Here is a 42,740-nt window from a genome sequence, read left to right as displayed (position 1 = left end):
AACCGCCACTGCACCGTTAAACATTTTAGCTTCATATAGTTTTGTAAAATACTGATCTAAAGTATCGTTTTGTACCTTATCACTTAGATGTACAAACTTCTGATTTTCTTCCTTACAATGACTTAGTGTAAGTACTAAAAACACAAGAATAATAAACTGACATGTCTTATACATAACTTTAAATATTATCCCAATTGGGATTTATTAATCCAATTCCGCTGGTATCGTTAAGATGAATGATTCCGTTTTTAACATCATGACCTTGGTAAGGATCGTTAGCCACACCTAAATTACCATCTAAATCGATCCAATCTGCCATAGCTCCTAAATGTGCAGCAGCACCTATTGCGCATGAGGTTTCAGACATACATCCCAACATTATTTTTAAATTTAAAGATTTGGCCATTTTAGCCATTTTAAAAGCTTCATGTAACCCTGTCGATTTCATTAATTTAATATTAATACCATGATAAAAACGACTAGCCGTTTTCACCTCTTCTAACCGTTGTATTCCTTCATCTCCAATTAAAGGCAACGGACTTCTCGAGACCAACCATTCCATATCTGAATATGCTGTTTTTGGCATAGGTTGTTCGATAAACACTATATTTTCGTCCTCTAGCCATTCTATTTTATCAAGTGCTTCTTCTTTATTTGTCCAGCCTTGATTGGCATCTACAAACACTGGTTTATCAGTCACATGTCTTACAGCTTTAATAATTTCTTCATCATTATCTCCGCCCAGTTTAATTTTTAAAAACTGAAATGCATCGGCTTCTGCTACTCGTTGTTCAATAATTTTAGCACTATCTATTCCTATTGTTTTACTGGTTTTCAATTCTGCTTTTGGCAAATCAAAATACTGATATAAAGGCACATTTTCTATTTTCCCTATAAGATCATGTAACGCCATATCTATAGCCGCCTTAGCCGCTGTATTACCTTTGGCACGACAATCTAAATATTCTGAAATGCTTTCTAAATTAAACGGATAAGAAATCGTACTAAAATCTAAGGTTTTAATAAAGGCTTGTGCCGACGCTATAGTTTCGCCATAAAGAGGAGGCATAGATGCTTCCCCATAACCTTCAAAATCGTTATATTTTAATCTGACTAATACAAGAGGAGTGCTCGTTCGAGCTCCTCCTGCTATTCTAAACACGTGCTTTTTAAGTAAAACGTACGGTTTAACTTCAATTGATATCATCTAATAACCAGAGTTTTATGGTTCAATATTTGGATTTGAATTAATCTCTGATAATAGAATTGGAAGTATAAGTTTATAGTTTGGAATCACTAATTCTTGATCTAATTAAACTAGTGTAACATCCATTATATTTCTATTTAAATCAATTCATTATCAAGGTTAAATCTAGGCTAATAAATATTCATTTCAGAAATAAGTATACACTTTTGCTAAAAAAAGATACTAAAGCTTTAATTTTTATATAAAACAAAAAAACAACTCCTGTTTTTATGCGTTTATTTGATAATAATTACAAAAACTAAGTTCGCTTTAGGAGAAGTATAACCATGGAGAAAAGCTTTTCATATAGTTAACAATCTAGTATAAATTATTAGGGAAATAAAGTAACCCCAGTACTTCGCAATACATAATATCCTTTAAAATAGAAATAGCCTTTCTTGAAACTACTCTCGAATTACTTTTCTCATACTATTTGTAGCATCGCTGCCACCGTTTCACTAAACACTATATGCGCTCCGACAAGCTGAACATAAAATGGAAACTTTGGAAGTTTTGGCGGATTGTCATGTATAGTAAACATAAGTTTCCATCCCATCGCACCAAATAGCCCTGCTAAAAAACCAAAGACTAAAGCATATAAAAATTCTGGAAGCACATGAATAATGTTTTTAAAAAGAAAATATCCTAATAAAAACACCATCCAATCCATATACCAAAATCAGATTTTTTAATAATACTTGCCCGATTTACCAATTGTTTTAAACGATTAGGTTCACTAAAATTAACATTGAGAGCGTGAGAGATTAAATACGAAAACCCTGTCATGAGTACTACAGCTACTGTATTAATAAGTAAAAATTTTAAAACAGTCATAAAGCAATATTTTTGAGTTAGTTCTATCTGTTCAATTTAAAAGAACTAATAATGAATCATAATTGCAAACACAAATTTAATTAACGTAATCAATTGAATTGTAATTTTTTAACAATATAAATCCCTCAGACAATTCCAGTCTTTAGAGTTAATAAATCTTTGCTTTAGGCTAAACTAGCCTATAGATAGACAGTATTTTAGTCAAGCTCATTTAAGTGAAATCTTTATGCGCTTCTAAAGCACAAGCTAACATTAAACATATAATTAAGACTTGCTTGAACGCAGAAGATTGATGAGTGCATATTTTATCATATAAAATTAATTATAAGAATACAATATTATGATCAACACAGAGGTATCTCCAGAAAGTATGCCAACAGTAAAACAACTCATTCCTAAATTAGAATGTGGTGCAAAAACTGTTACTAGATTACCCCATGGCGGATTTCTATTTTTAGAACATGATGTACCCTCATTACTTATTTATCGGAAAAAAGAAAACGATTCTGGCACCGACAGATTAATACGTGCAGGAGCATCTTACCTTATTGTTGGCTCAGAATCATTTCAGTATTATAAAACCTTTATCGAAGATCTTACCACATTAATGTCGGATAATTTTGGCTCGTTTATACTGTTAGAAATTTTTTCTGGCAACACGGGAAGCCAAATGTTTAAAGTAAGAGGACCGTCGCATAAATTACCAGTGTCTTTGCAAGTATTAAAAAATGAATTACTTAAAATAAAATCCAGACAGTATAATGTAAATTTAGATGTGTGTGTTGAACAAACAAAAACACGACAAACTGTAAGTGAAAAGCCGTTGTTAGAAATTTCTCATATTAAACAACGTGGAGCAACGCTTATCGGCTTAGAAGTCCCGCCTGTTTTTAGAGACGAGCACGGGCAGGTGTTTCCATTGTACTTTAGAGACTTTCAGGATCAATTTATTACAGCAATACAACGTGCAGTATTCGAATTCGTAAGAGTACAAACCACCTCTAGCCTTACCAACTATCACGCCCTAGGGAAACGTTCTATTCATGAAGAAGTATTTAAAATAGACAAACAGCTAACCGAAATTGAAAATAGTTACCAATTTTTATTATTAGTCGCGCCGGTTAACATACAAGTGCTACGCCAACAGTTTTTCGATTCCCAATTTAAAAAATTAGACCGGTATCATTATCGTCTGCTTCCCGTAGATCCTGATATTCTTAAACGAAAATTATACGACTTACGTATCGACGAAATAGACGATCCTGCTATATCTTTTTTATTCGATGAAAAACGAGCAGAAATAGATCAAGAGCTTACAATGCTAAAAGAACGTGGTGCTAAAAACTTTTTCTACAGCAGTATTCGCCTATATAGCGGACTGGATAAAGCTTTGTTAGCAGAAGCTGAATTGATTCTTCAGAATATACCTGAAAATCATAATGAAAGTCAACACGCTCTAATTGATACTTCCGAATTTGGAAAATTAGCAAAACAAGAGTTTGATTATTTTAAAGATCAGGACTCCCATTTTAATTCCAAAATTCATATTCGAGACGATGTAAACATCATGATGGTGTCTAAGGGAGAACTGTATTTACCATCAGACTACACCATGAGTAAAAATGATGCAAAGGCACTTATACAGCATGAAATTGGCACACATGCCCTAACCTACTACAACGGATCACAACAACCGTTAACACAAATGGCTTCAGGACTTGCTAATTACGATGCTTTACAAGAAGGTATAGCCGTATTAAGTGAATATTTGTCGGGCGGATTGTCTGGAAATCGGTTACGAATTTTAGCCGGCCGTGTTGTAGCTGGTGCAGCCTTAATGAATGGAGCCGAGTTTCACGAGATGTTTTTCAAGCTGTATTCACAATACGATTTTACTAAAGAACGAGCCTTTAATATTACCTCAAGAATGTTTCAAGGCGGAGGCTTTCTTAAAGATATTATTTATTTAGAAGGCTTAGTGCGTCTTCGCAATTTTCTTATGGAAGGTGGTGAATTAGAACCTTTATTGAGCGGAAAATTTGCACTGCATCACATCGATGTAATTCAAGATCTTCGAGATCGGGGTCTCGTTTTACCTCCTAAAATAACCCCTAGATATTTAAACAATGATGATTTCAACTTTAAAATAGATAAACTTAAGAAGGGCTTGCCCATATCTAAAATGATATAATTATGAAAATTTGTTTTGTTATTAGTGCCATAGAAACCGAAGCCATTGGGACTTCAGTAGTTATTATGAAAAAAGCGTACGAGAGAGGACATGCCTTATATGTAATGGGTGTAGGCGATTTTATTTTTAAGCAGGATGCACCAATGAGTTTTAGGTGTACACATGTAAAGAAAAATTTAAAATATAAAACTGTTGAAGAGTTTTGGACTCAAGTACAAGAAGACGCCAACAAAAAAACAGTTATTACCAGCGAAGACTTAGATGTATTATTTTTAAGAAATAACCCTACCGAAGAGACGGACGATAGAAAATGGGCTGAGCATAGTGCTATAGCTTTTGCTCGGATGGTTCAGCAAGAAGATGTTTTGGTCTTGAACGATGCATTTGCCATGTCTCATGCCTATATAGATAAACTGTATTTTGAAGAATTACCTTCAGAAATAAAACCCAACAGCCTAATTACTCGCGATATAAACGATTTACTTCAGTTTTGGGAATCCGTAGGAAAACAAATGGTTTTAAAACCTTTAGAAGGGTCTGGCGGACAGAATGTATATCTTATTGGAGAAGACAAGAAAAATATACATCAGATTTTCGAAACCTTAATCAGTCAAGGGTACGTTATTGCTCAAGAATTTTTACCAGAAGTATCAAAAGGCGATGTCCGTGTAATTCTCATGAATGGAAAGATTTTAGAAGAAGATGGAGAAAAAGCTGTGATTCGTCGTCTTAATAAAGACAAAGATGAATTTAGGAGTAATTTATCCTTAGGTGCTACTGCTAAAAAAGCAAAATACACCAAGAAAATGCAACATATAGTTGAAGTGACAGCTCCTAAACTAATCAAAGACGGGTTATTTTTTGTAGGCTTAGATATTGTAGATGATAAACTTATCGAAATAAATGTTTTAAGTCCTGGTGGATTAGATCATTGTGAAGAAATTGGAATGCCAACCTTTACCACTACAATTATTGAAGCGATTGAGCGTAAAGTTGAATATAAAAAACTCTATAAAAATAAAATTTCCAATAAAGTACTCGCGACCATGGATTAAGTTCTGTAATAAATATATTATTTCAATAAAATTAAGAAACAATGGAAACCAATAGAATTATAGGGCAATATACAAGTAACAACAAGGGGCCGTTACTTATCGTAACGGCTGGAGTACATGGAAATGAACCTAGCGGAATACAGGCTTTGAAAGCTGTTTTTGAGAAATTACATAGGGAGCATCCTATTATAAACGGTACGTTTATTGGGATACTAGCAAATACAGCAGCAGCAAAAAATGGTGTGAGATTTATAGACGAGGATCTTAACCGCACATGGACTGACAAAAATTTAAAACAGAGAAATAATGATACGAGTGAGAAACGAGAAATGTTTCAGCTCATTGAAGTTTTAGAATCGCTGAATGACACTAATTTTACCAATCATTATTTTATGGATTGTCATACCACATCTTCGGATAGTTTACCGTACATGTCTGTGCAGGATGTTGGACAAAATTTAAAATGGGCTCAACAGTTCCCGCTTCATATAATTAAAGGATTTTCAGATATTGTTGAAGGTACTATCGACGGGTATTTTAGTAAAAAAGAAATTACAGGTTTTACAATAGAAGCTGGTCAGCACGACAGTGAAACGAGTAAAATCTATCACGAAGGCATGATTTGGATGCTACTTGAAAAGGCGTGTAATTTATATGTAAAGGATTTAGAATCAACTCCATCAACTATTGAAGCCACAGTTAAGAGCACTAACAAGCAACGCACATTTAAAATTATTCATCGCTTTGGACTAACTCCAAAAGACAATTTTAAGATGCAGTCCGGATTTGAGAACTTTCAACCAATTTATAACGGACAACATTTAGCTACCTTAAATGGTACAGAAATTTATAGTACTTGGGATGCATTCATCTTTATGCCTTTATACCAAGCCAAAGGAAATGATGGCTTTTTTGTAATTGAAAGTATTGAATGATGAAAATTCAGGTGATTTTCACTTAATTAAATGGAATTAAAATAGGCTAAATTGGTATAACCTTTCATTAGTACACGATACGCTAACACCCTGTGTAACCATATAAATATCATGTGATTGACACAACATTATTACTAAGTAATTTATGTTTTATTTAATAGTTTGTGTACGTAACGTTATGCTCATCGATGATGCAGTAATTACTTTTGAAAATATAGTCTCATCAACTTTTAGTGGTATAAATTATTAAAAAGAATCCTCCTATAAAAAAGTGTACTAACCAACCTAAAACTTCATACTTTGTGTTTTCTTTTTGGTATAGAATATGGCCACTCATTACTTTAGAAATAAGAATATTCTCTCTTTATATAGAGACTAATGCTTCACTAGAACAGAAAATAGGCCTAGAATTTATTGTGGGGGAATTTTTCATGATTAGGTAAATCCTCAGGCAGAATGGAGTGCTCTAATTTAGGGTTCTCATATTTATAGATACTCAGATTCCCTGATTGTTCATAATAGGCATGTTCGACTTCTGACAAATATTTAATTCCTGCTTCTCTTAACAGCATATACACTTCGAATTTATCAATCTGATCATCGGAAAAGTTATCGTAAAGTAATGCGCCTGATTCTACAAGTTTCATAACTTTTGGATGTGTTTTTTTTCTAACCGATTCAGATTTAATGGATAAATGAACATATAGCTTTTGTAAGCCACCAATTAAAGTGATAACCAACAAAGCCACCGTTAATGGAATAGATGGATAAAACATGCTATCTCCAACAGCACTTCCCATACCTACAACTATTAAAGTGTCGGCACTACCTAAACCGCCCACAACACGCTTCCCTATCCAATTGATAATAAGCATGGTATAGCTTAAAATGATAAGAACGCGGATTATAATTTCGACATATATCAGCAAGTCATAATCCCCAAATAACATGTTTAATATATCAAACGAATAGTCATTTGAATCCATCATAATACACCATGTATTAAATTAATGATTGTTATCCCCCTATAATTTCACCCCCATTAACGTGAATGAATTGCCCCGTAATATAACTGCTATCTTCACTAGCTAAGAATACATATGCGGGACCAACTTCACTGGGTTGCCCTGCTCTAGCTAAAGGCGTATCTTGTCCAAATTCAGATACATCATCAAAACTCGAAGGGATTAATGGTGTCCAAATCGGACCAGGAGCCACACCATTAACACGGATATTTTTAGGAGCCAATTGTGCCGACAACGATCTGGTAAAACCTACTATTGCCCCTTTCGTACTAGCGTAATCTACCAAATGTTGGCTCCCTCTATAGGCTGTAACCGAACTGGTATTTATAATGGTATCGCCTGCCGTTAAGTGATCTAAAGCGGCTTTAGTTAAATAGAAATATGGATAAATATTGGTCTCGAATGTTTTATGTAATTGATTTTTGGATATATCCTGTAAAGCATCTTGTGGAAATTGCATGGCCGCATTATTAACCACTATGTTTAATTGACCATATTCCTCAATACAGGCTTGAACGCAATGTTCACAATTAACGGCATCAGATACATCCGTTTTAATGAGTAAACATTTACGCCCCATGTTCTCGACTTCCGCATGAATTGCTTCTGCGTCTTTTGTTTCTTCTAAATACACAATAACAATATTAGCGCCTTCTTTTGCAAAGTGCAATACAGCGCTAGCCCCTATTCCACTATCGCCACCAGTAACTAAGGCGACTTTATCTTTTAACTTACCCGAACCTTTATAATTTTGTCGTATCAGAGTAGGCTGCGGCATCATTTTATGTGCTTCACCAGGTTGTGTTTGGTCTTGCTCTGGAAAATCCTTTTTAGTCATAGCTTTTAAATTTATGGTTTTTTCAAATTAAAAACTTAAACTAAATACACACGAACCTTTTCAAATTAAAAATTAACTCAAAAACTGCCACCCACAATCTAATAGATGAACTAGAAATACACTTGACTTATCAAACGCTTTAATTATAACGATTAAACGACTATACAAAAAACAAGGAATAATAAAGCAAAATATAATAAACTGAATTTCATACAATTAACTTAAAAACCTTATTTAGCTCCTTACCTCCTGCTTTAAAATAGAACTATGTAATTAATAATATTAATAATGAAGCTGATTTAAAATAAACACCTCTTCAAAACGCAAAAATTAACCGCTTAGATTTAAGCGGTTAATAAATAATGTATTTAAAAAAAACGGCCTATTTAATGATAAACTGAGGTAAACAGTATCTAATTATAGGCCATATGTCTACGCATTAAATTAGCTCATCGCTTTTTCATTAAGTCTACTTTCTGCTAATTTATCTAACTTATTATCTGCGTCATACTCTTCGTCTAGTGTTTTTTGCAATTTTGAAGCAATATCATTATACCCCAATTCTTTAGCATAACGAACCGCAGTACCATAACCAGAAATCTCATAGTGTTCTACACGTTGCGCTTCTGCTATAAGACCTGCATCCATTACCTCTTTGGCATCTGCTTCATCCATAAAACTTTCAGTTTCTTTAATTAAGCCTTTCATGGCTTTACACGTTTCTCCCGTAGCAGAAATGTCTAATGCATCACAAATTTCCTCAAGTCTTTTTTTATGACCTTTAGTTTCTTCTAAATGGCTTTCAAAGGCTTCTTTTAACTTACTGTCATTTGCTTTTTTCGCGACTTTAGGGAGTGCTTCAATTAATTGGCTTTCTGCACTATATAAATCTTTTAACTGGTGTTCGAATAAATCTTTTAATGTCTTCATGGTTTTTTGTTTTTAATTAATACTGTAAAATTATTTTCAAAAAGACGTCTCCATTAATCTCAAAAATAAAATTCTTAACTCAAATGATTTTACCTCAGCACACACTAAATCAAATCATTAGAAATCCGATACCGATATAAAAAAAATCAGTTGAGTTAATTTAAAATGCTTCCATATTCTAATTTTAAAAGGAGAATAACACATTGAAAAACCATAGGTATACACCATAATATTAGCGTGACTTTGCGCTATATATGATGCTATAAAATTCAATTAATGATTTATATATTAATAAAAAACATAACATTATGAGGTCAGTATGGAATGGATCAATAAGCTTCGGCCTAGTATCAATACCTATAAAAATGTATTCTGCTTCAGAGGATAGAGCCTTGGATCTGGATATGCTTGACAAACATGATGGCGAACGCATTCGCTACAAGCGCGTCAATGAAAAAACAGGTAAGGAAGTCGAATGGAAAGACATTGTAAAAGGCTATAAAAAGGATGAAGGCTATGTGGTTCTTGAAAAAGAAGATTTTGAAAATGCCAATGTAAAAAAAAGTAAGACTATAGATATCGAAGAATTTGTTGAAGAAACGGAGGTAGCCGATGTACTTTTTAAAAAACCCTACTATCTAGAACCTCAAAAGGAAGGTGGCAAAGCTTATAATTTACTTCGTGAAGCCTTGAAAAAGACGGGTAAATTAGGCGTTGCAACTTTTGTAATGCGCCAAAAGGAAAATTTGTGTTTAATTGGTGTGTATAAAAATGTAATGGTGCTTCATGTTATAAGGTTCGATGATGAAATAAGAGACACTAAAGGAATTAAAGTACCGAAAACAAAAAATGTGGCCAAAGAAATTGCAATGGCTGAATCTCTTATTGAAAATTACACGACTACATTCAATTTTACTAAGTACAAAGACATCTATAATTCGCAATTACTAAAAATTATAGAATCTAAAGCCACCGGTAAAACAATTAAATCTGAAAAAGTTGAAACAGAACCAACCGCCGCAAAAGATTTAATGGCTAAATTAAAAGCGAGTCTAGAACAAAAGAAAAAGAAAGCATCTTAATAAACTATGAGTCTTGATGAATATAGAAAAAAGCGCACTTTTAAAAACACGCCAGAACCTCAAGATGTTTACAATTCTGAAAACAAATACAGATTTGTAATACAAAGACATCGCGCAAGTCATTTACATTATGATTTAAGACTAGAAATGGAGGGTGTCCTAAAAAGTTGGGCTATTCCCAAAGGCCCTTCTATGAATCCTGAAGCGAAACGATTGGCAATTCACACGGAAGACCATCCGGTATCTTATCTTTCTTTTCAAGGCGTAATACCAAAGGGCAATTATGGTGCTGGTAAAATGACTATTTGGGATGAAGGCACTTTTGAAAGTTTATACGATAATGACAACCTGACTTCGGATTATTTAAAAGGGACATTGAAACTTGTTTTTAGAGGAGACAAAATAAAGGGTATGTTTACATTGGTTCGCTCTAGCTCCACGCACAAACAAAATCAGTGGTTGTTTATTAAGCATAAAGATGAGTACGCTACAAACTTACTTTATGATGCTGAAGATTATGTCGTTGAAAATTTTAAACCACATGTCACCAAGAACACGTCCGAACCCCATTTAAAATCCATTATAAAACCAATGCTGGCCTCACCAGCAAAGGACGTCTTTAATGATAAGAACTGGATTTACGAATTAAAGTATGATGGCTATCGCGCTTTGGCCAATGTAGATTCTGATACAGTCTCACTCTATTCACGAAACGGAATATCTTTAAATTCAACTTTTAAAATCATTCATGACGAGTTAGAAGCGATCGAGCATACCGCTATTTTGGATGGAGAAATCGTTATATTAAATAGCGAGGGTATTCCTCAATTTAACGCCCTTCAAAATTACGATCCAAAAACAACGAAGGGTCATCTTAATTACTTTGTTTTCGACTTGTTATACCTTAACGGTCATAGTACAACAGACTTACCGTTACTAGATAGAAAGAAATTACTTAAAGCATTATTACCAGAGTCTAATCATATAACCTACTGCGACCATATTGTTGGAATGGGGAAAACAGTGTACGACAGAGCAATAAAGCTTGGAATGGAAGGTGTTATGGCTAAAAAGGCAACCTCTAAATATTATACAAACCTTAGAACCCCAGAATGGCTTAAATTTAAAAATATTGAAACTATTGACACCCTTATTTGTGGGTATACAGAATCTAAAAACAGCTCTAGACAGTTTGCATCCTTAATTTTGGGAATGATTGAAGATGAAGAATTAATCTATGTGGGGACGTGTGGCTCTGGATTTTCATCCCAACAAATTAAGGCGTTACATCAACAATTTGAGCCCTATTTAACGGATACAGCCACATTTAAAATTTTACAACATTTAAAAGGCAGAATCGCGCATTGGATGATTCCCAAATTAATATGCGAAGTAAAATTTACGGCATGGACAAAAAGCGGTGTGATGAGACATCCTGTATTTTTACGGATGCGAGAAAATAAGTCTGTTCCGGTTAAAAGTCACAAAGAACACCAAGAGCTCCCGCTCAAAAAAACGACTCCCTCTTCTGACACGACGTTAGAGATTGATTCTATTCAGGTACCGGTTTCTAATCTTGATAAAATGTATTGGCCCGATGCACAATTGACCAAATTTGACGTGTTGGATTATTATATAAAAATGTCGGATTATATCCTGCCCTATTTAAAAGACAGACCTCAAAGTTTACATCGGCATCCCAATGGTATTAACGGATCTTCTTTTTACCAAAAAGATAACACCCATTTACCCGAATGGATAGATACTTTTAAAATCCATTCCAAGTCGGCCGAACGTGATATCAACTATTTACTGTGCCAAGATCAGGCTACGTTAACCTATATGAATAACTTGGGTTGTATTGAATTACATCCTTGGCATTCCACAATTTACCAATTAGATTATCCAGACTATACCATTATCGATTTAGACCCTTCAGATCAAAACACTTTTGAACAGATTGTTGAAACGGCCCAAGCTGCAAAATTGGTACTTGACAGCGCTCATATTAAAGGGTATTGTAAAACTTCTGGTGCATCTGGACTCCATATTTATATTCCTTTAGGTGGAAAATACACGTATAAGGAAGCACGAGATTTCACTAAACTGCTGTGCTATTATATCCAAGAACAACTCCCCGGATTAACCACATTAGAACGTGCAATAAAAAAAAGAGGTCCTAAAATTTATTTAGATTATTTACAAAACCGAAAAGGACAAACTATAGCATCAGCGTTTAGCTTAAGAGCCAAAGCAAATGCTACAGTATCGACTCCAATAGACTGGAAAGATGTGAATACCAAACTAAAAATTGAAGATTATACCATAACCACTGTGCCCAAATTGTTCAAAAATAAACCTGATACTTTTTTAAATATTCTGGATAAAGGCATTGATATGGAAAAAGCATTAGATAATCTAACGCAGACAAAATTTTAAATGAATACCTTATGAATACATCAAACTTATTATATTTATCTAGTATCGCTAATCAATCTGCAAAAAAAGCAACTGGACTTTTTGATTCCGATTTTCAGTCTATTCTTTTAATACTTTTATCCAGCACGGGTATTTATCTAGCCGTAATTGTGTATACTAGAATTTTCGGGAAACGAAGTTTCTCTAAAATGTCCAGTTTCGATTTTGCAATGACTGTGGCTGTTGGTTCTATTATCGCAACTACCATATTATCTGAAACTGTAAGTTTATTTGAAGGCGCTGTAGGATTATTAATGGTTTATATTCTTCAACTAGTAGCAGCATATTTACGCAGATATAGCTGGTTTGAAAAACAAATAGATAACCAACCTACACTAATAATGGATGGGCAAACAATTCTTAAGAAAAACTTGGAAGCGGTACGTTTAACAGAAGGCGACTTACGATCAAAGCTTAGAGAAGCAAATGTAACTAAACTCTCTGAAATTAAAGCCGTAATTTTTGAAACCACAGGAGATCTTGTCGTCCTTCATAAAAAAGATAATGATGCTATTGATCATTGGATTATTAATGATGTTAAGCGATAGAGATTAATGAAATTGAGATATAATGTATTGGGAAACTGTGACTTTTATGTATTGCTAGACACATTAAATACGAAATAGAAAAGTGTCTTTGCTTAAATGTTCAATATGGCTTTGCCAATTAAACTGAATAATTTTTTCTAAAGTCTTTTTTAATACAGTATAACTATTTGGCTTATTCACGTAAATACTAGCTCCGTTAGAAAAAGATTCATTAATATCTTTATCCGCCTTAGAGGTAGAATACATCGCTATTCGTATATCCTTTAATTTCGGATGATTACGAATATCTCGTAAACATTCCATTCCATTTTTTATAGGCATATTAACATCAAGAAATATTAAATCAGGAAATATAATGTCTGTTTGAAACAGATAATCAATCAATTCCTGTCCGTTTTTAAAGAGTAATACATTAGCTTTTACAACTAATTCATCCAAGGCTTCACTAAAAAGCATTCTGTCATCCTCATCATCGTCCACTAATATAATATTACATAAATGATCACTCATTGAGAAAGGAAATTTTAGTTCTGATAAATGTAAGATTTTTTCTTTAATAATTGTTTGACCTTATTTTATATTCACTTCTCAAAATAGTAATACAAACCATCACCACCCTAAACTTTACAGGAGTCTTATTTCTATATGAAAAATTTAAAGAGTTCAAATTTCTCTTATAACTATCATTTTTTCGCTTAATCTATACAGCAAGAGATGCACGCTTTTTAATTAAATAAAAAAAATAACTGACTTAAATTTTCTTTAAATTAGCTATATAAAAGTAAACAAATATAACATCCTTAACATACTGCATATTTTTATTGCAGATAAGGTCGAGGGAAATTGTCTGTTTTTTTTAAGTTAATTGTAGACTTGTTTTATGATTTAGGAGTACACTATCACATACAAAAACGTAGTGTTTCCTGTTTATTTAAATATAGTATGCTTGAGGCTAGTAATACAAAAGGTTCTAATAATCTAAAAAGCAAAAAGAGAAACCTGTATGCTCCAATCTTATAATGAACACGTAAATGAATAACAAAAACGCACCGCTCTATTTCCTAAACGAAGGTGGAGATATGGGAAAACATATTAGAGCAAAAGATTGGAGCAAAACACCTTTGGGTGACGCAAGAGATTGGCCAATAAGTTTAAAAACTATGGTCTCTGTAATGTTGGAAAATCCAATTGGAATGTACATTGCTTGGGGTAGAGACTATACTCAACTCTACAATGATGCCTACCTGCCAATATTAGGAACAAAGCACCCCAATGCCTTAGGCTTAAGTTCTAAAGAGACATTTTTAGAGACTTGGCACAATACAAAACCCATATTCGATCGTGTAATGGATGGTCATCCTGTACGAATTTCAGATCAGATGCTACCTATTAACCGAAACGGATGTATAGTAGAGTGTTATTTCGATTTTACCCACAGTCCCATACGCATTGAAAACGGAGACGTTGGAGGCATTTTAATTACAGTTACTGACACAACTAATACAAAGAGCGCCGAAAATAAATATAAACTAAGTGCAAATCAACTTCAATTTGCTATTGAGGCTACTGGTCTCGCTACTTGGTCTATAAACCCTGTGACGAAAAAATTCACTGGAAATGATATATTTAACGAATGGCATGGCTTACCTCCAGGTGCTGAATGTAGTTTAGAAACGGGGTATAACATGGTAATAAAAAATGATAGAGCATCCTTAATAATTGCTATTGAAACTGCTTTAGAATTTTCAACAGGAGGAAAATTAGATCATCAATTCAGCATCATCACCCCAACTAACAATCAATTAAGAGTTGTAAGAGCCAAAGGACAAGTTATCTATAATGCAGATAAAGAGCCTATAACCTTTACAGGTACATTGCAAAACATTACCGAAGAAGTTATTGCTCGTGAACAGAAAGAAGAAAACGAAAGAAACCTACGCCTAATGATTTTGCAGGCACCTGTTGCCATAGCTATTTTTCGTGGACCTGATTACTTGGTTGAAATTGCGAATACCAAGGCTTTGGAACTTTGGGGAAGAAGAGAATCAGAAATATTAAATATAAACTTATTTACTGCGATGCCCGAACTTAAATCGCAGGGAATTATGGAGTTTCTTGATGGGGTAAGAACCACTGGTGAACGATTTAATATTGATGAACTGCCTGTTGAAATAATGAGAAATGGAAAATTGGAAACGGTTTATATTAGTTTTTCTTATGAAGCATTATATGACGGCGATGGAAAAATAAATGGTGTTATGGCTATAGGAGTGGATGTAACCAACCAAGTAGAAGCCAGAAAGATAATTGAAGAAAGCGAGCAAAGTGTTAGGGCATTAGTGGAAAACACTCCATTTCCTATTGGGGTTTACACAGGTAAAGAACTACGTATCACTTTTGCTAATCAATCCATAATGGATGCTTGGGGGAAAGGCAATGATGTTGTTGGTAAATTATATACTGATATTTTACCTGAATTCGAAAATCAACATATTTTTGAGCAACTACAAGAGGTCCTTAATACAGGTAAAGCCTTTCATGTAAAGAATAAGCGTATTGATTTAGATACAAATGGCGTTTTAAAATCCTATTATTATAATTATAGCTTCACACCTTTATTTGATGCCGACGGAAATGTATATGGTGTTATGAATACAGCGGCAGAGGTTACAGAACTTAACCTTGCGAAACTAAAGATAGAAGAAAGTGAAAAGCGGTTCCGAAATTCTGTGGAACAAGCCCCTTTAGGTATAGCCATTTTTAGAGGCCCAGATTTTAATGCCGAAATGGCCAATCAAAATTATTTATTACTTGTAGACAAAACAGAAGCGGAATTTATTGGCAAACCCCTTTTCGAAACACTACCAGAAGTAGAAGATTTGGTCGCCCCTTTATTTGCTGAAACCATACAAACAGGTAATCCATTTTATTCTTCTGAGTTGCTTGTGTCTTTAAAGCGTAATGGAAAAATGGAAGATGTGTATTTCAATTTGATTTATCATCCTCTAAAAGAAGAAAACGGCGGAATTTCTGGTATTATGGTTGTCGCAACAGAAGTTACATCGACTGTAAAAGCCAAACATTTGCTTGAAGAAAGTGAAAGGCATTTTAGAAATATGGTCATGCAATCTCCTATTCCAATGACTATATTAAAAGGAAAATATCATATTATAGAATCGGCTAACATTGCCATGTTTGAAAACGTATGGCGCAAAAAAGAAAAGGACCTTATTGGACGATCTATTTTAGATGTCTTTCCAGAATTGAAAGCACAAAAATACCCAGAATTATTGAACACCGTTTATAATTTAGGTATTTCCCATACCGAAAAAGAATCTATGGCCTTCGTTATGGGAGATGATGGTATGAGAAGAATTTATTTCGATTTTGAATACAAAGCATTGTTAGAGCCTGATGGAGAAACATCTGGTATAATGATTACTGTAAACGACGTAACCGACAAAGTGGAAGCACGCCAAAAGGTTGAGGAAGCAGAAGCACGATCCCGTTTAGCAGCCGAAGCGACCAATCTGGCGACATGGGAATTAGATTTAAACACCCGTAATATAATCCATTCACCGAGATTGTCTGTCATTTTCGGACATGACGAGTCTACCAAACTTACCCACCAACAAATGCGCGATCAGATACATCCTGAAGATTTACATGCTGTCGTCGAAAAGGCATTTGAAGAGGCCTTAATCACTGGGATTTACATTTACGAAGCTCGGCTAATAAAACCAGACCATTCCTTCTGTTGGATTAGAACCCAAGGAAAAGTGTTTTATGATGACCAGAAAAGACCTATTAAAAAATTTGGAACATTACGTGATATTACTAAAGAAAAACAGCATCAGCAAGCACTTAGTGAAAGTGAACTTAAATTTAGATTACTCGCAGATTCCATGCCTCAACACATATGGACTGCCGATGCAAAAGGGCTAGTAAATTATTTTAATCAATCCGTATTTGACTATACAGGCTTAACACCAGAACAGATTAATTCTAATTGGTTACAAATTATCCATCCAGATGACCAAGAAGAAAATATTAAAGCTTGGTTAAATGCAATTAATACTGGCACAGATTATTTGTTTGAACATCGCTTTAGACGATATGACGGAACATACAGATGGCAGTTAAGTCGCGCCATACCACAAAGAGATAAAGAAGGCGAAATAACAATGTGGGTAGGTACGAGTACAGATATCCAAGATCAAAAAATGTTCACAAATGAACTTGAATATCAGGTATTTCAAAGAACAAAAGAGCTCAACGAGAAAAACTCAGCTCTAGAAAAAATGAATAAAGAGCTACAATCATTCGCCTATATTTCTAGCCACGATTTACAAGAACCTTTACGTAAAATTCAAATCTTGGCCTCTCAGATAATGGACAGAGAAGAGCAATATCTCTCAGACCATGTAAAAGATAAATTTCATCGGATGCAAAAATCAGCTCATCGGATGCAAACGCTGATTCAAGATTTACTTTTGTATTCTCGTACAGATATTAAAGACAGCAAATTCGAGACGGTAAACCTAAAATCTATTATTGAAGAAGTCGAAGAAAATTTGAAAGAAGATCTGAAACTTAAAAATGCCACATTTAACTTGGGGCAAGTGTGTGACATAAAAGTAATCCATTTTCAATTCAGACAGTTAATATTGAATCTCGTAAGTAATTCTCTTAAGTTTTCTAAAAAGGATACACCTCCTCAATTAAGTATAAGCTGTGAAGTTGTAAAAGCAAAAAAGCTGAAAATTGAAATGAAATTGCCAAGAAAAAAATATTGCCATATTATTTTTTCAGATAACGGTATTGGTTTCGATCCAGAATACAGTAGTAAGATATTTGAAGTTTTTCAACGTTTACACGGCAAAGAACAATATAGCGGTACAGGTATAGGCCTTGCAATTGTTAAAAAAATTGTAGATAATCATAATGGTATCATTACAGCCACTGGAGTATTAGGACAAGGCGCTAGATTTGATATTTATATACCTGCATAAAACTGCTTATTTAAAGTATTGCAATATCTAATAAAAAGATAAGTAGTATTTACTTATTAAAAACACGTTTATTTTGGGATGTAATGGATTGAGTTAATAAAACCCATCATATGGATTAAATAGAAAATTTAATTCCATTTAGATTTGTAATGTAACATCCAAAATGTGTGTGTTATATTAATTTAAAAACTTGAATTATGAGAAGTATACTTTGGTTAGTAGCAGTGATATGTATTATCGGTTGGATTTTAGGTTTCTTTGGTGTTATAGCAGGAATGGCAACAGGGAGTTTAATACATATTCTTTTAGTAATTGCAGTAATAGCAATTTTATATAATATTATAGCGGGAAGACGACCTTAAATTTAATAGCTATGTTTCAGGAACAATTGTTACTATATTTAGCTGATGATGATGAAACTGACCGCACGTTTTTTCAAGAGGCTTTTGATACTATCATTTCCGATATAAATGTCATTAGTTTTGACAATGGGGTGACTTTAATGGACAATCTTTTAAATGAAAACAATCCGCTTCCACAAGCCATTTATTTAGATCTAAACATGCCATTGATGAATGGCATAGAGTGTTTAAGTGACATCAAGAACGAAATAAAACTTCAAAATATTCCTATTTTTATTTACTCTAGTACTATAGATAGTTCAGTGATAGATCAATTACAAAATAATGGCGCGAATCTCTATTTAGTGAAACCAAATTCCTTCGATAGATTGGTATCAACACTACGTCATAGCCTAGATTATTTAGAATCTTATTGTAATAAAAAAATAGTATTATTCGACAAATTTATTGTAAATAATTAATTAAACGGATTACAAAACTACTTTACTGTCTCTAATCAAAAACAGGTATTAAATTATAGTTTCAATACTTACGTTTTAGTGATAAAGTAAGTTACATAATTCTAAAAATTGGAGTTTTATAACTTAACCTATAAGCATAGTTAGTAGGTCTTATTGCTACAATCACACTTGATTTTGGAACATTTATAATAAGATCTGTCTGTGGCTATTAAGCCAACAACTAATCTCCAAAAGTAGCAGAAGCGGGAACCTAGCCTTGTTATATCGTTTAACTGTGCGAACTCCCTCATTTTTTTGATAAATTATTAACCTCAAATCATGCCTATTAAAATCAAAATAAATAAGCATGCAAAAGCAATACTAATTTCATTTTATTCACTCTATTATACACAAACAAAATAGGCTTCACATTTCTGTGAAGCCTATTATAATTCTAGTAGCGAGAACGAGATTTGAACTCGTGACCTCTGGGTTATGAATCCAACGCTCTAACCAACTGAGCTACCTCGCCATATTTTGAGGGTGCAAATATAACAACATTTTCAATATGTACAAACATTTTTTAATAAAAGTTATTTTTTATTTAATTTATCAAGAAAGTATCTAATTAATGTATATATTGAGCCCAATAATTTTTGAATTAACACATGGAAGATAAAATAAAATTTGAACTTGAATTCCCAATTCACGCCTCTCCAGCCCTATTATACCAATATATTTCTACTCCTTCTGGATTATCTGAATGGTTTGCTGACAATGTAAATTCTAGAGGTGAACTTTATAAATTTATTTGGGACGGTGCAGAAGAACAAGCTAAAGTATTAAGTAAAAAAAGTGGTGAACGTATTAAATTCAAATGGTTACATGACGAAGACGAACCTTATTTCTTCGAACTTCGTATTCAAGTAGACGAAATCACTAAGGATGTGTCACTTATAATTGTAGACTTTTCTGATGAAGATGAAGTTAGCGAAACTAAAATGCTTTGGGAAAATCAAATTTCAGATTTAAAGCATGTCTTAGGCTCAGCATAAACGTTTTTTATATATTTTAAAGTATATTTGCCCGAAACTATTCGGGCATTTTTTATGATTAATTTTAACGGTACAATTCAAGAGAACAATACAGTTTTAAAGTCTAACAATAGAGGTTTTGCTTATGGTGATGCCTTATTTGAAACCATTAAAACCTCATACGGAAAAATTCTATTTTGGGAAGATCACTATTTCCGTTTAATGGCATCTATGCGTATTTTACGTATGGAAATCCCTATGCACTTTAACATGGAGTTTCTTGAAGATGAAATTAAAAATACGCTTGAAGCAAATCATTTAGCTGCAGCTTCTGCACGTGTAAAACTTACAGTTTACAGAAACGAAGGCGGACTATATTTACCAGAAACAAACGATATCTCTTTTATTATAGATGTTAAACCTTTGGCAGACGATTTCTACATGATTTCTGAAGCCACTTACGAAGTTGATTTATTTAAAGATTATTACATCTCTCCTAGCCTATTGTCTACCTTAAAGACCAATAACAAAGCGTTACATGTTGTAGGAAGCATTTTTGCGAAAGAAAATAATTTACAAAATTGTTTAACATTAAACACCAACAAAAATGTAATTGAAGCATTAAATGGGAATGTATTTGTTGTAAAAGGAAATACGATTAAAACAGCCCCTTTAAGCGACGGTTGTTTAAAAGGTGTAATGCGCACACAACTTTTGGGCATTATTAAAACTATGCCTGAATATGAGCTTGTAGAGGCATCTATATCTGCATTTGAATTGCAAAAAGCAGACGAAATTTTTATAAGTAATACTATTGTGGGAATACAACCCGTAACAAAATATCGTAAAAAGAATTTTACGAATACGGTTTCTAAATCACTGATTCAGAAATTGAATGTAAAAATGAGATTAAATTAATTATAACTAGGGTTTTCGGGTGCATTAGACCAAATACTATATTCGCCACCAAACTCTAGCATTTTTTCTTTCCAAAACGATTCGTAATTTTTCTCTATAATCGTATTTTGGTATACATTTTCGGTAACAACCCAAGAGTTAACACTTAATTCTTCGTCTAACTGATTGCTGTCCCATCCAGAATACCCTAAGAAAAATCTAATATCTTTTTCTTCAATTTGGTTATTAGCAATAAGATCTGCCACGACATTAAAATCGCCTCCCCAGAAAATACCTAAAGAAATCTCAATACTGTCTGGAATTAAATCTGGTACTTTATGTATAAAGTACAAATTATCCTGCTCTACAGGTCCCCCGTTGTAAACTTTAAAGTTAGCGTCAATTTCAGGAATTAGGTCTTTAATTGTATAATCCAAAGGTTTATTTAAAATAAAACCTATAGAACCTTCATTGGTGTAATCTGCTAGTAGAACTATTGATCGATTAAAAGATACATCTCCTATAATTGATGGTTCTGCGATTAACAAACTACCTTTTTTTGGTTTAATTGTAATCATATTTCATAGGAATTTATAACTAAATCTAATATTATTTTTGTTAAAATCCAATATTTGATGAAAATATAATAAAAAAAGCCTTCTAAAATAGAAGGCTTTAAATAATATGTATGGAGTAAATGATTAGTTTACAGCACCTGATAATTCAGATCCAGCTTTAAACTTTACTACATTTTTAGCTGCAATTTGGATTGTTTTTCCTGTTTGAGGGTTTCTTCCTTCTCTTGCTGCTCTTTCAGACACTGAAAAAGAACCAAATCCTACTAAAGATACTCTTTTTCCTTCTTTTAAAGCTCCTCCTATTTCAGTAAGTGCACATTCTAATGCTTTTTTAGCTGCAGCTTTTGAAATTCCTGCTTGTTCTGCCATTGCATCGATTAAATCTGTTTTGTTCATAATTTTAAATTTAATTAATTAATAAATCGTTGGTTAAACTTTTAAATCCAATACAAATTTATACCTATTAGTCAACCGAGCAAGTAATAGCAAGGGAAATACGCGTATTTGTTAATAACTTCGAACTTTTGTTAATAACGAATGTGCATTTCATCGATTTATTCCAAAAATGAGCTATGATACGGGTTTACAGCATTTTTGCTTCACTTTTAAATTCGTAACCATTTAATAGGTCTTTTGCTTGCATATTTCGCTTTCCTGGAAGTTTCATAAAATGAATATTTATAAATCCGCCCTTAACAGCTACCTTAATTTCTTTTTTAGTATTCTGAATCGTTCCAGTTTCAAATTCATGAGATTCTAATTCCATAGTCGCCTCATAAATTTTAACATCTAAAGCATCATCTCCGTTTTGTAACACACACCATGCTGCAGGATATGGACTTAAACCACGGATTTTATTATGAATGGCCTGTATATCTGCTGACCAATCTATTTTACAATTATCCCTATTTAATTTATAAGCTGTTTTTAAATCAGAATTTTCAATTTGAGGTGAGGTTTTAACCGCTTCTGCTTCAATTTGCTTTACCGTTTTTAAAACCAATTCGCTTCCTAAATGCATTAACTTATCGTGTAATTGTCCAGCATTTTCGTTCGCTTCAATTTCAATTTCTTCTTGCAGAATCATTTCTCCTGTATCAATTTCTTCATCTATAAAGAATGTAGAGACTCCCGTTTTAGTTTCTCCATTAATTATTGCCCAATTAATAGGCGCAGCACCTCTGTAATTTGGAAGTAATGATGCATGTAAATTAAACGTTCCCAATTCTGGCATGTTCCAAACCACCTTTGGCAACATTCTAAATGCCACAACAATATTTAAATTGGCATTCAATGCTTTCAACTCAGCCAAAAAAGCTTCATCTTTTAAATTTGTAGGTTGCAACACTTTTAAATCTTGAGACACTGCATATTGCTTTACCGCACTTTCGTTTAATTTTCGTCCGCGACCTGCAGGTTTATCTGGAGCTGTAATAACCCCGACAATATTATAGTTATGCTCTACTAATGTTTTTAAAGTGGAAACAGCAAAATCTGGCGTTCCCATGAATACAATGTTTAATGTTTTCATTTTGTTATATATTTTGAAATAACATCTGCTTAAAACTAAATTTTAAGTGTGATATAATTTATATGTATTTGTTTTTGTAACTGCGACAATTTGATGTTCTAATAATAATTTAAGCACACTTAATACATCTGCTTCTGTACAATGTACGGCATTTGCTAAATCTCTAGAGGATAAATGCCCGTGCTCTAAATGTGTGATGATTTGTTTTCTTATGGATGTAAAATCTACTGTCTTTGGTGACTTAGATGGTTTTACAGCTCCAATACAAACCGAACACACCCCACAAGGTTTGGCCTCTTTTTCTCCAAAGTAGTTTAATAATTGAACCGTTTTACAAACACTATCATTATTCACATAATCTAAAACACTTTGTACTTGCTTTTGTTTTAAATTATTTTGTTGCTCTATAATAGACGCTATTCTATTTATTGTTTTATCGTCTTCTCGAGGTTCTAAAAACGTCACTTGAGCATCTGTTTTGGTTTGCTGTAAGGTAATAATTTCATCTTTTGCTAAAGTCTCTAAAGCACGTAAAAGCACATGCTCTTGTATAGACGCTTTGTCTGAAACCAAAGTGGTGTTTATTTTAGTAGCATGTTCAAAAATACCGCCATAGGTTCTTAGTAACGATTTTACTATAAGTTGTAATTCATTATGAGTATCTAAATAATGAAATAACGATTTATTAGATACAACAAACTGTACCAGAGTTTTATTTTGAAATTGCTTAGAAAGTGTAATAATACTCGTTCTATCTAATATTTGAAGCGCATTAAAAGCCAATATTCCATTAAACTTATATGCTTTACAAAACTGATTGAAATTAAAATCGTGAGTGGTTAAAGCGCCTTCTCCGTATGAAATCTGACAATAATTTGATAATTTTCTGTAGACTTGTTTTATAAAACTGATGTTAGGCAAAACATCTAAAAACTGATTTTTAACCAACAAATCATCACTTTTATTCTTTAAAATAACAGCAAATGCTTTGTCCCCATTTCGTCCTGCACGTCCAGCTTCTTGAAAATAACTTTCTAAACTATCGGGTAAATTTAAGTGAATAACGGTTTTAACATCGGGTTTATCTATGCCCATCCCAAACGCATTAGTCGCTACCATAACCTGAATTTTGTTAGCCAACCAATCGTTTAAACGTTCATCTTTTTCATGATTACTTAATCCGCCATGGAATGAAGAAGCTTTTATACCTTTAGATTCTAAAAAATTAGCAATTTCTAGAGTCAGTTTCCGACTGCGCACATATATAATAGAAGATGCTGTATATTTTTTTAAAATGGTTTCTATCCTATAATATTTATCATCTTCATGAAACACCATATAGGCTAAATTAGGCCTAAAAAACGACTGTTTAAATACTTTAGGCTGAATAAAGTCCAATTCAGAGACTATATCTTCAACCACTAAAGGCGTTGCCGAGGCTGTTAAAGCCATACAGTTTACTGTTGGATGTAACTCGCGTAAAGTGGTAATGTTTTTATAAGCGGGTCTAAAATCGTTTCCCCATTGCGAAATACAATGCGCCTCATCTATAGCGATAAGGTTTACATTCATTTGTCTAATACGTTCTTGTACAAGCTCTTGTTGTAGGCGTTCTGGAGAAATATATAAGAATTTATATTTTCCATAAATGCAGTTATCTAACATGGTATCTAACTGACTGTATGAAAGTCCGCTAGTAAGTGCCATCGCTTTTATGCCTTTATCTTGAAGCACCTGCACTTGGTTTTTCATAAGTGCCACTAATGGCGAAATTACAATACAAATACCATCTTTAGCTAATGCAGGAATTTGAAAACACATAGATTTTCCGCCTCCAGTGGGCATCAATACAAAAACATCTTCACCGTCTATAGCAGCCTGAATGGCTTCTTCTTGAAACGGACGAAATTCAGTAAAATTCCAATAGCGTTCAAGTATTTTTACTGGATGCTGCATTACAGCGATTGTATTTCATTTAAAATATAATCGGCTCTATTTTCAACCGTATCAAAAGGCACATCAATTAAAGTATAATTAAACCCTTCGTAAGTGTTTACTAAGCACTCATGAATTTTTAAAGCTTGTTCGAAACTTTCGTAACGCACTGTATCGCTTTTATAAATTTCTTTCCATGGTTTTAATATAAAAATATGATCGTAAGCTAAAGAATCGCAAACATTTTTAAAGGTTTCCGGATATACATCTCCAATAAAATCCATATATGCCAAAACGTCGTGCACACCGCGATCAATAAAAACGTAAGGTTTTACAATGGTATTCGCTTCATAAAACTGAGACTCTCTTCCTTTTAAAAGACGTTCACTAAATAACAAAGGTTCTGTTAAAAACATCTGCTCTACCCCGTCTTCTCTGGCCTGCAAGGTTACTTGCCTAGATATTTCCTCTAAACATGAGTACCCTTTTTTTTGTAATTCATGTATTATCGATGATTTTCCTGTTCCAGGTCCTCCTGTTATAACAATTTTCTTCGTGTTCAATTTGGCAAGGTTTTGGCTGTAAAATTCGTGATTTTAATCAGAAATAAAAAATGCTAATGAAATAGTATATTAGCAACTTAAAAAATAATTATGAGTAAAGCAGAAAATCCTAACGAATTTTACGATAAATTAAAGACACAATTATACGATACTACGGTATGGCCTTCTGAATATTTATACAAGTTTATTGTAAAATCTGATCCTAAAAAAATTGCAGAAATTGAAGGTATATTTAACGATTTGGGTGCAGTAATTAGCACACAACCTTCTAAAAACGGAAAATACACTAGTATTTCTATAAGTGTAAAATTAAAAGATCCTGAAACCGTTATAGAAAAATATAAAGAAGTTACAGAAAACATTGAAGGCGTTATAAGTCTTTAATATTTTTTTGTATTTTGCGAGGGCATAATAACTTCATGCACATTTTAATACTACACTTATATTTTGATAGATAACATAGAATACAACACCGAGCGTGAACATTTGATTATTCCTGAATACGGAAGACATCTTCAAAAAATGGTTAATCATGCCAAAACCATTGAAAATAGAGACGACAGGAACAAAGAAGCTCACGCTATAATTGCTGTAATGGGAAATTTACAACCTCATTTAAGAGACGTTCCCGATTTTCAGCATAAACTCTGGGATCAGCTTTTTATCATTGCTAATTTCGAATTAGATGTAGACTCGCCTTACGGAGTTCCAGATAAAGAGTTATTAGAAAAAAAGCCAGATTCTTTAGATTATCCTCAAAATTTTCCTAAATATCGTTTCTACGGGAACAATATTAAAACCATGATTGATGTTGCAAATACTTGGGAAGAAGGCGATCTTAAAGAAGCCCTAATTTACAGTATTGCCAACCACATGAAAAAGTGTTTTTTAAATTGGAATAAAGACACGGTAGACGATAATGTTATTTTTAATCATTTATACGAGCTGTCTGACGGTAAAATAAATTTAAAAAATACAGACGAAGATCTTTCTGATGCAACCAGTTTATTGCGTAATAAAAAGAAATACAACTCGTCTTCGAATACCAAAAAGACTTATAAAAAGAACACAAATACAAATTCTAACCGTAATAGAAAACGCTACTAATAGCTATGGCTACATTTATTATAGAAGGACAACACCAATTAAAAGGTAGCATCCAACCTCAAGGCGCGAAAAACGAAGCTTTACAAATTTTATGTGCAGTACTTTTAACTGCAGAAGAAATTACAATTAACAACATTCCAGATATTGTTGATGTTAATAAACTTATAGACCTCTTACGCAAATTAGGCGTAAAAATTAATAAATTAGAAAAAGGTTCTTATACGTTTAAAGCAGACGACGTAAATTTAAAATATTTAGAATCTGAAGCTTTTAAACAAGACGGAAAAGGACTCCGTGGTTCCATCATGATTGTTGGCCCCCTTTTAGCTCGCTTTGGTAAAGGTTATATTCCAAAACCAGGTGGAGATAAAATTGGTCGTCGTAGATTAGACACCCACTTTGAAGGGTTTATAAATCTAGGCGCCTCTTTTAGATACAATAAAGAAGACCATTTTTATGGTGTTGAAGCTAAAAAACTAAAAGGAGCCTATATGCTTCTCGATGAAGCATCGGTTACCGGAACAGCAAATATTGTAATGGCAGCCGTTTTAGCAGAAGGTCGTACCACAATATATAACGCTGCATGCGAACCGTATTTACAACAACTTTGTAAAATGTTAAACCGTATGGGTGCTAAAATTAGCGGTATAGGGTCTAACATGTTAATTATTGATGGTGTAGATGAATTAGGCGGAACTGAACACCGTATGCTTCCAGATATGATTGAAATTGGAAGTTGGATTGGGTTAGCAGCGATGACTAAAAGCGAGCTAACCATTAAAAATGTGAGTTGGAACGATTTAGGATTAATCCCTAACGTTTTTAGAAAACTAGGTATCACCGTTGAACAACAAGGAGACGATATACATATTCCAGCACATACAGAGGGTTATGAAATTCAGAACTTTATTGACGGTTCTATCCTTACTATTTCTGATGCTCCGTGGCCTGGATTTACTCCAGACTTATTAAGTATTATCTTAGTAGTTGCTACACAAGCAAGAGGAAGTGTGCTTATTCATCAAAAAATGTTTGAAAGCCGTTTATTCTTCGTGGATAAATTAATTGATATGGGTGCAAAAATAATTCTTTGCGATCCGCACCGAGCAACTGTTATTGGTCACGATTTTAAATCGAGTTTAAAAGCAACAACCATGAGCTCTCCAGATATTCGTGCAGGTGTATCATTATTAATTGCAGCATTATCTGCCAAAGGCACATCTACAATTCATAATATTGAACAAATAGATCGTGGTTACGAAAACATAGACGAACGTTTACGTGCCATAGGAGCAAAAATTACACGATTAAATTAATAGATTATCAGTTCTATACAAATCAAAAGCGCGACTTATACATATATAAGTCGCGCTTTCTATTTAAAAACGCTAAATTAGCTTAAAGCTTCTTTCAACGCCTCTACTATCGTTTTTTCATTATCACTATACTTAACACCTCCAAAACCTAAGAAATCACCTTCGGTGCCTGCATTAGCTACATTTTGAGCTATTTCTAACAACCAAGTCGTATATTCGCTAATAGTAGCTTCAGACTCTTTATCTTTTAAAATAACCATAGCCGACTTACAGTCTTCTAATACTTTTGCAGTTAATTCATCTTTAGTTTTTACTTCATATTCTTTAATTTTATTTTCAAAACGTGTTTTTTCCTCAGAAACATCTTCCATTACAACATCTACATCTTTGGTTTGTGGGATTATGGCCTGAATTAAAGCATTATTAGGATATTTTTCTTTCGCACCTAAAAAACTTTTAGCTGTTGCCATCATTTCTTTTGTAGAGCCTACTAATCCACTACTTTCTGCCGCCGCAATAATTGCTCCTACCAACTGTGGCAATACTGCGATTTTATTCCATTCTTCATCAGAATACTGTTCTAATTTATTCATTGGTGTTTTTGTTTTTTAATTTATAACGTTCAAGATACGGAATTAATAATATATAAGTCTATCGAATTATTGTATGGTTTAATAATTAAATCAATCTAGTTTAAGTTCATTTTAGGTGCTTTTCAAGAATCATATAAGCTCAAAAAAAAGTAATTATAATACATGTTCTAGAATTAAAAAAACACAACATTTTATGTCTATTTCAACGGCATAAAAAAACACATTTATCAGACAAAAACAGACATCTAATTAACCTAAATTTTTAACTAAAATTGGTCAAAAATAGTCTTAAAATAACATAAACACCATTTTATAATAATTTTCATTTTTTTAGTTTATTTATAATTAAACATGACAAAAGTCATATTTTTTTACATATTAATCAAAATAACAAACGTTAATCAGAATATATCGCAACACACTTATTGTTAAATATATGTTAAAATTATGTTAATATCAAGAGATAAAAGAGTCTTTAATCCCAACGTTGACACCGCTTTAGCGTTATTTCACTTTTTTAGGCTAATAACCCTAGCTGTTTGGGAGTTGTTTTCTACAAAAATTGCATCATATCTTTGCAAAACAAATCAATATCAGCATACAAAACACAATCTGTTTTATGCTAAATTAAATCAAACTATTAACCCTAATTTTTAACTTATGAAAACTGAAAATCATCAATTAAAAGTTTCCCAAATTCTAATTATTTTATTCACTTTTTTATGTACTTCTGTAGGTTTTTCACAGACCTATTCGGTGAACAATGAAGCATCAAAACTAAGCGTATTTGGAACGTCTAGTTTACACGATTGGGAAGTTGTAGCAGAAGAACAAAGTGGTAAAATAATTTTAGAAAACACTGGTGAAACACCATCAATTTCATCACTTAACTTTAAAGTTATTGCAGAGAGCTTAGAGAGTGGGAAATCTGGAATGAACAAAAACACGTACAAAGCTTTAAATACAGATAAGTACAAAACCATAGATTTTAAACTTACAAAAGTGAATGCTATCACTGCAAACGGGAATGGGGTTTACAATGTAAAATCTACTGGCAACTTAACCATAGCTGGAACAACAAATTCTATACCTTTAAATTTCACATTAACTCTTACAGACAACAACGCAAAACTAAAAGGATCTTACACTTTTAAAATGACACAATTTAAAATAGATCCACCTACAGCCATGTTTGGAACCATTACAACTGGAGATGAACTAAAAATAGATTTTAATACGGTATTACAATAACTAGACTTATTACAAACAAAAAAATATTAAATTATGAAAACGTATATAAACACATTACTCATTGCATTAATCTTAGTTGGGACAACAGCTAACACATTTGCACAAGACAGTAGAAATATTGATAACTACAGACAACCTGATAAAAGAGGAGTAAATGTCTTTGAAGATCCTAAAGATACTATTTCGTCTTTCGATAATCTTCATGTAAGAATGGGCGGATCTTTCGCTTTACAATTTCAAGGTTTGGATCATGAAAATTCTGGAGATGTTGCTTTAGCAGGAATCACACCAAACTTTAACTTACCTACGGCAAACTTAGATTTAGATGTCGCTTTAGCTCCTGGTGTAAGAATGCACTTAAGAACGTATTTATCTTCTCGTCACCACAACGAACCTTATGTAAAAGGTGGATTTTTTCAAGTAGATAAATTAGATTTTATTAAAGAAGGATTCTTAGACGACATCATGAAATACACAACCATTAGAATTGGACAAATGGAGAACAACTATGGTGATGCACACTTTAGAAGATCTGATAATGCTCAAGCAATTTTCAACCCATTTGTAGGGAACTTAATCATGGATTCTTTTACTACTGAAATTGGTGCAGAAGTGTACTACCAAAGAGATGGTTTTATTGGAATGGTAGGTTTTACTAATGGTAAATTAAACCAATCTGTTGAAGAAAATGCTAACGGAAAATCTGGTGGAGCGTCTTTCTTAGCTAAACTTGGATACGACAAACAATTAAACAGTGACTTAAGAGTACGTTTAACAGGATCTTTATACAATACAGGTTTTATTCCAAGTGTTTATTTATACAACGCAGATAGAGCTGGGTCTAGATACTACCACGTATTACAAGCTGAAAGCGCAGAAAGCGACAACTTTAGATCTGGACGTTTCGCTCCAAGCTTTAAAAATAGTATTACTGCTGTAATGATTAACCCTTTTGTAAAATACAAAGGATTAGAATTTTTCGGAACAATTGAAATGAACCAAGGAACTACAAATGCAACAACTACAAGTGAAGCATTAGATGGTGAAACACAACAATATGCTGGAGAATTAATTTACCGTTTCGGACAAAATGAAAACTTTTACTTAGGCGGACGTTACAATCTTGTTGATTCTCAATATGACGGAACAGATGATGTTACTATTGAAAGATTCCAAGCAAGTATGGGTTGGTTTATGACAAAAAATATCTTAGCTAAATTAGAATACGTTACACAGTCTTACGATGGATACACAGGACAATACGAAGATGCTAAATTTGATGGTGTAATGTTTGAAGCTGTAATTAGTTTCTAATCCTAATTTAGAGTTATAAAAAAAGGTTTTAAGAAGCTGTTTTAAGGTGTGTCATTTATAAATTTTCAAATCTTATAAATCTTTAAAAAAGTGGATTAAAACCTTGTTATTAGATTGTATTTTTCCATAAAAATCCTTACAGTAACTAGTAAGGATTTTTTTATATTTTTAAATTTAATAACATCCAATACTTCAGTAATGGTTAACACTTATTTTATATTTAAACAATTACGCTATTAAAATTATAATACACTATAAACAGAATTAATTATGATGTTAAAAAAAATAACTCTCTTCTTAATTGTGATTATTAACTTGTCATTTATCGGTATATATACTAAAAAGACGGCAGATATTAGTATAAAACCTAGCAGTACACTTACCATTTATGGAGAGACAAATATCACCGATTTTTCGTGTGTTTTTAATTCGGTTGCATTAAACGAAAAAACACCTATCACTTACATTACAAAAGAACATAGTATTATATTTAAAGAAGCTAAACTGGTTTTAGAAAACAAAGAATTTGATTGCGGTAAACGCATGATTAATAAAGATTTTAGATCGCTTTTAAAAACTGAAATCCATCCAGAAATAGCTATTTTATTAAAAGAAGTACAATATAATAATGAAGCATCCAACAACGCCACCGCTCTAGTCGATTTTGTTATTGCTGGAGTTACTAAACACTATAAGATTCCGATATCTGTTACACAAGACCAAAATCTTACTGTTAACGGAAACATTAGTTTAGACATCAGAGATTTTAATTTAGAAAACCCAAAGAAAGCATTAGGTTTAATTAAAATAGACGATGAAGTTACTGTACATTTCAAACTAGATTTAGAAATATCTTAAACGTATTTAGAAGCTTTAAATCGACTAATTATATTCTAAAATAATTTAGAGTAACATCTAATGTCAAGTTTTTAATATTCTTCCGACATACCTCATACAAGTAATTATGTATTGCTATGTAGACTTCAATCTTACTTGAAAAAAACAGATTGATTTAAATTGAATTTGAATAAAATAATTAAGAAAAATGACAGAAAATATAACACCATCGCTTCAAAGTATATTAGACGCCAAAAAAGACGATTTTAATGCCAAAGCTCCTGAAGAAATAAAAACCATGTATGCTAAGGGCTTAGACGCTGTAGAAAAAAGTGGTGTGCTTCAAAAAGCAAAACATATTGGAGACTTAGCACCTAATTTCACATTACAAAATGCTATGGGTAAAGCGGTATCTTTAAGTGATTACCTTATAAAAGGACCTGTAGTGTTAACTTGGTATCGTGGTGGTTGGTGTCCGTATTGCAACTTAACATTACAAAGACTACAACAAGAATTAAGTCATTTTCAGGCCGCAGGTGCAAACTTATTAGCTTTAACTCCAGAGTTACCAGACCAATCTTTGAACACTACAGAAAAGAACGAACTAAAATTTGAAGTTTTAAGTGATGTTGGTAATAAAGTAGGGAAAGACTACGGTATTATTTTTAAACTTACAGAAGATGTGGCTAAACGCTACCAAGACAGTTTTGACATGCATAGTTATAATGGAGATGATAGTGATGAACTACCTCTAGCAGCAACTTATGTGATTAATGAAGATGGAGAAATTATATACGATTTCTTAGATGTAGACTATCGAAATAGAGCAGAACCATCAGAAATTATTTCAGTTTTAAAGACCTTAAAATAGGACATAAAAAAAGAGGCTGCCCTCCCAAACAGCCTCTTTATAAATAAGTAGTAAATACTACTCCAACTAATAGCTGCCCAAATATATGAAACCTAGTTATTTAAATTTTACTGAAACCCGTAAAACAGCTAAATTTTTATAAAAAAGTGCTTATTTACACACCTAACATTGCCATATTTGACTCTCGTGCGCTGTAAATACCTACCTTTCCATCGATTTTATGACCTTTTGATTTCAAAAATTTTTTTAAATATTTGAATTTTGACTATTAAAGTTGTTAATAATTTGGTTTTAAAAGTTCTAATTACACCTTTTTTTAATTTTAAAACCATTGTGTTTTTCAGATTTGAAACACACTGTTCCTTCAGATAGTATTTTTTAAGATGCTATGTATTTAAGTTCTCTTTTTAAAACAATAGACTATGTGCCATGATCACAATAATGTACATTTTTTATTGCAATAGAATTTAAAGCGAACCTCACTGCCTAAAAATTTGCAATAATTTCTAAAAGCTGAAACGCATAATTGCATGAAAATAAATTCATAAATTTTGAGTTAAATTCAAGCATAATTTATTAGAAATAATCTTAAATCGTTAAATAAAAAATGTAATTAAAACATATTTTTTTGTAAAACATTTACTTCAAGAAAACCACTCATCGATTAAATTTGTCTATTACCGAATATTATTATTATTTTTATCATACCCTTTTACTCACTTTTAAAGTGTTTACTAATAGCGCGAATACAAAAATTTACTAACTCATAATTATTTAAAATTTTATGATGCAATTTTTACGTGCCAATATTACACAGTTATTTATTAACATAGAACTGCTTTTAACTTACAAAGCAAATCACGCTTCAATGTCTAAATTAATTGAAGCAGCGCAGACTGTTTTTGATATACTATTTCATTTCAGTGTATTCCAAAGAACCACACAATTAAACCCGATATAATTTCGTAACAACTAGATGAATTAGTCTCTATTAAGGAGGACTGCATCATTTAAAATTGTCAATTATTTCAAATTCCTATTAAACAAACTCAATACCTAACCAAACATGCATAACTCTACATTGCAAAATTTCTTACAACAAACGCATTTTTTCACAAGCAAAAGGAAAAGCTTTTCAATTCATTCCGCAGGATTATTTATACTCTTTTGTAGTCTATTTACCTTTAATTCTTATACTGTATTTGGTAAAACAACTGTATTAACTTCCTCTCCTATTGTAAAAAATTATAGTGCAGTGAATAACACTATGGAGACTTTAAATACTAATGGAGGACTAAAACCTATTCAATTAGCTCAGCCAGGTAATATCACAGGAAACAGAGATATCTGTCCTGGAACTACTGAAAACTATTCTATTAACCCTGTTGCTAATGCAACCGGATACACATGGACAGTACCATCTGGTGTTACAATAACATCTGGACAAGGAACTACTAGTATTTCTGTAAGTATTGAAACTACAGCTCCAACTGGACAAAACAATATTAAAGTTGTAGCTTATAATGAAACTGAAACAAGTCAAGATAGACAGAAAACCATCGATATAAAAAGACTGTCTGAAGTCCCAACAACCATACGATTTGATAATAATGATTATATAGGTTCTGTTATTTGTATCAACCATACGGGTAGTAATAATAATATAAATTTAAATGTTAGTGGTGGTGTTTTAGGTGATAATGCTAGACCAAAATGGTATGAGGGAAGCTGTAATGGTACGTATTTAAAAGAAGGAAACGACCTAGGAGTCTCTTTAAATCAAGGAGAATCTAAAACATATTATGTTAATTATGAAGGGACTTGTAACACTACAGCGTGTATTAAAGTAACAGTTTCAAGAGGCGGTTCTGTAGATGGAAGTTCTATAGGATCTATTTCTGGCCCACAAGAGCTATGTGAAAACGTAAACAATATCACTTATACAGTTCCTGAAGTAACCAATGCTACTAGCTATACTTGGACTTTACCTAATGGTGTAACACCTAGTTCAGGTACTTTAGAAACCTCTACCAATAGTATTACTGTAGATTACACAAATGCATCTTCAGGAAACATAACTGTAGTTGCTAATGGTGAGGGTGAATGTGGAGGAACTTCAAATCAGGCCAGTCTTGCTGTTAACGTCATAGACGTTCCAAGCGCTCCAAGCTTCATAAATCCAATTTCAGATATTTGTTCTGGAGCTACAGAGACCTATACGGTTTCTAACATTTTAGATACAACGTCTTATAATTGGACATTACCTATAGGAGCAAGCATAGTCTCTGGAGCTGGCACCAACTCAATTACTGTCGATTTTAACACTGCTAGTAGTGGTGCTATCACTGTAGAAGCTGTAAATGCCTGTGGAACTGGAGCGAGCACTTCTTTGCCCCTATCATTTAATACAGTTCCTACTAACCCAACAGATATAAGCGGACCGTTGGTAGTATGTCCTGGAGACACTATGGTAGAATATACAATTCCTAGTATATCTAATACAACATCTTACAACTGGACAATTTCTAATGGTTCTGCTACTTTTAACGGTACATCGAATACCAACGCTATTGCTTTAGATATTTCGAATACACCTTTATCTGATTTCACAATTTCTGTGGTTGGTGTTAATGACTGTGGAAAAAGTGTTACTGCTTCGGAATTACAAATTAACTTAAATGATGCATCTATTGCACCAACTACAATTACATCATCAAACACCTCAACTATTTGCGAAGGAACTTCTACTACACTAAATGTTTCTGGAGGAGCTTTAGGAACAGATGCATCTGTAGAGTGGTTCACTGGTAGTTGTGATGGAACGCCTGCAGGATCAGGAAACAATCTTGTTGTTTCTCCTACAATTACAACAACCTATTATGCGAGATATAAAGGAACATGTAATACGACTGCTTGTACGTCTGTAACGATTAATGTAGATCCTTTACCTCTTGCTGCCGGAACAATAACGGGAACAAATATAGTCTGTCAAGGAGAAACGAATGTGGAATATACAGTCCCTTCTATAACGAATGCTACCACTTATATTTGGAGCTTACCAACAGGAGCAAGCATAATCTCTGGAGCTGGCACAAATACAATTGAAGTCAACTACGACATTTCAACTGCTGTATCTGGTACTATTACAGTACAAGGAGAAAATGATTGTGGAACGGGTCCTTTATCTGCAAATTATATTGTAACGGTTAATCCAGAACCTGTTATTTCTGTAAGTCAACCGAGTCAGACCGTGTGTACTGATGACACGATTTCTCCTATCAATATTTTAAATGATAATAGCGTAAGTGGGATTTCTTACATTTGGACACGCAATAACATCTCTAATCTTACGGGTATAAGTGCTAGTGGAAATGGAACGCCAATTTCAGGAACGTTAACCAATACCACAGGAACTGTACAAACAACAACGTTTACTATTACAGCAACTGCTAACGGATGTACAAGTGAAACTACAGCAACGGTAACAGTGAATCCAGAACCTGTTATTTCTGTAAGTCAACCAAGTCAAACGGTGTGTAGTGATGACACGATTTCTCCTATCAATATTTTAAATGATAATAGTGTAAGTGGGATTTCTTACACTTGGACACGCAATAACACCTCTAATCTTACAGGTATAAGTGCTAGTGGAAATGGAATGCCAATTTCAGGAACGTTAACCAATACCACAGGAACTGTACAAACAACGACCTTTACTATTACAGCAACTGCTAACGGATGTACAAGTGAAACTACAGCAACTGTAACGGTGAATCCAGAACCTTTTATTTCAGTAAATCAACCAAGTCAAACGGTGTGTAGTGATGACACGATTTCTCCTATAAATATTTTAAATGATAATAGTGTAAGTGGGATTTCTTACACTTGGACACGTAATAACACCTCTAATCTAACGGGTATAAGTGCTAACGGAAGTGGAACGCCAATTTCAGGAACGTTAACCAATACCACAGGAACTGTACAAACAACAACGTTTACTATTACAGCAACTGCTAACGGATGTACAAGTGAAACTACAGCAACGGTAACAGTGAATCCAGAACCTGTTATTTCAGTAAATCAACCAAGTCAAACGGTGTGTAGTGATGACACGATTTCTCCTATCAATATTTTAAATGATAATAGCGTAAGTGGGATTTCTTACACTTGGACACGTAATAACACTTCTAATATTACAGGTATAAGTGCTAGCGGAAGTGGAACTCCGATTTCTGGAACATTAACCAATACCACAGGAACTGCACAAACAACAACGTTTACTATTATAGCAACTGCTAACGGATGTACAAGTGAAACTACGGCAACGGTAACGGTGAATCCAGAACCTATTATTTCAGTAAATCAACCAAGTCAAACGGTGTGTAGTGATGACACGATTTCTCCTATCAATATTTTAAATGATAATAGTGTAAGTGGGATTTCTTACACTTGGACACGTAATAACACTTCTAATATTACAGGTATAAGTGCTAGCGGAAGTGGAACTCCGATTTCTGGAACATTAACCAATACCACAGGAACTGTACAAACAACAACGTTTACTATTACAGCAACTGCTAACGGATGTACAAGTGTAACTACGGCAACGGTAACGGTGAATCCAAAACCTGAACTTATTTTAGACCCAGGTGCAACATTTACAGATGAAATATGTTCTGGTGAGACCACAGATATTACAATAATAGACGAAAACAATGTCGATAAAACATTAACATATATATGGTCTAGAAACAATACATCAGGTGTTTCAGGAACTGCAACAGGAGATAGTAATACTATCAATGTAAATTTAACAAACACAAGTAATTCACCGCAAACAACCACGTTTACAATTACAGCAAATTCAGAATACGGCTGTATTTCAGAACCTTTTATGATAGATGTTATTGTTAATCCTACACCTACAGTTTCAGCGACTAACACATTACAAGATATTTGTTATGGAGAAGACATCACTCCTATTGTTATTAGCAATCCTAATAACATTTCTGGCATAACTTATAGTTGGACCCGTAATAATACGACAGGAATTACAGGGTTAGAAAATGGTTCAGCTAACACTATTTTTGGAGCTCTAGTGAATACAACTAATACGCCGCAAACTACTACGTTTACAATAACAACATCTGCTAATGGCTGTACTAGCGACATCACTACAGCGACTATTACGGTATATCCGCAACTTGTAATTTCGATAGATCCTGATTCTAGACCTAATATAAATGAAGTTGTTTGCAGCGACACAGAGATTTCTCCGATAGCGATATTAAACGATAATAACCTCGAAAATGTTGAGTACTATTGGGAACGTACAGATAATATTAATACTGTTTCTGGTATGGAAAGCGGTACAGGATCTAGTATTTCAGGAATATTAACAAGTACACATTCTTCTAATAGGATTATTAGAATTAAAGCTTGGGCAGTTGCAAATGGTTGTGAAAGTAATGTTATAGAAGACATACGAATTCGAGTTACACCAACACCTCAAGTTATAGTAACACCTAAAGAACAAATGGTCTGCGACGGAAGTTCTTTCTCCATGGCTATTAGTAATACATACAATACCAATAACACAACTTACAGTTGGACACGAGATAACACATCTAATGTAAGCGGCGTAGCGTCGTCTGGATCAGGAAGTTCTATTTCTGGAACGTTAACCAATTCAACAACAGAAACTCAAACCGTAACATTTACAGTAACAGCAACCAGACAAGGCTGTAGTACAACCACAACTGCAACTGTAGAAGTGTATGCGCCTTTAACAGTACCTGTAATTGGAGATGATCAAGATGTGTGTTGGGGAGAAGATCCTTCTGATTTATATATAACCGAAGCTATATCTGGTGGTTCTGGAAATTATACTTACCAATGGCAATATAGAGAAGAAACAAATGATTCTTGGACAAATGTTGGAACTGGTTTAAACCATAGCCCTAGTGATTCTAATGAAGGATATTATCAATTAATAGTTAATGATAGTTTTTGTAATAATACAATTACTAGTAATACTGTTGTTATAAATTTAATTGGGGGGTTTGGTGGTTCTTTTTGGAGCCCAACAATTAGTAATGTTCCGAATAACACTACTCCATACTGTCCCGGAGCTACAATTAGTCCACAAGTCAGTATCCGCCATACAAACCTTTCTAATGTCGACTACTCTTGGTCATCAAATGCAACATATTTTTCAAATGCAACAGGAAGCACTAATGGGTCTACAAATTCCGGTTGGTTTACTAGCACCACAAGTACTACGGTATCTACAACTTTAAAAAATAATACAAATGCTACCGTTACAGCAAGTTTATACATAACACCTATATTCTCTAATTTTTCAGGTTCCTGTAATTCAGACCCGATTGAGTTTCCTTTAAAAATCTACCCAACTCCTAAAGTTCTGAGTGTAACCGCAGCAGAGGCTGAAATTTGTAGTGGTTCTAGCGCAGACATTATTGTAAATGGAAATATTACAGATAATCCAATGGAATTTAGTTGGACACGAACGACACCTTCTGGGGTTACAGGAGCAACTAATGGTAATTCGAGTAGTATAGCTGCAAATTCAACATTTACTTTAAGTAATATATTAACAAATACTACAAGTTCTCCAAAAACTGTGACCTATACTATTACACCAAAATCTACAACAGGTTGTAGTTCTGGAACTCCTGTAACTTACGATATAATTGTTCAGCCATTTATTGAAGCAGCTGCGAGTCTTGTTAGTACGATTGATTCTTGCGACGATACAACAGTTACTTTACAAGCTAATAGTAATATTTCAGGAACATGGACCGCGTTACCATTAGGCGGAGTATTCTCTGATGTTACAGACCCTAATGCAACATTTACTGGAGAAAGCGGAACAGATTATACGTTAACATGGACTGTTGTAAATGAAGGGCTTTGTGGGGAGAGTAGTACTACCGTAGCTGTAAATATTCCAGCATGTACAGGAACTGATTTCGATTTTAATGGAACAAATACCAGTGTGAATTTTGGAAATGCATATAATTTAAATGGTCCTTTTAGTATTGAAATATGGGCGAAACCAAATTCATCAACAGGGCAACAAACACTATTCTCAAAACGTAGTGCTTCTAATGCTGCTTCTGGTTACGATTTAACCATAAATAATGGTAACACGATTGCATTCAATTGGAATAACGGGAATAGCATTTCTGCTTCTGGTTTATCAACTAGCCGTTGGTATCATATTGCAGTAACCTATAACGGGTCTGCTTATAATCTATATATAGATGGTGTTCTTAAAACGTCTCAGAACGGGGATGGTCCACAATCGAATACAAGTTTGGCGCTTTTAGGAGCTGTACAATCCTCTCTATTACCTACCAATTATTTTGATGGTTGGTTAGATGAATTAAGAATTTGGAATACGGCATTATCGGCTCAACAAATTCAAGAAATGATGAATCAAGAAATTCAAAATAACGGAGGTAACGTTAGAGGCTCTATAATTCCTGTAGATATTACTGGAAGTTTAGATTGGAATACAAATCTAGTAGGCTACTACCAAATGGGATCAAATATTGCAAATGGTACGCTGGCCTCTGCTAACGGAGCAACGTCTGGAGTGTTAAGAAACATGACTTCAACACAGCAGGAAACCGCACCACTTCCATATGAAAGTAATGGAGACTCCGATTGGGATACTGCTGCTGCTTGGATGAATGCTGATGTGAATCAATTACCAAACTCTGGAGATATTACTTGGAATATTGTGAAAATTAAAAATAATATTACTTTAGACAAAACAACTACCGTACTCGGTCTAATTGTTGAAGATAACACTTTAACAGTGCCAAATAATACTCCGCTTTACGTGTCTAAATATTTAAAATTAGATGGTAACCTTAAACTTGAAGGCGAAGCGCAATTAATTCAATCAGAAAATAGTATTGTAGATTATACCGGAACAGGTGGTTTATTACGTGATCAAGAAGGAACAACGAATGTGTATAACTACAACTATTGGTCATCTCCTGTAAGTACTACAGGTCCAGATAGCGAAAGAACTTATAAGCTAAGTGAAGTATTACATGTGGGTAATACACCTGTTGGTTGGACAGCAAACCACGATGGAGCTCCTGGAAATCCACCTTCTATTAGCACGCGATGGTTATATTTATTTGAAAACTATACTTCAGATTATGCAAATTGGCATAAGATTGACGAAAATTATGATATTAATGTTGGTTTAGGGTATTTAATGAAAGGAACATCTAATGCCGATTACACCTTTATTGGTCAGCCAAATAATGGAGATTATTTAGTGAATGTGTCTGCTGGTTATGATGCTTTAGTTGGTAACCCTTATCCTTCAGCTATAGATGCAAATGCGTTTATAACCGATAACCGAAATATGCTTGATGATGGTGGTAACAACGGAGAAATTCGCTTCTGGAAACAATCCACAACAAATAATACTCATGTTGCTAAAGAATATTTAGGAGGTTATGCCTCATTAAACTTAACTGGAGGAAATCCTGCTGTAGCACCAGAAGATATATCAGGAACAGGAGATGCCGATAATTATATTCCTCAACGTTACATTCCGGTTGCGCAAGGATTCTTTATTACAGCTGGACAAACAGGAAATATTATGTTTAATAACAGTCAGCGTATTTTTAAAACCGAAGCTAGTGGTAGTTCTACATTCCTTAGAACTGATGAAACAAACGAGGAAAGCACTAATGATATTCAACGTATTAGACTTAGTTTTAAAAATCCTGATAACGCAACAAGACAATTATTATTAGGGTTTACACCTGATAATGCGGCAACAGATGATGTAGACTTTGGTTATGATGCTACAAATTTTGAGTCACTATCTAGCGATATGCTATTTTTAATTAAAGATAAAACTTATGTTATTCAAGGTGTCGGCGAGTTCGATGAAACCAAGCAATATCCTTTAGCTCTATTTATTGGAAAAGATGGGAACATTGAAATTAGTTTAAATGCTTTAGAAAATTTTGAAACCAATATAGATGTCTTTATTTACGATAGTTATACAGATACTTACACACAAATAAATAATTCTAAATACCAAATGCATTTAGATCAAGGTGACTATTCAGACCGCTACTTCCTAGCTTTTAATGAAGATAGCAGACTTGATATTGTAGATAATGAATTAAGTAATATTTCTGTAAATTATTTGAGTAAAACAGACGAGGTTTACATTGCAACACCTAGTCACATAAACATTAAGCAAGTCTATTTAATAAACACTTTAGGACAGACAGTTCTCGTGTGGAATACAACAAATGCAACATTCTCTAACACCAGTAAGATTCCAGTGAAATACGTTTCTGAAGGAAATTACATTGTAAAAGTAGAAACAGATAAAGGTAGTACGACTAAAAAGATTAGTATTAAATATTAATCGTTTCTTCAAATAGCTAAACACAAAAAGTCCCGAAATATTTCGGGACTTTTTATGTATATAACTTAATAAGCTGTTATACTTATCTTTTATTAATTATTATTTAACGGCAGCTATAAGGGCATCAAGGTCTAATTTATCCTGTTCACCTTTAATCATATCTTTTAAGGTGTATACTTCAGATTTCACTTCTTCCTCACCTACTAAAACAACAAAAGGAATCGCACGTTTATTAGCATGATTCATTTGCTTTTTCATTTTAGCTGTGTCAGGATACAATTCAGCATTAATACCTGCTGCTCTCAATTTCTGAATAGCCTTTAAACTATATAAAGCTTCAGTATCTCCAAAATTGATAAACAAAACTTTTACGTTTTTATTTACAGCCTCTGGAAATAATTCTAATTCTTCTAAGACCAAATAAATACGGTCAAGTCCAAAACTAATTCCTACGCCACTCACATCGTTAAGACCAAATATCCCGGTTAAATCGTCGTAACG

34 protein-coding genes and 1 tRNA gene are annotated in these 42,740 nt (G+C 33.4%); 20 read left to right on the top strand and 15 right to left on the bottom strand.

The annotated features are described in order from the left end of the window. Positions 1 to 178: 178 nt before the first annotated feature. From AST99_RS16685 to AST99_RS16675, 3 genes are all read right to left on the bottom strand, one after another. A complete protein-coding gene (locus AST99_RS16685; protein ID WP_057783735.1) occupies positions 179 to 1,207 on the bottom strand; it encodes a dipeptide epimerase in 1,029 nt (342 codons plus the stop codon). Positions 1,208 to 1,670: 463 nt separating this feature from the next. Then, positions 1,671 to 1,916 (bottom strand): hypothetical protein, encoded by a 246-nt coding sequence (locus AST99_RS16680; protein WP_157486438.1) that lies wholly within the window; start codon positions 1,914 to 1,916, stop codon positions 1,671 to 1,673. Then, entirely contained in the window at positions 1,892 to 2,080 is a 189-nt protein-coding gene (locus AST99_RS16675; RefSeq protein WP_057783732.1) for a hypothetical protein, read from the bottom strand. The genes AST99_RS16680 and AST99_RS16675 overlap by 25 nt, the downstream gene beginning before the upstream one ends. 340 nt (positions 2,081 to 2,420) lie before the next feature. On the opposite strand from AST99_RS16675, the gene AST99_RS16670 reads away from it, so the two are divergent. The 3 genes from AST99_RS16670 to AST99_RS16660 are packed head-to-tail and all read left to right on the top strand — an operon-like array spanning position 2,421 to position 6,261. Then, positions 2,421 to 4,271 carry a peptidase MATCAP family protein gene (locus AST99_RS16670; protein ID WP_057783730.1) on the top strand — a complete coding sequence of 617 codons (1,851 nt, stop codon included), beginning with the start codon at positions 2,421 to 2,423 and terminating at the stop codon, positions 4,269 to 4,271. Between the two features lie 2 nt (positions 4,272 to 4,273). Continuing rightward, the gene (locus AST99_RS16665; RefSeq protein WP_057783728.1) at positions 4,274 to 5,326 is read left to right on the top strand and encodes an ATP-grasp domain-containing protein; all 1,053 of its coding nucleotides are present in this window, start codon (positions 4,274 to 4,276) and stop codon (positions 5,324 to 5,326) included. 41 nt (positions 5,327 to 5,367) lie between these two features. Then, a complete protein-coding gene (locus tag AST99_RS16660) occupies positions 5,368 to 6,261 on the top strand; it encodes a M14 family metallopeptidase (protein WP_057783726.1) in 894 nt (297 codons plus the stop codon). A 404-nt stretch (positions 6,262 to 6,665) separates the two neighbouring features. Here AST99_RS16660 and AST99_RS16655 read toward each other — a convergent pair whose 3' ends face one another. The 3 genes from AST99_RS16655 to AST99_RS16645 form a co-directional block, all read right to left on the bottom strand. Further along, positions 6,666 to 7,136 carry a DUF421 domain-containing protein gene (locus tag AST99_RS16655; RefSeq protein ID WP_057783724.1) on the bottom strand — a complete coding sequence of 157 codons (471 nt, stop codon included), beginning with the start codon at positions 7,134 to 7,136 and terminating at the stop codon, positions 6,666 to 6,668. 142 nt (positions 7,137 to 7,278) lie between these two features. Next, complete coding sequence (locus AST99_RS16650; protein ID WP_057783722.1) at positions 7,279 to 8,124, bottom strand: SDR family oxidoreductase; 846 nt, start codon at positions 8,122 to 8,124, stop codon at positions 7,279 to 7,281. A gap of 444 nt (positions 8,125 to 8,568) precedes the next feature. After that, positions 8,569 to 9,054: a YciE/YciF ferroxidase family protein gene (locus tag AST99_RS16645; RefSeq protein WP_057783720.1), complete on the bottom strand. Its 486-nt coding sequence runs from the start codon at positions 9,052 to 9,054 to the stop codon at positions 8,569 to 8,571. 308 nt (positions 9,055 to 9,362) lie between these two features. Between AST99_RS16645 and ku the strand changes: the two genes are divergently transcribed. Genes ku through AST99_RS16630 form a run of 3 tightly spaced genes read left to right on the top strand, consistent with a single transcriptional unit; the run spans position 9,363 to position 13,162 of the window. Next, positions 9,363 to 10,136 carry a non-homologous end joining protein Ku gene (gene ku / locus AST99_RS16640; protein WP_057783718.1) on the top strand — a complete coding sequence of 258 codons (774 nt, stop codon included), beginning with the start codon at positions 9,363 to 9,365 and terminating at the stop codon, positions 10,134 to 10,136. A 6-nt stretch (positions 10,137 to 10,142) separates the two neighbouring features. Then, positions 10,143 to 12,575 (top strand): DNA ligase D, encoded by a 2,433-nt coding sequence (gene ligD, locus AST99_RS16635; RefSeq protein WP_057783716.1) that lies wholly within the window; start codon positions 10,143 to 10,145, stop codon positions 12,573 to 12,575. Between the two features lie 11 nt (positions 12,576 to 12,586). Beyond that, the gene (locus AST99_RS16630; RefSeq protein ID WP_083495718.1) at positions 12,587 to 13,162 is read left to right on the top strand and encodes a DUF421 domain-containing protein; all 576 of its coding nucleotides are present in this window, start codon (positions 12,587 to 12,589) and stop codon (positions 13,160 to 13,162) included. A 63-nt stretch (positions 13,163 to 13,225) separates the two neighbouring features. On the opposite strand, the gene AST99_RS16625 is transcribed toward AST99_RS16630, so the two are convergent. Continuing rightward, positions 13,226 to 13,672, bottom strand: a complete 447-nt coding sequence (locus tag AST99_RS16625) for a response regulator (RefSeq protein ID WP_057783714.1) — start codon at positions 13,670 to 13,672, stop codon at positions 13,226 to 13,228. A gap of 521 nt (positions 13,673 to 14,193) precedes the next feature. Here AST99_RS16625 and AST99_RS16620 point away from each other — a divergent pair. From AST99_RS16620 to AST99_RS16610, 3 genes are all read left to right on the top strand, one after another. Further along, positions 14,194 to 18,174 carry a PAS domain S-box protein gene (locus tag AST99_RS16620; RefSeq protein WP_057783712.1) on the top strand — a complete coding sequence of 1,327 codons (3,981 nt, stop codon included), beginning with the start codon at positions 14,194 to 14,196 and terminating at the stop codon, positions 18,172 to 18,174. A gap of 197 nt (positions 18,175 to 18,371) precedes the next feature. Then, a complete protein-coding gene (locus AST99_RS18645; RefSeq protein WP_057783709.1) occupies positions 18,372 to 18,536 on the top strand; it encodes a lmo0937 family membrane protein in 165 nt (54 codons plus the stop codon). Between the two features lie 11 nt (positions 18,537 to 18,547). Continuing rightward, positions 18,548 to 18,997 carry a response regulator gene (locus AST99_RS16610; RefSeq protein WP_057783707.1) on the top strand — a complete coding sequence of 150 codons (450 nt, stop codon included), beginning with the start codon at positions 18,548 to 18,550 and terminating at the stop codon, positions 18,995 to 18,997. A gap of 437 nt (positions 18,998 to 19,434) precedes the next feature. On the opposite strand, the gene AST99_RS16605 is transcribed toward AST99_RS16610, so the two are convergent. Continuing rightward, a tRNA-Met gene (locus AST99_RS16605) sits at positions 19,435 to 19,508 on the bottom strand. Between the two features lie 136 nt (positions 19,509 to 19,644). On the opposite strand from AST99_RS16605, the gene AST99_RS16600 reads away from it, so the two are divergent. Both AST99_RS16600 and AST99_RS16595 read left to right on the top strand, forming a co-directional pair. Next, positions 19,645 to 20,031, top strand: coding sequence for an START-like domain-containing protein (locus tag AST99_RS16600; protein ID WP_057783705.1), 387 nt, complete (start codon positions 19,645 to 19,647; stop codon positions 20,029 to 20,031). 54 nt (positions 20,032 to 20,085) lie between these two features. Beyond that, the gene (locus AST99_RS16595; protein WP_057783703.1) at positions 20,086 to 20,928 is read left to right on the top strand and encodes an aminotransferase class IV; all 843 of its coding nucleotides are present in this window, start codon (positions 20,086 to 20,088) and stop codon (positions 20,926 to 20,928) included. On the opposite strand, the gene AST99_RS16590 is transcribed toward AST99_RS16595, so the two are convergent. The 5 genes from AST99_RS16590 to AST99_RS16570 all read right to left on the bottom strand — a co-directional run bounded on the left by AST99_RS16590 (position 20,925) and on the right by AST99_RS16570 (position 25,514). After that, on the bottom strand, positions 20,925 to 21,485 hold the full coding sequence (locus tag AST99_RS16590) for a YqgE/AlgH family protein (RefSeq protein WP_057783701.1): 561 nt from the start codon (positions 21,483 to 21,485) through the stop codon (positions 20,925 to 20,927). The genes AST99_RS16595 and AST99_RS16590 overlap by 4 nt on opposite strands. A gap of 123 nt (positions 21,486 to 21,608) precedes the next feature. Beyond that, positions 21,609 to 21,881 (bottom strand): HU family DNA-binding protein, encoded by a 273-nt coding sequence (locus AST99_RS16585; protein WP_057783700.1) that lies wholly within the window; start codon positions 21,879 to 21,881, stop codon positions 21,609 to 21,611. A 187-nt stretch (positions 21,882 to 22,068) separates the two neighbouring features. Then, positions 22,069 to 23,016: a methionyl-tRNA formyltransferase gene (fmt, locus tag AST99_RS16580; RefSeq protein ID WP_057783698.1), complete on the bottom strand. Its 948-nt coding sequence runs from the start codon at positions 23,014 to 23,016 to the stop codon at positions 22,069 to 22,071. Between the two features lie 42 nt (positions 23,017 to 23,058). Then, entirely contained in the window at positions 23,059 to 24,972 is a 1,914-nt protein-coding gene (locus AST99_RS16575; protein ID WP_057783696.1) for a RecQ family ATP-dependent DNA helicase, read from the bottom strand. Further along, positions 24,972 to 25,514, bottom strand: a complete 543-nt coding sequence (locus AST99_RS16570) for an AAA family ATPase (protein ID WP_057783695.1) — start codon at positions 25,512 to 25,514, stop codon at positions 24,972 to 24,974. The genes AST99_RS16575 and AST99_RS16570 overlap by 1 nt, the downstream gene beginning before the upstream one ends. A gap of 90 nt (positions 25,515 to 25,604) precedes the next feature. On the opposite strand from AST99_RS16570, the gene AST99_RS16565 reads away from it, so the two are divergent. The 3 genes from AST99_RS16565 to murA all read left to right on the top strand — a co-directional run bounded on the left by AST99_RS16565 (position 25,605) and on the right by murA (position 27,937). Beyond that, complete coding sequence (locus tag AST99_RS16565) at positions 25,605 to 25,898, top strand: DUF493 family protein (RefSeq protein WP_057783693.1); 294 nt, start codon at positions 25,605 to 25,607, stop codon at positions 25,896 to 25,898. A 63-nt stretch (positions 25,899 to 25,961) separates the two neighbouring features. Continuing rightward, complete coding sequence (locus tag AST99_RS16560) at positions 25,962 to 26,621, top strand: DUF4290 domain-containing protein (RefSeq protein WP_057783691.1); 660 nt, start codon at positions 25,962 to 25,964, stop codon at positions 26,619 to 26,621. A gap of 5 nt (positions 26,622 to 26,626) precedes the next feature. Then, the gene (murA, locus tag AST99_RS16555; protein ID WP_057783689.1) at positions 26,627 to 27,937 is read left to right on the top strand and encodes a UDP-N-acetylglucosamine 1-carboxyvinyltransferase; all 1,311 of its coding nucleotides are present in this window, start codon (positions 26,627 to 26,629) and stop codon (positions 27,935 to 27,937) included. Positions 27,938 to 28,014: 77 nt separating this feature from the next. Here murA and AST99_RS16550 read toward each other — a convergent pair whose 3' ends face one another. After that, positions 28,015 to 28,530: a hypothetical protein gene (locus AST99_RS16550; protein WP_057783687.1), complete on the bottom strand. Its 516-nt coding sequence runs from the start codon at positions 28,528 to 28,530 to the stop codon at positions 28,015 to 28,017. A 660-nt stretch (positions 28,531 to 29,190) separates the two neighbouring features. Between AST99_RS16550 and AST99_RS16545 the strand changes: the two genes are divergently transcribed. The 6 genes from AST99_RS16545 (at position 29,191) to AST99_RS16525 (ending at position 42,239) form a co-directional block, all read left to right on the top strand. Beyond that, positions 29,191 to 29,781, top strand: a complete 591-nt coding sequence (locus AST99_RS16545) for a YceI family protein (protein ID WP_057783685.1) — start codon at positions 29,191 to 29,193, stop codon at positions 29,779 to 29,781. Between the two features lie 33 nt (positions 29,782 to 29,814). Continuing rightward, entirely contained in the window at positions 29,815 to 31,095 is a 1,281-nt protein-coding gene (locus tag AST99_RS16540) for a hypothetical protein (RefSeq protein ID WP_057783682.1), read from the top strand. Between the two features lie 270 nt (positions 31,096 to 31,365). Further along, on the top strand, positions 31,366 to 31,953 hold the full coding sequence (locus AST99_RS16535) for a YceI family protein (protein ID WP_057783679.1): 588 nt from the start codon (positions 31,366 to 31,368) through the stop codon (positions 31,951 to 31,953). Between the two features lie 187 nt (positions 31,954 to 32,140). Continuing rightward, positions 32,141 to 32,803, top strand: coding sequence for a peroxiredoxin-like family protein (locus AST99_RS16530; RefSeq protein WP_057783677.1), 663 nt, complete (start codon positions 32,141 to 32,143; stop codon positions 32,801 to 32,803). Positions 32,804 to 33,587: 784 nt separating this feature from the next. After that, positions 33,588 to 33,764 carry a hypothetical protein gene (locus AST99_RS18640; RefSeq protein ID WP_157486436.1) on the top strand — a complete coding sequence of 59 codons (177 nt, stop codon included), beginning with the start codon at positions 33,588 to 33,590 and terminating at the stop codon, positions 33,762 to 33,764. Positions 33,765 to 34,070: 306 nt separating this feature from the next. After that, entirely contained in the window at positions 34,071 to 42,239 is an 8,169-nt protein-coding gene (locus AST99_RS16525; RefSeq protein ID WP_057783675.1) for a PKD-like domain-containing protein, read from the top strand. Between the two features lie 99 nt (positions 42,240 to 42,338). Here the strand turns inward: AST99_RS16525 and AST99_RS16520 are convergent. Beyond that, the coding region (locus tag AST99_RS16520; RefSeq protein ID WP_262487299.1) for a His/Gly/Thr/Pro-type tRNA ligase C-terminal domain-containing protein at positions 42,339 to 42,740 on the bottom strand (402 nt) is incomplete at its 5' end.

This window comes from Formosa algae, assembly GCF_001439665.1.
GTDB lineage: Bacteria > Bacteroidota > Bacteroidia > Flavobacteriales > Flavobacteriaceae > Formosa > Formosa algae.
Note: the sequence above shows the minus strand (reverse complement) of the source record. Positions and strands in the feature narration are given on the sequence as shown.

Excerpts from the sequence above, each read along its gene's own strand:
- AST99_RS16565 (WP_057783693.1), top strand. The coding sequence starts at position 25,605 with ATGAGTAAAGCAGAAAATCCTAACGAATTTTACGATAAATTAAAGACA.
- AST99_RS16590 (WP_057783701.1), bottom strand. The coding sequence starts at position 21,485 with ATGATTACAATTAAACCAAAAAAAGGTAGTTTGTTAATCGCAGAACCA.
- AST99_RS16630 (WP_083495718.1), top strand. The coding sequence starts at position 12,587 with ATGAATACATCAAACTTATTATATTTATCTAGTATCGCTAATCAATCT.
- AST99_RS16650 (WP_057783722.1), bottom strand. The coding sequence starts at position 8,124 with ATGACTAAAAAGGATTTTCCAGAGCAAGACCAAACACAACCTGGTGAA.
- AST99_RS16680 (WP_157486438.1), bottom strand. The coding sequence starts at position 1,916 with ATGGATTGGATGGTGTTTTTATTAGGATATTTTCTTTTTAAAAACATT.
- AST99_RS16670 (WP_057783730.1), top strand. The coding sequence starts at position 2,421 with ATGATCAACACAGAGGTATCTCCAGAAAGTATGCCAACAGTAAAACAA.
- AST99_RS16540 (WP_057783682.1), top strand. The coding sequence starts at position 29,815 with ATGAAAACGTATATAAACACATTACTCATTGCATTAATCTTAGTTGGG.
- AST99_RS16610 (WP_057783707.1), top strand. The coding sequence starts at position 18,548 with ATGTTTCAGGAACAATTGTTACTATATTTAGCTGATGATGATGAAACT.
- fmt (WP_057783698.1), bottom strand. The coding sequence starts at position 23,016 with ATGAAAACATTAAACATTGTATTCATGGGAACGCCAGATTTTGCTGTT.
- AST99_RS16600 (WP_057783705.1), top strand. The coding sequence starts at position 19,645 with ATGGAAGATAAAATAAAATTTGAACTTGAATTCCCAATTCACGCCTCT.
- AST99_RS18640 (WP_157486436.1), top strand. The coding sequence starts at position 33,588 with ATGATGCAATTTTTACGTGCCAATATTACACAGTTATTTATTAACATA.
- AST99_RS16665 (WP_057783728.1), top strand. The coding sequence starts at position 4,274 with ATGAAAATTTGTTTTGTTATTAGTGCCATAGAAACCGAAGCCATTGGG.
- AST99_RS16585 (WP_057783700.1), bottom strand. The coding sequence starts at position 21,881 with ATGAACAAAACAGATTTAATCGATGCAATGGCAGAACAAGCAGGAATT.
- AST99_RS16575 (WP_057783696.1), bottom strand. The coding sequence starts at position 24,972 with ATGCAGCATCCAGTAAAAATACTTGAACGCTATTGGAATTTTACTGAA.
- AST99_RS18645 (WP_057783709.1), top strand. The coding sequence starts at position 18,372 with ATGAGAAGTATACTTTGGTTAGTAGCAGTGATATGTATTATCGGTTGG.
- AST99_RS16645 (WP_057783720.1), bottom strand. The coding sequence starts at position 9,054 with ATGAAGACATTAAAAGATTTATTCGAACACCAGTTAAAAGATTTATAT.
- ku (WP_057783718.1), top strand. The coding sequence starts at position 9,363 with ATGAGGTCAGTATGGAATGGATCAATAAGCTTCGGCCTAGTATCAATA.
- AST99_RS16595 (WP_057783703.1), top strand. The coding sequence starts at position 20,086 with ATGATTAATTTTAACGGTACAATTCAAGAGAACAATACAGTTTTAAAG.
- AST99_RS16525 (WP_057783675.1), top strand. The coding sequence starts at position 34,071 with ATGGAGACTTTAAATACTAATGGAGGACTAAAACCTATTCAATTAGCT.
- AST99_RS16660 (WP_057783726.1), top strand. The coding sequence starts at position 5,368 with ATGGAAACCAATAGAATTATAGGGCAATATACAAGTAACAACAAGGGG.
- murA (WP_057783689.1), top strand. The coding sequence starts at position 26,627 with ATGGCTACATTTATTATAGAAGGACAACACCAATTAAAAGGTAGCATC.
- AST99_RS16625 (WP_057783714.1), bottom strand. The coding sequence starts at position 13,672 with ATGAGTGATCATTTATGTAATATTATATTAGTGGACGATGATGAGGAT.
- ligD (WP_057783716.1), top strand. The coding sequence starts at position 10,143 with ATGAGTCTTGATGAATATAGAAAAAAGCGCACTTTTAAAAACACGCCA.
- AST99_RS16545 (WP_057783685.1), top strand. The coding sequence starts at position 29,191 with ATGAAAACTGAAAATCATCAATTAAAAGTTTCCCAAATTCTAATTATT.
- AST99_RS16530 (WP_057783677.1), top strand. The coding sequence starts at position 32,141 with ATGACAGAAAATATAACACCATCGCTTCAAAGTATATTAGACGCCAAA.
- AST99_RS16655 (WP_057783724.1), bottom strand. The coding sequence starts at position 7,136 with ATGCTTATTATCAATTGGATAGGGAAGCGTGTTGTGGGCGGTTTAGGT.
- AST99_RS16685 (WP_057783735.1), bottom strand. The coding sequence starts at position 1,207 with ATGATATCAATTGAAGTTAAACCGTACGTTTTACTTAAAAAGCACGTG.
- AST99_RS16620 (WP_057783712.1), top strand. The coding sequence starts at position 14,194 with ATGAATAACAAAAACGCACCGCTCTATTTCCTAAACGAAGGTGGAGAT.
- AST99_RS16675 (WP_057783732.1), bottom strand. The coding sequence starts at position 2,080 with ATGACTGTTTTAAAATTTTTACTTATTAATACAGTAGCTGTAGTACTC.
- AST99_RS16550 (WP_057783687.1), bottom strand. The coding sequence starts at position 28,530 with ATGAATAAATTAGAACAGTATTCTGATGAAGAATGGAATAAAATCGCA.
- AST99_RS16535 (WP_057783679.1), top strand. The coding sequence starts at position 31,366 with ATGATGTTAAAAAAAATAACTCTCTTCTTAATTGTGATTATTAACTTG.